This window comes from Psychrosphaera sp. F3M07 (assembly GCF_018860345.1).
GTDB classification, from domain to species: domain Bacteria; phylum Pseudomonadota; class Gammaproteobacteria; order Enterobacterales; family Alteromonadaceae; genus Psychrosphaera; species Psychrosphaera aquimarina.
Window position 1 is genome coordinate 227,879 of sequence record NZ_JAHKPJ010000004.1, and the last position, 45,116, is coordinate 272,994.

A 45,116-nucleotide genomic window follows, 5' to 3' on the forward strand; every position below is an offset into this window, starting at 1 on the left:
TAGGCCCTGCATTTCCTATTGCGGTGAAACTCAATTCATCTGATTTTCAAAAAGGTGGTTTTAGTCATGAAGATTCGGTGAAAGTAGCTCGTTGGTTACAAGAAGTAGGAATCGACCTACTTGAAGTGTCTGGTGGTACTTACGAAAAGACCAAGTTTTTAACCACGGAAGAAGAAGACGATGTCAGAGAATCAACCAAACACAGAGAAGCTTTTTTCTTAGAATATGCCGAAACAATGCGTGAAGCTGTAGGTGATTTACCATTAATGGTGACGGGTGGATTTAGAACATTAGAGGTAATGAACGAGGCACTTGAGCAGAATAAAACCGATATGATAGGTTTGGGACGTCCATTTTGTTTAGTGCCTGATTTCCCAAATAAACTATTAAATAATCAGACAAAATCACTACCAAAACCTGAATCTAAATTAGTATTAGGCAAAGGTAAACTTAGCGGAAATAGTTCTAATTCATTAATAAGAGCCATCAATACACAAGGTCAGGCTGGTTACTTCTATTATCAGATTTATCGCTTAGCTGCTGGCAAATTACCAAAAGATAACTTAGGAGTGTTTAGCTCTTTTTATAAACACTTATCTAGAGATTGGTATAAATCCATTGCCAGAAAACTGGCTTAACAGATCTGTTTTTCTATTAACGCCTCAAAATTGGGGCGTTTTGCGTATTGGGTTAACCCATACATAGCGTAAACAATAAAACATAAACCAAAGGTAATACAGAACAATACGCTGCCAGACCAAGCCGACAAAATGATCCCACCAATGTAAGGTGCAGATGCAAAACCAATAGAGTAAAAACTAGCAGCACCAAAATACACGCCTTTCATATGTTTTGGCGCAATTCTGTCGATTTGTATGTTCATGTTTGGAAACAAGATAGTTTCACCTACACTCATTACAAACGTGGCTATTATCCAACCGGCATAAAAATCAATGGGGTTTAAAGCAAAGCACAATTGAGATAACGCCAAGAAAAACATGCCTAAGTATATTCGCCTGATCAAACTGACATGGGCTAAAAATTTAATAGAAAAAAACTGTAAACAAATGATAGTGCACGCATTAGTAAAAATGAGAAAACTGACTAATTCTATGACGTTATTGGTCGATGATTGGGTTAAGTATTGCACTAAGGATGAATCTAAATGTGCGTATATAAACATTACTATCATGTTCGCAATCAACAAGAGCAAAAACACATGATCTTGTCGTAATATATGCAAAGTTTGTTTAAGGGTTACTTTAGTTAAATTTGTTGGCTGGCCGATAAATGTTGAATGCTTAAAGGTGTATTTGAGTACAAGTACTAACACCACGAAAGAAAATGCGGTTAACAAAAAAGTTTCTTGTTGCGCTGTTACACCAAACCATACTCCCATTAAAGGTCCGATGGCCGCGCCTACATTAATAGCGAAGTATCTTAGTTGGAATGCTAGTTCACGTAAGTCAGTATTGGGTAATGAGTCTGATATTAGAGCTTTTACCGGAGGTTCCCATATTTCCTTACTGATGGCGCACAACGCCATAAAGAATACATAGCTGATTATGTGGTTAGCGAAGGCTATGCCTACGAAGGCAAATATTGAAATTATGCCCGCTGCGAGAATAACATTTTTACGTCCATATCTGTCGGTTAGAGTCCCTGAGAAAAATCCGGTCACTACTGCTGATATAGCTGCAAGACTCATAAATAAGCCGATTTCCCATGGTGATAACTGAAACTTTTGAAACAGAATTATTGCCATAAATGGCCAAACCATAAAAAAAGTACCACGCGCAAAAAAGGCGCCGATAATTAATACCCAAACCACCACTGGAAATTGTTTGGCATTTGATATTTTCATGTTCAATCTCATACAGGCTAGAGTAATTACACTATCGTTTTTTTGCACAAATTACAGCCATTTATTGCACGATTTTTGTTATATGAAATAGCAAATGTTTCCTATTCGAAATGCGGGTTATTTCAACTGAAATTATTCATGGTGTTTTGATTAAATATGGGTAGAATTGCATCCCGATTTTTCTGGTAAATATTAAAAATAAATAAAGAGTGCAGAATGGTAACAGTAGGTATTGATTACGGAACATCTAACTCCGAAGTGGTTTTATTTGATGGTAAAGAACATCATTATATTGAGTTAGACAAAGACTCTAAAACCCCGTTTAAGATCCGTTCTTCGGTTTTTATTTATTATGAAGATGACTTACCTTTACCTCCAGTTGAAGTGATTGAAGATAAAGTTCAGTTTTTAAAAAGAGCGATTACTGCGCAGTTAGATAAAGCCAAAGATAAGTATGAAGAAGCTAAAACGCCAGTAGATCAACGTCGTTACTTAAAACAAATCGACACGTTAAGAGCTGAATTCCATAATACGCCAGCGTTACAGCGTAAAGCGATTAATCAATTACTAAAAAATCAGTCAGTGGACGACTTACCGCTGCATAAAATGGTTGAAACCGGTACTTTCTTATTTGGTGAAGCTGGCTTTAAGCAATACTTAAAAACACCTGAAAAAGGACGTTTAATATATTCACCAAAAAACTTCTTAGGTGCGAATTTATTATCAGGTCAAAAAGACGCTTTTGTTGGTTTGATCGCTAAACAATTGGCTTTCTTTAAAGAAGCCACAGAAGCCCAATTAGGGAAAGAAGTAAAAGGCGCTGTTATCGGCCGTCCAGTTAAATACCACGGCACGCGTGGCGAAGATGGTAACTCTCAAGCCATCACTATAATGAAAGAAGCGGCAAAATTAGCTGGTTTCGAAAAAATAGATTTTTTAGAAGAACCTATTGCTGCGGCATATCGAATTGAACAAAATCTAAATGAAGAAAAAGTAGCACTGGTTATCGACATCGGTGGTGGTACAACAGATGTATGTTGTATTCGTTTAGGAACACAAAAGCAACATGAGTACGACAGACAGCAAGATGTTCTGTCAGTGACGGGAACACGTCTTGGTGGTATGGAGTGTGACAAAAATCTAATCCTTAAATGCATTGCTCCTGCAATGGGATTAGGGACAGAAACCACAAATGGTATTCCTATCCCTCCGTTATATTACAACGACATGGTGGCGGTAGATGATATTCCACGTCTAAATAAGTTTTTTACTGACGAGACTGGCTTAGAGATAGCTCAAACGATATCGATTGCTAAAGAACCTAAAAAGTTGGAAAAATTATTAATCGTTCAAGAAGAGAAACAATCCGCTCGTTTGGTTAACTCTTCAAGAATGGCAAAAGAAATGTTGTCTGAGAAGAATCACATTGTTTTACCGTTAAAGTACATAGAGCCTGATTTTAATGTTGAGCTAACGGAAGATGATTTGAAACGTTCAATGATAGGTTGGATGTCACGTGTAAGAGCATTAGTGAACGAATGTTTAGCTAAGAGTAGTCAAAAACCTGATATCTTATTTTTAACCGGTGGCATGAGCTTGTCACCTGTGGTTCAAAAAGATATTAAAGCTATGTTGCCTGACATTCCAATTGTTACGGCTGATGCATTTAAGTCAATTTCTGAAGGTTTGAGTATTCAAGCCAATAAACTGTAATCTCCCCTTTCTACAACAGTTCTAGCCTAAAATAGGTTAGAACTGTATTTTACTCTCCTTATTCTACCGATATATTTAATCTCACGCGTCACGACACTTAATTATGATTAAGACCAAGCGTTATTGCAGTTTGAATAGCTATTTAGTCAACTGCCTTAGTGGTTAACCAATATCTTATAATTGGTTGACATTTGGTGGGTTAGTGATTAGTTTCTATATTAGCTTTAGAACAATCAAAGAAGCGCGGTTCTTTTTACTTCTGAAGTTTACCTTTTAATATTAGTTAATATAGTTCTGGAGAATAGAATGTCTATGAAGGGGAAAGTAGCAATTGTAGCTGGAGGTGGACGCGATATTGGTCGTGCTTGTGCAATTGCATTAGCAGAAAAAGGCGCAAACATCGTCCTTACTTATCACTCAAGTAAAGAAACCGCACTATCCGCAGTCACTGAAATTGAAGCCTTAGGGTGTAAAGCGGTGGCAGTACAAGCTGATTTAACAGTACAAACAGGTGTTGATGCCACGGTTAAAGCGGCTTTAGAAAGCTTTGGTTCAATTGATACTTTAGTGCATGTATCTGGTGGTTTATTAGACCGCGTTAAAATTGCAGACATGTCATTAGAGCATTGGACCAATGTGATGAATGTAAACATAACGTCATTATTTATGATGACAAATGCATGTATTCCACACATGAAAAATGGCAGTTCGATTGTCACATTTGCGTCTCAAGCTGGACGTGATGGTGGTGGCCCAGGGGCAGTAGCCTATGCAACATCAAAAGGTGCAGTGATGTCATTTACACGTGGTCTTGCAAAAGAACTAGGGGTCAATAACATACGAGTTAACAGTGTGTGCCCTGGCATGATCAGCACCGGCTTTCACGATACATTCACCAAAGATGATGTACGTAAAAATGTTGCAGGCGCTACGGCGCTCAAACGTGAAGGTACTTCACAAGAGGTGGCTAGTTTAGTTTCATTCTTAGCAAGTGATGAATCGTCTTATATGACGGGTAACTGTGTGGATATTAACGCAGGGTTATTATTCTCTTAAGAGACTCAATCAGCTATTTATAATGAGAGTGTTTGGACATAAAAAAAGAAACCGTACGGTTTCTTTTTTTTATGCTTTGAGCAATGTAGATTATTCGTAAAAATTGTTTAACTAACTAAATGACTTAACGAATATAAGTCTCTTGTTTCATTATTTTTTCTTTTTACTTCTTCTAATGCTCTTGCTTCAGTTGCATCAAATAATGCATTGATAAGGCGGTTAAAGTGTTCATGCATCGCTACTCTCGCAGCTTGGGCATCACCCGCTTTTAACGCATTATATATTTCTCTGTGTTCATCTTTACGTTTATTAACATTAGAGTTACACACCATTCTATAAGCTTCTTTGATATTTTCTTTACTTTCTCTTAAGTGCCAAAAGTTTTGTACTGAGAATAAAATGGCATTGTTGCGAGTCGCTTTAGAGATAATTGAATGAAATTCTTTATCCGCTTCCTCTGCATTAATACCTGACTCCATCTTCACTAGACTAATATGTAACTGCTCTAGTTCTTCTTTAGTTATGCTGCCAGCCGCAAGCGCAGCTGCTTCACCTTCAACAAGAGCGCGAGCTTGGGTTAATTCGAATGCTGAAACGAACAATTGGCTATTAGCTTCGTCAGGCTTTTCAATTACATAGACACCTGAGCTGGTTTTGACCTCAACTCGTTGGCGAACTTCTAATGCAATGATAGCTTCACGTATAGTAGGACGACTTACATCAAATTGCTCAGCTAACACACGCTCCGGCGGTAGACGACTACCAGGAGGATAATTTCCGGAATCTATAAGTAATTCGATTTTTTCTACGATATCCCAAAACAATCGGCGGTTTTGCATTATAGGTCTCTTTCTCTGAATACAGCAAAAGCTGGATTAAACAATTGATATTAGTTTAGATATTATATCCTTATATCAGGTTTTTATGAACAATCAAATTGGTTAATAAATAAGTTTTATATTGGTTTTATCTTTAGTTGAATATGGTTAACCGAAAGGGGAGCGATTTATCAATATTTGACTGGCTACTTTCGATGGAAGCTGTGTACTAAAACTCACTTTTATAGCTGTGTAGCTCACTAAACTTAACGTCGATTATTAGTCATTATGTAGTTGGTTATTAACCTGAATTGCTAAGGCGGTGACAACTAAAAGCCTGACTTAACACGATAATATGGTTTGTTATGTTTAATTACGTCACTGTTTGAACGTTACTTAATATTGCATCTTATAATATTAAAGAATTAATAATAAAATACGGTCCTGAACAAACAGGGTTACCTTAGCCTAAATACCACTCATATTCTTATTTGATCCACCTTTACTTAAGGAGGATTAAACCTATGCTTACAGCATAAATATTGTCGTTTATTCCTTGGACAACTCTCTTCTTTGTAACTATTTAGTTGTATTTACCCTTGTTACATTTAGCTGTTTTCATCTTTTACTAAAACGACATTATTGAATCACGTCTGACTTTCATCAATTTGCGCATAGGTTATAAGTAAATTTTTCTCAAAATAATTCAAAAAAAAGTTAAGCTGATCTAATCGCAAAAAAATAGAGCTAACGAATAAGGTTAGTTTCTAATTTGGCCCACAAGGTCATGACTTTACTTAGAAATATAAAATTCAATTGAGCAGCAGTTTATCGTGCCAGTGGGATTTTATATCTGAAATTTGAGGAGCAATTATGCCGACTTTAGCTTTCCCAAAAGAAACCTTAGTAGGTGAGAAGCGCAGCGCATTGTTACCAAGCAATGTCAAAGCTTACAAACTCCTAGGCGCATCAGTCATTATTGAAACTGGTCTAGGAAAAGGTATTCATATAACGGATGAAGAATACCAGCAGGCAGGAGCCGAAGTAATTAACAGCCGAGAAGCGTTATTAACACAAGCAGATGTGGTTTTATCAATTCATAAGTTACCAAAAGAGGAATTAAGTTTAATCGCCAACAAAGTGGTTATTAGCTTTTTAGATCCTTTTAACAATGCAGAATATGTAGAACAACTATGCCAACATAATGTCACTAGCTTTAGCATGGAAATGATCCCTCGTAGCACCCGTTGTCAAAAAATGGATGCGTTGAGTTCACAAGCCAGCTTAGCGGGTTATGTCATGGTCGTTAAAGGCATCGCAGAATTAAACTCTGTGTTACCTATGATGATGACCGCAGCGGGCACCATTAAACCGGCTAAAGTATTTGTTATCGGTGCGGGTGTTGCTGGTTTACAAGCTATTGCAACGGCAAAGCGATTAGGCGCAGCAGTAACCGCGTTTGATACTCGTTCTGTAGTTGCTGAGCAAGTTCAATCGTTAGGAGCTAAGTTTTTAGATATCGACTTAGGCGAAACCGGGCAAACTGCTCAAGGTTATGCCCAAGCATTAACGCCTGAACAAATGCAAATTCAGCAACAAGAACAAGCAAAATGTATTGCTGATTCAGACATAGTGATCACAACGGCTCAGTTGTTTGGTCGTAAACCTCCAGTGTTAATTAATAAAGAAACAGTGTCTTTAATGAAACCAGGTTCTGTCATTGTTGATATGGCGGCAGAAAATGGCGGTAATGTTGAAGGTTCAGTAGCTGGAGAAACGGTAGTTGTTAACGGTGTGACTTTGGTTGGAACCGGAAACTGGTCAAACGATGTAGCTAAAAATGCCACACAAATGTATGGCAATAATGTATTTAATTTAGTCAGTGAGTTTTGGCAAAAAAGCGAAGACGAACAAGACGCTAAATTTATCATCGATCTTGAAGATGACATTCAAGCCAATGCTGTTATCACTCACCAAGGTTTCATTTCAAATGACATGATCAAAAACCACTTACAGAAAGGACAAGCATAATGACCGCAATTTATCTGTTATTTATTTTAATGTTATCTATCTTTGTTGGTTTTGAATTAATCCGCAAAGTCCCCGCAACATTACATACGCCATTAATGTCAGGCGCTAATGCCATTTCTGGCATTACCGTTATTGGAGCTTTAGCATTGGCGGGTGGTGAATATGGACAATGGTCTACTTGGTTAGGTGCCATCGCCGTGTTTTTAGCAACGGTCAACGTAGTGGGAGGTTACTTAGTAACTGACCGTATGTTAGCCATGTTTAAGAAAAAGTAGGGAATAATAATGTTGGATTCATTTATCAATACCGCTTTATTAATAAACTTTGTTTATGTGATATCTGCTACTTTATTTATCTTTGGCCTAAAACTATTAAGTCACCCATCCACTGCAAGGAAAGGTAATTTTTTGTCGGCTTTAGCTATGTTAATCGCCGTCGTTATTACCTTGTTAGACAAACAAATCATTTCCTTTGAACTGATTTTAGCCTCTGTTATTGCGGGATCAGCCGTTGGCCTTTTTGCCGCTAAGAAAATAGAGATGACGTCTATGCCAGAACTTGTATCTTTATTTAATGGTATCGGTGGCTTGGCTAGCTTAGCCGTAGCGTGGGCGACAATATTAGGAGGGGGGAATTTATCGACCTTTGTATTGTTTGTTAGTTTCTTAGCATTATTAATCGGTGCGATTACTTTTTCAGGCAGTGTGATTGCTTGGGCTAAATTAAGTGAACGCATTGTGGGCCGCCCAATTGTATTTAAAGGACAAGTGTTTGCAAATGTACTTTTAATCATTGCGATTGGAGCCTCTGCCGCGCTGTTAATCATGCAACCTGAAGTGACCAACTGGCACTATTTGGTGATTGGTTTAGCACTGTTGATGGGGGTTATGTTTGTATTGCCAATTGGTGGTGCAGATATGCCGGTGGTTATTTCATTATTAAATAGTTACTCAGGCTTAGCTGCTTGTGCCGCAGGGTTTGCATTAGAAAATAACTTATTAATAGTTGCAGGCGCATTAGTTGGGGCCAGTGGCATTATCTTAACTAATATAATGTGTAAAGCCATGAATAGGTCATTAGTGAACGTCATAACATCTGGTTTTCAACCGGTTGTGACCTCTGACATGGTGATTGAAGGTGAAGTAAAACCTTTGTCAGCAGAAGATGCTTTTTATGTGTTAGAAGCGGCTCAGTCTGTGTTAGTTATTCCTGGTTATGGCATGGCAGTGGCACAAGCGCAACATGCAATGAAAGAGTTGCAAGGTTTGTTAGAAGATAACGGTGCTGAAGTGGCTTATGCTATTCATCCAGTTGCAGGACGCATGCCTGGACATATGAATGTGTTATTGGCAGAAGCGGATGTATCTTATGAGCAATTGTTTGAAATGGATGAGATAAACCCTCGTATTGAAGGTTTTGACGTGGCAATTGTTATTGGCGCAAACGATGTAGTTAATCCTGCTGCGCGTGAAATGAAAGGCAGTCCAATTTACGGCATGCCAGTTATTAATGCGGATCTTGCTAAGAATGTTTTTGTTCTTAAGCGAGGCATGGCATCTGGTTTTGCTGGTATCGATAATCCACTGTTCTTTAAACCCAATTGCCGTATGGTTTTTGGTGATGCAAAAGAAACGTTAAATAATATTATTCGTCAATTTGCAGACTAATTTTATTATTAATATAAAAGCGTTAAAGGCAGGTTAAACCTCCTTTAACGCTTTCTTTTATAAATGAAATATTCTAGTTAGAAACTCAAAATTGATTAAATATACTTAGCGGTAAGTTTAATGAGTTGCCAATGTAGATGAAGCTTTCATATGATTCAAACTTATAATTTTAATCAGCAATACCTTTAAACTAGCTGTTATTAAGCGGCATTTGGTTCTTCAATTTTATCGGCAGTCATAATTACAGAAGAATCTGTGCTACAAAATGTGTACGGATCTACCGAATTAAAAGCAACTCGTGTCGGCTTGTCAGGTGGCGCGTTATTTTTATCTGCGGTAAACTCAGTATTCCAAAATATTAACTTTTGCCCAACAGTGTTGTATCTCCATAAAATAAAAACGAGCATCTCTAATTAACCAATAAGAGTGAGCTTGCAGGTTGATGGGATTACTGTAATAAGTGGATTAAAAAAAATTGGCAGGCAAATACCGATGTTTGCCGTTATGCAATTAACTGAGGAAAGAATAAATGTCCAAACTTACTGATATGTTGAAACCTGGGGTGGTTTTAACAGATGATGTTCAACGTTTATATGATCATGCAAGAGCAAATCAATACGCGTTACCAGCGGTAAACGTGATAGGCACAAACTCCATTAATGCAACTTTGGAAGCGGCTGCTAAAGTAAAGTCGCCAGTGATCATTCAATTATCAAACGGCGGAGCATCATTCTTTGTAGGTAAAGGTGTGGCATTAGAAGGCCAAGACGCTGCAATCGCAGGGGCGGTAGCCGCAGCTAAATACGTTCATGCTGTTGCACATTTATATAATGTACCAGTTATTTTGCATACAGATCACGCAGCTAAAAAGCTCCTTCCATGGATAGATGGTCTTCTAGACGCAGGTGAGCAGCACTATGCCGAAACGGGTAAGCCATTATTTAGTTCTCATATGATTGATTTATCGGAAGAATCATTAGAAGAGAATATTCAAATTTGTGCTGAGTATCTTGCTCGCATGGATAAAATCGGTATGACCTTAGAAATAGAATTGGGTTGCACGGGGGGCGAAGAAGATGGGGTTGATAACTCACATATGGACAGTTCTGAACTATATACACAGCCAGAAGATGTTGCTTATGCCTATGAACAGCTTTCTAAAATAAGCGACAAATTCATTATAGCTGCTTCGTTTGGTAATGTTCATGGTGTATATAAACCAGGTAATGTTGTACTTACGCCTGAAATATTAAAGAACTCACAAGCGTATGTTTCTGAGAAGTTTAACTTACCGCATAACAGTTTGAATTTTGTATTTCATGGCGGATCAGGTTCTGAACCAGAAAAAATTGCCGAGTCATTAACTTACGGCGTGATTAAAATGAACATAGATACTGATACGCAATGGGCCAGTTGGCATGGTGTGTTGGAATATTACAACGATAAACAAGGTTATTTACAGGGGCAAATTGGTAACCCTGACGGTGACGATAAGCCAAATAAAAAATATTACGACCCTCGAGTTTGGTTACGTCATGCTGAAACATCAATGACAACTAGATTAGAGCAATGTTTTGACGAATTAAATTGTCTAAATAGATATAGCTAAGGGATTTTGAATGCAACGATTAGTACCAGTATTAAAAAAAGATAACGTCAGTTTAGAACTGATTATGTTGATCAGAACGATATTAGCGGCATCAAAAGAAATTGCATTTCGTGTAAGTCAGGGGGCTTTGGCTGGAGTATTAGGCTCAACCTTAGACGAAAATATTCAAGGTGAAGTGCAAAAGAAATTAGATGTGTTATCTAATCAGTTATTAAAAGACATGTTACTTGGCGATGATACTGTTCGTGCGATTGCTTCTGAAGAGGAAGACTTTGTCGTTGCAGGCCATAAAGGTGCGCCTTATATTGTTGCTTTTGACCCATTAGATGGTTCATCTAATGTTGATATTAACGGCCAAATAGGCACTATTTTTACTATTTATGCTGCCAGAGATGATGTTGCTGATGATAGTGAGTTGCAGTTTGCACAACCAGGTAAAGATCAGCTGTGTGCTGGTTATGTGCTTTATGGCGCGTCTACTTTATTAGTGATGACAACTGGTGGGCCTACACGTTGTTTCACGCTGGATTTAACTCATGGTGGTTACTTATTAACTGAAGACGAATTTACTATTCCTAATCAAACCAAAGAGTTCTCAGTTAATATCGCTAATTACCGCCATTGGTCTAAACCTACTCAAACGTATTTTGATGATGTGTTATATGCCTCTGAGAAGTATGCAGGTTCATCAATGCGTTGGAATGCCGCCATGGTTGGGGATATGCACCGTATTATTAGTCGAGGTGGCATATTCTTATACCCAGAAGATGGGCGTCCAGGTAATGAAAATGGAAAAATTCGTTTGTTATATGAAGCGAACCCATTAGCTATGTTGGCAGAAAATGCAGGTGGTAAAGCGACAGCGTCGGGTGAACGAATATTGGATATTCAACCAAGTTCTTTACATCAAAGAGTACCAGTAGCTTTAGGATCGGTTAACCAAGTCGATGAGTTTAATAAAGCAACCTTAAATTAAATCGGCTGCAATACTTTATCTGATAAAAAAACCTAGGCTTGCCTAGGTTTTTTATTGCCTAAAAATATTAAAGTTAAAAGTAAGATTGGTTACTGTCTTGTTTTTTAACGCTCACTTCACCTCATAATGCGCTTAAATCCGATTGAAATTTACGATTCGTTTATTCAATCGAGCATAACCTGACTCTTTTAACGTCAATTTCAGCTACATAATATGTATAGAGATCATCTTTATTGATTTTAGGTATTACAATTTGGTAAACAATTTGTGGTATTTTCACCTAATTAATTGTTGTTACTTATGTCACTAAAAAATAAGGTTATTTTTTAAAAAACCGATTTTTGTATAAAAAAAAAGTATAAGTTAAGTCGATTATTGTTTGAACTACATTGTAAGTTGTATTATAAATGGTCAACCAAATTTAATCGATAATACAAAAATAAAAGAAATTGGTTATATCTTTTGGTCTTATTTTGGTAAGGCCAACAGGTTGGGGTAATAACAATTAGCAACCTATGACTTTTGGAATTACTGAAAGTTGTGTGCTTAGATTAATAGAATAAATCAACAGGGGTTATACAACGTGAAACTAAATAAAATAATATCTGCACTTCGTATGCAGAATTCACTAAATCAAAAATTATATGCATCTTCTTTAGCTGCTATGTTATTAGCTTCACCTACTTATGCTGCTGAAGCAGATAAAAACGCTGCCGATAAAGATGTAGAAGTTATCGAAGTGAAAGGTATTCGAGGTTCATTAGCGAGTGCACTTAATGAAAAACGTGAATCTAATAACTTAATTGAAGTTATTGAATCTGAAGATATTGGTAAGTTACCGGATCAAAACCTTGCTGAAGTATTAGAAAACTTAACGGGTGTACAAATTACACGTACTGCAGGTGTTGGTACTGGAGTACAAATACGCGGTAGTAACTCAAATATCGTACAAATTAATGGTATGCAGACGGTTGGTACAGGCTCTGGCCGTACAGGTATGAAGTTTGAAGATTTATCTGCATCTATCATTGCTGGCGTAGAAGTTATCAAATCGCCTCAAGCTAAACACACTGAAGGTTCAGTTGGTGGTACCGTTAATCTTAAAACAATCCGCCCACTTGCTTTAGGTGAAACTCTAGCAACGATAAGAGTTCAAGGTGAAGATAGTAGTTTAACTGAAGACGGTGTTATGCCAAGACTTTCAGGTGCTTGGGGTGATAACTGGGAGACTAGTTCTGGTAGATTCGGTGTTGTTGCAAGTGGTAGTTACTCATTACAAGAAGCCACTTCATTTCGTCCACGTGTTGACCGTGATGCATTAGTGGAAAATAAAAATGCCAATGTTATTCGTTATAACAGCGATGGCGTGGCGTCTACAGAAGATCAAGCAACTAAACGTCCAGCAGCACAAGATTTTGATTATTTAGGCATTCAATTCTTAAATCAAGAGTTAGAAAACTTTGAATACGAGACTACTAACTTTGCAGGTACGCTAGAATTTGCTCCAAATGCAGACATGAAGTTTTTCATAGACACAGTATTAACGAAACAAGAAGTGCGTCAGGAAAGTACACGTGTTCAAATTTCAGGCGTATCCGACTTACTAAATACATCGGTACCAGATGAATTTGAAACTGTAGATTACGGTTCATTAGGGGGGCAAGATCTTGGTCAAATACAAGCGGCCGTTAAAGGCAGCTTAGGTATCAATGGTGAAGATCCTAACTTACGTTTTAACAGTGATAATGCGGCTCGTAAAACAGACACTACCTTGATCCGTCTTGGCGGTGAATGGCAAGTAACTAATGACTTGTTTGTTAGTGCTGAGTTCTCAAGTGCAACATCTAAAACTAAAACACCTAAATTAGACTCACAGTTGAACTTCATCAACCCTAACGCTAATACTCCGGTAACTAGCCTAGATGCTGACGGTAACTACACAAGTAGTTCAAAGAACGATAACGCCGTTCCTACTTTATATGACTTAACCGGTGGAGCATTAACTTTCGGTATCGACTTTGATTCTATGTATGCCCCAACTATTGCTGACCTTCAAAATGGTGATAACGTCGTGTTAGACCAAGTTGATTACAGCTTAGGTAATGTAGATAACTCTGATACTGCTTTCCGTGTTGATGCGAATTACTTCCTAGACTCAGTTATAACATCTGTTGATGTAGGTTTCCGTTATAACAAAGCTAGCCACGAATCAGTATCAACATCTGATCGTATTGGTGGCTTTAGTTCAATGAAAGATAGCCCAGGTGGTGATTTATTCTCCGAACTATTAGTTGCGGGTCCAAGTAACTTTGGTGATGCTGATGGTCGTGAATTAGCAATCCGTAATTTTGTAATCATCAATCCAGATTTGGCTTACAATAACCCACAAGCGGTTATTGATACGCTTCACGGTGCTATGGATGCACATAGAGCTGATATGGAAGCGTTAGGTATTAGCTTCGATAGCCCAGTTGACTACTTACAAACAGAACCTTCACAGTCTGATGCGTTTAAAGTTGAAGAAACAACTACAGCATTATATGCACAAGCTAATTTTGAATGGGAAATGATCCGTGGTAATGCTGGGGTTCGTTATATTACATCTGAAGTTACTTCAGAAGGTGCAACTGAGCTAAATGGCGAATTTACAACAGTTAAATACGAAGGTGACTATAATTACGTTCTACCTCGTGTAAATATTGTTGCTGATGTATTGGATGATGTTGTTGTTCGTTTCGGTTGGGGACAAGATATAAAACGCCCATCATTTAGTAACCTTAATACCAATGCAAAATTTAGCCCTACTGAGAATGCTTCGGTAACAATTGGTAACCCTGGATTAGAACCAGAAGAAGTAACGAGTTTAGACCTTTCTGCTGAATGGTACTTTGCTGAAGCTGCGGTAGTTAGCTTAGGTTACTTTAGTAAAGATATTACTAATTTACATGTTGCAGGTTTAAACAGCGCGGCTCAATTAGCTAATAATGGTCGTGAAACAGATCCAAACTGTCCTGGCGGTGGTGTATTTAACCCGATTGCAGAACCAAATATCTTCAATGCAGGTGGCAGTGTAGGTATGTGTGTTGATGCGGAAACGTCTGTGAATGATACTGCAACAATCACTCAATCAGGTTTTGAATTAGCATTCCAGTATGACCTATCAGCATTTGAAAGTGATTTAGGTTGGGCATCAGGTTTTGGTATTCAAGCTAACTACACAGTTCAAGATTATGAAGGTGGTTCAGTAGAGAATGAATCAGCTACCCGTGGTACTGATATCTTCAATGCTATCAATGGGATATATGACAGTGCTGAATTTGTTAAAGTGACTGCAGTTCAAGGGTTATTAGACTTCTCTGAAAATGCATATAACTTAACGGCTTACTATGACAAACATGGTTTCTCTGCTCGTTTACGTTACACATGGCGTGAAGCGTTCCGTACAGATGACACAGCAGCGGGTGCTTCTCGTAACTCTACATTAGGTTTCCCTGTTTATACTCATGACAGAGGTCAGTTAAATGCAAGTGTTAGCTATGACGTGAATGAAAAATTAAACTTAGGTATAGAAGCGATTAACTTAACTGAATCTGAGATTACACAATCTTGTGTTAGTGAAGGTGCGCAATTCTGTTTCCAAGGTTTAGCTGACCGTCGTATCACATTTGGTGCACGTTACAAATTCTAAACCAGCATAGAAAAAAGAGTTATCTAAACTCTTAACAACTAAAAATTTGAAAGCCTACTTATATTAAGTAGGCTTTTTTATTTGTTTAGCTTTAGCTGCCCCCTTGAATCTATATCTCATCGCACCTTTTAATAAGCATTTGCAATACTAATAAGCATTTACAATTTTAATGGCTTCCTGATTATCAATTGGCGTTTAGTCTATTAATTTTGGGAGTTGAACTCAGCGCAATAAAAATGGCAAGAATATGGGGTATTCTTTAACGAGTTAACACTATAGGGCTAATAATATGACTCCTTATTTAAGGATATTTAGCTCCTTAAATGGGGATATAAATAGTTCTGTCATTAATTTTGCGTTTTTAGCTTAGTTAACTATTTGATATTTATGAATATAATTGTCGGTATGTTTATTGAATAGTATGCCGTCTTGTTGTTTTAAACTTTAATACTTTTGGATTTAGATAAATGTTGTTTCAAAAAAAGTCGTATCTAAGTTTTATTTTACTCAGTGGGTTTATTGTTACTGGTTGTACAACCAATTCAGCGATTGAAACCCAACCCAATTCACTTCCGGCCCCAGAAAATTGGACTAAAGAAAATATATTAACTCAAAAGGTAAATTCCGAGGTTAATGCTCAGTGGTTAGATAAATTAATTACACCAACATTAAAACAAAATATAGAAATTGCATTACAGAATAACCGTGCATTGAAGCAGCAGAAGTTAGCTGTTGAAATAGCAGAGCAAAGCTTGTTGGTTAGTGGCGCAACTTTGTGGCCGTCACTTGATTTAAATCTGTCGGCATCTGAACGGGATTACGGAACCGCGGTATCAAGCAGTGAATTATCTCTTTCGTTGAAATATGAATTTGATCTGTGGGGCAAATTAAGCGCATCTGAGCGCCAAGCAAATTTAAATTATGCTGCTTTGTTAGCTAAGTATGAACAGCAAAAGCGAGCGTTAGTATCTGACGTTATCTTAAATTGGTATTTAGTGGTTGAGCAGAATCAACAGTTAACCCTGTCACAAGAAAGATTAAACAGCATTACTCAGAACTTAGCCATTATTGAGTCAGGTTATGACAGCGGTTTAAATACGTCATTAGATGTGTATTTATCACGTAACGAAGTAGCTAGTGAACGTTCAAATGTGGCAAGTCAAAAAACGGCATTACAAGCTGCTATCAGAAAGTTAGAGTTGTTATTAGGTCAATACCCTAAAGCAGCACTACAAACTAATGTGCAAGAAATTCCAGAGTTAACCAGTAATATTGCAGTAGGACTTCCTGCCGATACGGTAGCGAATAACCCCGAGTTGCAGTATATGTGGAACAGCTTATTAGCCAAAGACGCTGGATTAGCTTATGCCCATAAACAACGATTTCCAAGTTTTAGTTTAACGGCGAGTGCAGGTGGTTCAAGTGAAGAACTTGCTGACTTATTATCATCCGATCTTGGTTGGTCTTTAGTTGGTAATATTACTGCTCCAATATTTAATGCTGGCCGATTAGCGGCTAATGAAGAGAAAGCTAGATTAGAAACTAAACAATCTGAACAAGCGTATTTAGAAACACTATTTAATACATTTTCAAGTATAGAAAATGGATTGACTGAATCCTCTAATTTAAAACTGAGTTACGACGCCAATATTGATGCGTCGAACAATGCTCAATTAGCGCAAGATGTGTCGTTTGAACAATATTTAAAAGGTTTAGTTAGTTATACCACGGTATTAGATGCTCAAAATCGAGCCTTTAGTGCACAAAGTACAGTGATTAAACTTAAATATGAAATGCTTAATACCCGCTTACAATTATTCACTGCGCTTGGCGGTGATTTTAGTTCAATTTTATCTAAGGACGTGAAGTAATTATGTCTCTATCTATTGCAAAATTTAAAAAATACGCATTACCTGCTGCCATCTTAATTGGTGGAATTGTTATTTCTCAGTTGATTATATCTAATCCTCCACAAGCCAATCGTCAAAAAGCCTCTAAGGCGCCGCAAATGACGGTGGAAGTACAAACATTAACTCCACAATTATACCAAGTGAAGCTAAGCAGCTTTGGTACAATTAGACCTAGAACTGAAAGTGTATTAGTGGCGCAAGCATCTGGACAAATAAACTATATAAGTGACAGTTTTAGAGATGGTGGTTTTTTTGAACAAGGTGATGTTTTACTTAAGCTAGATGACAGGGATCATCAAGCCGACGTTAAAATCGCTCAAGCTAATTTATTAGATATAAAACAACAGTTAGCAGAAGAACAAGCTCGTGCCGATCAAGCATTAACCGATTGGAAACGTTTGGGTAAACAAGGACAGCCTAACGCTTTAGTATTAAGAGAGCCTCAACTTGCGGCGGCAAAAGCCAAATTACTCTCCGCACAAGCACAATTAGATAAAGCTAAATTAACGTTAGAGCGTACGACAATTGTAGCGCCATACGCAGGACGAATCTTGAATAAAAATGTCGACTTAGGCCAAGTTATTTCAATGAATAGTCAGTTAGCTAACATTTATGCGGTTGATTATGTAGAAGTAAGATTGCCATTAAAAAATCAAGATCTTGAATTAATTGATTTACCTGAAGAGTATCGGAACCAACAAGTTGATAGTGAATCCGCATTAGTTGTTTTTGAATCAGAGTTAAGTAGACAGCATAAGTGGCAAGGTAGTTTAGTAAGAACCGAAGGGGCTATCGATAGTGATTCTCAACAACTTTATGTGGTCGCACAAATTGAAGACCCTTATGCACTAACTAAAGCAAATGATTTTCCAATTAAAATTGGCCAATACGTGAGTGCTAAAGTGACAGGCAAACTATTATCTGACGTTTTAGTTATTCCAAACAAAGCTATTTACCAAGGTAGTTATGTTTATATCGTAGAAGAAGGGGTACTTAAACGTCGCGAAGTCACCTTGTTGTGGAAAAACGAAACGGACGCAATCATTAAGTCAGGTTTAAATGAAAATGAACAATTAGTCGTTACCTCTTTAGGTCAAGTAAGTTCAGGTACAAGAGTGTCAATTGCAGGGGCTGAAAGTAAGGGCGATAACACAAAGGAAAAAGCCAACTCAAAACCGAACAAAGCGCGTAGTTTGTCGGACTTACCAAAAGATAGACAAGAAAAGATCAAACAAATGGCCGAGAAAGAAGGGATTTCACCAGAAAAAATGTTTGAAAACATGCAAGCGAAACGTAAACAACGTACAGCTAATGGAGACTGATCATGATTGCTTGGTTTACTAAAAATCACGTAGCAGCAAACTTACTGCTCCTAACTATTTTAATGGCAGGGTTATTTTCTCTATCTAACCGAATTCCACTTGAGGTTTTTCCGTCGTTTGAATCTGATGTCGTATCCGTACAAGTGAGTTTACGCGGCGCGACACCTGAAGATGTTGAACAAGGTGTGGCCATTAGAGTGGAAGAAGCCGTACAAGACTTAGAAGGGATTGAGCGTATAACTAGTCGTTCTTCTGAAGGCAGTGCTTCAATTAGTATTGAGATTGACTCTGGTTACGAGCCAAGAGATATGTTGGCGGATATAAAAAGCCGTGTCGACGCTATTAATACGTTTCCAGCCGACGCAGAAAAACCGGTAGTGGGTTTAAATCAACGTAAAAGAGACGTGGTTACCGTAACGGTTGCTGGTGATTACAGCGAAGCCGAAATACGTGAATTTGCCGAACGTATTCGAGATGACATGTTACGAATACCAGGCCTTACTCAATTAGAGTTAGATGGTGTGCGTAATTATGAAATTGCGATTGAAGTGAATCAGGACAAATTACGCCAGTACGACTTAACATTAAGCCAAGTGTCTAAAGCAGTGGGTAGCAGTTCGTTAGATATTTCTGCAGGTAACTTACGTACTTTAGGTGGTGACATTTTATTACGTTCAAAAGGTCAGGCATACAATAAAGAGCAGTTTTCAAGTATTGTTGTTAAGAATAATCCAGACGGCAGTATCCTGCGTTTAGAAGATATTGCAGTGATCAATGACGGTTTTGAAGAATACCCAATTCGTACTCGCTTTAACGGTAAACAAGCTGCTTTTATTAAGGTGTATCGTATTGGTCAACAAAGTGCGATTGATGTTGCTGACAAAGTAAAACAATACATAATTGATCAACAAGGTAACCTTCCACAAGGTTACGAATTAAGTTACTGGGATGACGACTCACAAATTGTTAAAAATCGTTTAGCAACATTAACCTCAAGTGCATTACAAGGTGGTTTGTTAGTGCTGTTGTTATTAACGTTATTCTTACGTCCTGCCATCGCATTTTGGGTATTTATCGGTATTCCTATTTCCTTTATGGGGGCATTTATTGTTATGCCTTTTTTTGGTATTACTCTAAATGTAATGAGTTTATTTGGCTTTATATTAGTCCTAGGGATCGTGGTGGACGACGCCATTGTCACCGGGGAGAATGTCTATACCCATATGCGGCATAGTAAATCTAGTGAAGAAGCTGCAATCAAAGGTACTCAAGAAGTAGCTACCCCAGTTACGTTTGGTGTTTTAACAACCGTTGTTGCTTTTATGCCATTGGCATTTATTGAAGGTAATCGCGGTGCTTTGTTTGCACAATTACCTGTCGTTATTATTCCGGTGTTATTGTTTTCATTAATTGAATCTAAGTTTGTATTACCTGCTCATTTAAAATTTATTAAATATCGCGATGAATCTAAACTCACTGGATTTTCTAAATTCCAACAGAATTTTGCGAACGGGTTTGAGCGTTCAATTATTAAATACTACCAACCTATATTAAATAAAGCCTTACGGAATAAAGGAACGACTGTCGCTATGTTTGTCAGTGCGTTTGTTCTAGTAGTAAGTTTGATTATGTCTGGTTGGACTAAGTTTATCTTCTTCCCTCGTATTCCAAGTGAAACGGTCAGCATGAATTTATCTATGCCGACGGGTACGCCATTTGAAGTGACAGATAGGTTTATCAGAAAAATATCTGATTCGGCTTATGATCTTCAACAAAAGTATGTAGACGAAGATGGGCAATCAGTGATCTTAAATGTATTAGCTATCACTGGTGGTCGAGGTGGTACAACAAATCAAGGACGTGTGCGTTTTGAAATTATACCTCCAGAGAAACGTGAATCGACTATTACATCTCGTCAATTGTTAGCGGAGTGGCGAGGATTGATTGGAACGGTTCCAGGTGCAGAAACCTTAACCTTTAGGGCTGAAATTGGTCGTTCATCTGATCCGATAGACGTGCAATTATCAGCAACCTCTATCCAAGTTTTACAGGAAGTAGCTGAAAAAGTGAAAGCTAGATTAGCAACCTATCCAACGGTGTTTGAAATTGCCGATAGTATGTCTGATGGTAAACAAGAGTTACAAATAGAGCTCACCAAACAAGGAAAAGCACTAGGGTTGACCCGTAATGAAATATCACAACAAGTAAGAAGTGCATATTTTGGTTCGCAAGTGCAGCGCATACAGCGTGGACGTGATGATGTACGCGTGATGGTTAGGTTGCCTCTGGAAGAACGCAGAGCTATTTCAAACTTAGAACATATATTAATTAATTTACCAAGTGGTGGCGAAGTACCGCTATCTCATGTTGCCCAATTACTACCGGGACAAAGTCCGTCGACTATTAGTCGAATTGACCGATACCGAGTATTAAATGTTACGGCAGATGTTGATAAAACCAAAACTAATATGACAGTGTTAAATGCTGACTTAAAAGTGTTTTTAGATGACCTTGTGGCGAAATACCCGGGTGTCAGTTATGAGTTAGAAGGTGAAGCAAAAGAACAGAGAGAGTCTTTTGGCTCGTTAGCTTGGGGATTATTAATCGTTTTCTTTGCTATTTATTGTTTGTTAGCTATTCCGTTTAAGTCTTATTGGCAACCTGTTGCAGTAATGAGCGTGATCCCATTTGGTATCTTAGGCGCGGTTATTGGCCACTGGATTATGGGAATGGACTTAACCATCATGAGTTTATTGGGAATGTTAGCCTTAGTTGGTGTCGTCGTTAATGACTCATTGGTGCTGGTGGATTACGTTAATAAAAAACGTAATGAAGGTATGGCGTTATTAGATGCAGTTTCAACGGCCGGTGCAGCTCGTTTTAGGCCGGTATTATTAACCAGCTTAACTACCTTTATCGGTTTATTGCCTTTGTTGTTTGAACAGTCAACACAAGCTCAGTTCCTAATCCCAATGGGGGTATCTTTAGGTTTTGGTATTTTGTTTGCGACCTTTATTACATTAATACTGGTACCAGTGAACTATATGCTTTTGGATAAAGTAATTGCATATAAACCAACTACTTAAAGTTACGTTTATCATTGAAATAAAAAAGGTCACATTAAATATAATGTGACCTTTTTTTATCTAATGACCTAAACCTGTAATGTGTTATCCGTGTTGTTCTAGGTTATTTACCACACCTGACATTTCGACTAAATGTTTCCCAACAAGAAACTCGATGCTTTTTTTGACCCAAGGCGTTGAAACATTTTTACAACTCAATTTGATATTAAACCAAAGCATAACTAAAAATAGTAGGGCTGATGTGACTATATATATAGTGATTATGTTTTCACTTAGTTGGCTATAAAAGTCAAAACCAAACAACAGATCAAAACCTAAAAACACATACGCTAAATAAAATGGTGCTGACATTAGTACTAATTTAGTAAATTGCAGTTCGTGAGAAACAATAGTCAAAATCTGCGTTTGTAATTTTTTAATTGGAGCACTGTAGTCTAACTGAAAAATTAAGACGATTTGACCGATGCTACCAATCAGGCCAATAATCGCAAATATATTCAGAATCAAGGCTGAGATCGTTGGAGCCGTGAAGATCAAATTATGCTCTATGTTTGAGCCGATATAATACCATAATGACAATATAATGATTGTGAAAATAAGCGCTTCAAAAAGGCGAAAGGCAATTAACCGACGAAACTTGTTTTTATGTTGGCTTGTATCCACATCCGATAATTCTTGTTGGTTAATTTCAACAGATTCTTCAATCGCTCTGTCTTGTTGTTCCCACGTGTTTTTCAATTCATTAATATTCATGTTAAGACGCCTGTTGCATAAATTGTTGTTTTAAAGTTTCTTTAATACGACCGATTCGAGTTGCTACATTGGATTTACTGAGACCTAAACTGTCCGCTATATCGTTATGGCTTTGGTTTTCCAAATACAGCAACATGATTGCTCGGTTCAGTCTGTCCAATTGGTTAATGAAAAAATAAAGCTGCTTGATATCTTCATTTTTTGAATTATCGTCCTTCATATCGACAATGTTAAAAATACAATTTTCTTCCATGGATACATTGTCGTGATGTTTTTTATCTTTACGATAATATGAAATAGCGACATTCAACGCGACACGATACATCCAAGTGGAAAACTTATATTCTGCATCGTATTTATCAAATGACAGCCAAACTCTTGTAATTATCTCCTGTGCTAAATCTTGTTTATCTAGTTTGTGAGCACAATACGAATTCACTACTTTATACACTATGCCTTTGTGCTGATTTATCAGTTCAGAAAATTGACTTTTTTTCGATATATTCATTTACGTTATTACCCTGAAAATCCAATTTTTTAATGTGTCAAAGTTCATATATCCCTCATGTTTATCATTAATCTACTTAGTTATTCGCAGCGGGTTCAAAAAAATCACAAAAAATAATTATTTATTTTTGTTCAGTGTTTAATCTTAATTATTTAATTGCTCATTAATTGGTTTTTAAATGTGTGGTAATTAGGCAAGCATAGGCCTTTGCCGGATTTTAACTATCAAATTAGCGCCATTTTTCGTATAATGCAGGCCTTTCACTGAATACCAATTATACTGATTGGTTATCATCCACAGATCAGAGCATAAGTCTTTCATGAGAAAATTGTTAACGTCCCCTGTAAAAATGGCATTGTCAGATGCTGAAAACACTATTTATCAAAACATTTTGGAATATGCTACTGAACTTAGTTTAAACCTAATGGCCGTGAAGGTGACGAATCACCCAGATGACTTTTTAAATTGGAGTGCTGAGTTACTCAGGATCACTAATCAAGATTTAAATCAGGATTTGATGGACCCGCCACAGTTTGTACCATTGAAAAAAATGCAAGAGCTATTGGTTAAAGCCATTAGCCTTTCTCAATTTAAAATGACTAAAATTGCTCCTTGGGTCATCTTCTACGATTTTATAAATGCACAAGCGGTACCGCAAGCATTGGAAGAAAGATTAAGATTGTTAGATTACATTGATACATTACGTGCTACTCCTATCGCGCAAATGAGTGAGTTAGATCGTTTAGCATTTGTAGGTAAACACACAAATCAACATGACTTTAATATCTATGACTTCGATTGTGAATGGTTTGCTTCGACTAAAGCTGCCAAAGTATTCCACACGTTATTAGAAGCGCAACCTCAAGAATTTGATGCTGCTTTGGCACATATTCCATTAGAAGGTGAAGTGACTCATAAACAATATCAAGCCTTTGTTGATCATTATTCATCGTTATTTACAGCCTTTACTGAGAAAAAAGCAACGGGTGAAAAAGCACCTTTAGCTGCAGCCACTCGTTTATTAGCGATGCGTCGTCCTGATCAATTTGTTGCATTAACCAATGCGAAAATTGATGTGATCTGCCAAGGTCTATCTATTCCTAAGTTTAATAACTTTAGTTTTGACGGCTACTGGAATGAACTTGTAACGACGATGAGAACCTGTGCTTGGTGGCGTAAGATGCAACCTGAAGATGAAGCAGAGCAAAAAATATGGCGTAATCGCGCTATCCTTATGGATTTATTTTTGTTTGCTGAAGACGGTTTAGCTGAGCAATCTAATTATGTTCGTTTACGTGATAAGCCAATTTCAGCCACCAGAGCTAAATCTGGCACAACGACACGACGTACTAAAGAAACGGCAGAAATGATCGTTGATAAACGTTTAGCGTCAGACGATATGCCAGCTTATATGCAGAAGAAACGTAATGCGTTAGTAAGTGAAGTGAAGTTAGGTAAGAATATTGATCAAGTTATTTCGCTAATGCGTAAGATTTTTGGTTAATATTTAATACACAAAATTAAGGGCTGTTGTTACAGCCCTTTTTTGATCTTGGAAAGCGATTAAACCTGACCTTGTTATTTGAATGAATAATACAAAATACGTTTTACTACCGAACTATACTGCTTGAAAAAACTGCCAGTATTATAAGCAATGCCATGTTTATCTAATACAGCTTGTACTTTTGGCGCCACTTCTTGATAACGAGAAGAGGGCATGTCTGGAAATAAATGATGTTCTATCTGGCAACTCAAATGACCTGTTAGAATGTGAAACCAATTACTCCCCTTGATGTTAGATGAGCCTAAAACTTGTCGGTAATACCATTGACCTTGGCTTTCATTTTCGCAATCTTCTTGTTTGAACGTTTCGGTTTCTTCCGTGAAGTGTCCACAGAAAATAATCGTGGATGTCCATAAATTGCGAATTAAATTTGCCAATAAGTTACCGGTGAATACCCATAGGAATAATGGTCCAGCTAGTAGCGGGAATATCAGATAATCTTTAATTAACTGACGAGCACCTTTACTGAAAAACCGTTTTTTTAATGTAGAGTGTGACACAAGACCTTTGCGGTTTTCTTTTTTCTTCCCAATAAAAACACGTTCAGCGGCTAACTCGTGATACGACACCCCCCATTGAAATAACACGCTTAAGTTAATGTATGTAAAAAATTGCCATACATTTTTAAAGCGCCATTTAAAGTCATCACTCAAACGCAACAAACCATATCCAAAGTCTCTGTCTTTACCAATAATATTGGTATAAGTATGGTGCTCAAAATTATGAACTCGATGCCAACTCTGACCGTCACAGGCAATATCCCACTCGTATTGTTGAGAGTTTAATTGTTTGTCATTCATCCAATCATATTGACCGTGCATAACGTTGTGACCAATTTCCATATTGTCGAGGATTTTGGCTAACGCCAATAACAATACACCGGCAACCCATAACAGTGGTTGAATAAAGCCAAGCATAAGTAGTATACGTCCGCCCCATTCACACAGTCTTTGTTTACGAACAATGGAACGAATATGATCGGCATCCTGTTGGCCAACTTTGTTTAGCGTCTCCATTTTTATGGTATCTAAGTCATTGGCTAACGCATCAAAATTAATACGGTTCATAGATGTAACTCCAAATTACTAACAGGCTGGCTTATGCAAAGCTGAATTAATTGTTCTCCGTTGTCGGACAATTCACCGGTTTTTAAATTACGAACCACTCCCGAGGTTTTAATGCATTGGCACTGATGACAAATACCAATGCCACAACCACGCTTAACGGGAAGTTGTTTGGCTTCAAATTGAGGCAGTAGCACATCGTTAGCACTAACTTCATGTGCTTCGCCATTCAATACAGCATAAAAAAATGTGTCAGATTGAGAGTTGGCGTTTGATTGCGGTATAGATAATCCAAATTGTTCTTGGTAATAGCGCAAACCATTAGTATTAGAAAAGTCTTCTATCACTTTCATAAAGGGACTTGGGCCGCAACAGTAAATATCAGGCTTAGGCTCAAGCGTTATCTTGCTGGTGATATCGCTTTCTTGTTCACGGGTTAATAAGAAAAAAGAGAAATTGTTAAACTGCGCAGCGAGCTGATCCAGTTCATCTACACATTGGTGTTCTGATTTTTTTGCATAATATATTAAGGTAAATGTCTGATTAGATGAGGCTGTTAGATGCTCTGTAAGCATTGCTAATATAGGCGTAATACCTGAACCGCCAGCAATAAACATGACTGGGGTATCAAACTTGGCAGAGACATCTAAGCTGTTAAATACAAAATCACCACTAGGCGCTGAAATATTACACCAAACGCCTTGTTTTAACTGGCCATCTATCAAGCCAGTAAAACGCCCTTGTTCATTGGTTTTAATTAATAAACGTAGGGTTCCAAATTTTTCCAAATCTTGTGGACTGGATGCAACCGTAAACACTCTTGTTAATAATCGTCCATTGATTTCAACTGTCAAACTCACGTGTTGCCCTGCCACATGAACAGGCCAGTTATCAGTTGGCTTAATTAGCACGCTTAAGAAACGTCCAGTTAATGCCTTAACACTAACCACTTGAGCTCTAAATTGGCCTGCACGCCAAGCAGGTTTAAATACCTGCATAATTGGCTCAACATAACCTGCAAAGGTTTGATGGTGCAAAAACCACTTTGAGAACTGGTTTAAAGCCTGTGTCATCATCATTAAAAATATCTCTGTTTGTTATAAATACGGGTAACAATTTGAGCTTACAAGTGTACGCTCAGATTTTGAGCGCACAAGTGTACGCTGAAAGTTTTATATTTCAAGTGTTTTAAATGTTTTTGGTTTTAGGGGGGACGTTTTTTTGTTGAGTGTTATTACGATTAAATTATATTTAACTGAACTCTAAGGTTTCACCTGATGGAGTAAGTTATCTGTTCCCATCACATCTTAATTATTTTTATAGTACTAAAAATTAGGTTGTTAAATAAATCATTGAAAATTATATCTATGTGCTTTTTAATAGGAAGCAAGTAGTCGGGGTCAGGTTAAAGTCAGATAAATTTTTATTAAACTTTTCATGAAAAGATTATAAAATGAGCAGTTACTTAAACGAAAGGCTCGTTAATAAGCGTTATAGTTCAAGGAGAGTATTGACATGAAATTAACATCACAAGAAATAGTCACAATTAAATCTGCTATAAAGTCTCGAAATAAAGTTAAATATTTAAACTATTTTTTAATTTGGGCGCATTTTTTGGCCATACTCTCTTTATTTCTAGGGTTGATATCGACTAAAGAACTCACTGTTATAGCCTTTCTGGTAGTATTAATGATGATTATTACTCCGACATATTTAGGATCTCCTAAATATTCAACACTCTTAGATATATTAGAGAAACAAGTTCCTGAAGAACGTAGTTAAATTCCTGCTAAATAAAAATAATTACTCACTTACATTAGTTACTTTTAGTTGTAAACAACTCAACTAAAATACCAAACTAGATCAAACAGAATGAAGGCGTTAAATACCTAAGGGAAGTCTGAGCATTATATTAAAAAAAGCAGTATCAGTAGTATTAAAATGGACAGGCACTTTAAATTATTTGATGCTAAAAACAGTGCTTAAAAGGGTTCAACAAGCTCATATAAATAAGTTGTTAGACTTTAGGAAAACGGAATGAATATTTTTCAAGTTCTCAGCCAAGGAAAGTCAAGGCTTCATGAACCAAGTATGTCTGCAATGCTTGGCTATCTTTTGGATAGCAATAAAGATCATGGATTAGGAGACGCGTTTGTTAGAGAATTTCTAAAACTCTTAAATGAAGAACGTTTCAACGATATATTAAAAGATGAATTTATTGATGCTCAAGTGTCACTTGAAGAACCATATCAGTTGAATGGCAATAGGAAAGACATTGATATTCAATTGTTACTTCTGGATATTAAAAAGAATGAACAGCATAGGATTATTATTGAAAATAAAATAAAAGTTGGTGCAGCCAATCCCAAACAACTAAATGACTACTATTCAGCAGTACTGGCTGAAGAGCCCGAAATGAAGGGATTAACTTTTGTATTTCTAACTCCCAAAGTTGAAAATAGACAACTAGTGTCTGAGTTTTATAATTTATTGATAAAAAATGAATACCATTCAAAAGAATGGATTTATTGGAGTTCTGGAGACAGGTGTATTTCTAGCATTTTAAAAAGTATTTTATTAAAGGAAGGGTCGGGGGAAATTAACCCTATTAATGAATATATGCGTCATACGATTAAAGCTTTTATCCGCCATAATGCTATGACAACAGAGGCTAGTGCGAAGAAAACAATGAGGACTGGCGAGGATATTGGTGTAATTATCGAAGAGGTAATTATTACTACTCAAGATGGAATAAGTTATCGTGTAATTCGTCGTGATAGTACACAAATACAAGTATTTAACGAAGATACTGGTGACAAAGAAATAGCAAGACGAGTGCTATCGACTTTTATAGATGAGCAAAATATGCCAATTGATCATTCGAAATTGAATACAAGAAGTATTGGAAAGCAATTTTTTGAAATGCACGGACCCTGTAACTAAATCTGTATAACCAACTATTCGAATGACGAGGACTATGTCTAGTTCTGTTCACGGAATCGAAGATTCAACTTACGCCTTATCATCTAATCTTTAACAAGACTAAATGACCACCGCCTCATAGGCTTCAATAATATCACTCACATCTACTCGCCCACCTTGTTGAATTCGGCGGTAATGTTGTAGGGTTTTCGTTAAATATTGTTTAGCGATTTTTAACTCTTTCTCTGTGTATGTTTGCCAAAGTTCTTTGCCAGTTTTTGAAACTGCCTTCAGATCAATATTAGAATTAACGTCAGTTCTTTGCTTAGTACTGACTAACAACATTTCATAAAATCGATTGTTTTCTTCCACTAAAACTTCTTGTTGCAGCCTTAAATCCAAGTTAATTAATTGTTGGCGTAAAGTGTATTGATGGTGGACTGGGCATAACAGAAAGTCGATTTCTAACTGTGGATTTTGTTGGCAAGTTGAGGTGACAAAATCAGTCATTAAGTCTCCGCCTACGCCTGCAATTATCACTAAATGTCTGCCTATATAATCTTGTAACGGCAGGGCGTTTACGTCAATACAGTGGGTTTTCCATAAGCTTTCTTCTAACGAGTCATTGTTGGTTATTTGGTTTAATAGACTTTGCTCAGGATAAAATTGATTAAGTTTGTAATTTAAGCCGCTCATTAATTCAGGAACAATATCAACAAAATGGATAACGTTGGCCGCTTGGCGGGTTAATAATGATGAGCCCAAATACCCATGATCACAACAACAATCCCATATATGGTCATAGTTAGTAACAACTAACTCGTTTAGTTTTTGTAAACGCTTGCCTAGTTTTAACATGTTTTTAAATTCTAATTATTAGCCTGATTAATTGATCACTTTGACGGCAATCGCTCCATCGGCAACTTTGATGTTGAGCTTTTCATCTACTTTGACTTGAGCTTTATTTGTGATCACTTTGCCTGTTTCTGAGGTGGCAATGGCGTAACCTCGTTGCAGTGTTGCCAACGGGCTGACGATTTGTAGTTTTTCAATATTTTTAGCAAATCGCTGTTGTTGTTTAGAAAAGTGATTGTTAAAACTGGCCTGTAAATCATGGCTGAGTTGGCTGTGTTTATTTTTAGCTAACTGCAATTGATGTTTTGGCGTATTGGCTAATAACATTTCTTTTGCCACTACCGAGCGTTGTTGTTTATGTGCAACCGTTTGTTTGATTAAACCGTTAAGTCGTAAATTCAATTCATCCGTTTGTTGTTGAGCTAATCTAATCTTGTGACTTGGATGCAATAAACTCAGTGTTTTATTTAATTGAGCAAAGCTCGACTTTCTGTTTTTATGATTGTTGGCATAGGCCATTAACAAACGAGAATACAGCTGAGTAGTTTTATTTATTAACTCTGAATTATCCGTTGAAACTATTTCAGCCGCGGCTGATGGCGTAGGGGCTCTTAAATCAGCCACAAAATCTGAAATGGACACATCCACTTCATGGCCAACGGCACTAATGATAGGTAACGCTGAGTTATAAATAGTATGGGCCAAAGCTTCGTCGTTAAAACACCACATGTCTTCTAATGAACCACCGCCACGACCAACAATTAGAACATCGACTTCGTTTCGGTAGTTAGCGGTATTGATGGCCCATATTAAGTTTTGCGCTGCTTGTTCGCCTTGCACCATAGTTGGGTAAATAATGACTTCAGTTTGCGGTGAACGGCGTTTTAATACGGTTAATATATCGTGCACCGCAGCGCCGGTTGGCGATGTGACAATACCAACGCGTTTTGGCGCGACAGGAATAGGGCGTTTTACATCTTGGTCAAATAACCCCATTTGGCTCAGCTGTTGTTTAAGATGTTCAAATTGTTGCTTTAATAAACCTTCGCCGGCCGGTTCCATCACTTCAGCGATAAACTGAAAATCGCCTCTTGGTTCATATAAACTGACACGACCACGTACAAGCACTTGAGTGCCGTTTTCAACAACAGCTCTAACAGAGCGATTATTACCTTTAAACATGGCACTTTTTATTTGTGCACGGTTATCTTTTAACGAAAAATACCAATGACCACTTGAGGCTTTAACTAGGTTTGAAATTTCTCCTGAGATCCACACATTAACAAACTCACCTTCCAATAACATGCGGGCTTTTTGATTAAGTTCTGAGACTTGGTAGATATGTTGTTGCTGGGCATTATTGTGAGTTTGCACGTATTTCTAATTCACTTATAAGTCGAATAAATGGAGTCTAACAAGAGTGCAAATGAATGTCAGTTGTTGAAATATATTTCCTCATAAATAAGTAGTAACTATTACTTTTTAAAATAGTGCTTATTATTTTACTGATTTTTGCAAATCTTCATTTACCTAGCACAACTTTTAGACTAAAATGCCGCCGCAACGTAATCATCTCCTTCCATATATTAAGTTAAGGTAAAATTTCCATGTTGCGCATAGCTAAAGAAGCTCTAACATTTGATGATGTTCTACTAGTTCCAGGACATTCCTCGATACTTCCTCACGAAGCCAATTTAAAAACTCGTTTAACTCGTAACATCGAATTAAATATCCCTATGGTGTCATCTGCAATGGACACTGTAACTGAAAGCCGTTTAGCAATTGCCTTAGCGCAAGAAGGTGGACTAGGTTTTATTCATAAGAATATGTCTATTGAAGCACAAGCTAATGAAGTTCGCCGTGTAAAGAAATTTGAAGCCGGTGTGGTGTCTGACCCAGTTACCGTTTCTACCTCTATTACAGTTGGTGAAGTTATGGCAATGGCAGATGAACATGGATTTTCTGGTTTCCCAGTTGTAGACAAAGACAATAATCTTCAAGGTATTGTAACGGGTCGAGATTTACGTTTTGAAACTAATTTAAAAACCAACGTTACTACAATTATGACGCCTAAAGAACGTTTGATCACCGTCAAAGAAGGTGCCTCAAACGAAGTCGTATTTAAGTTAATGCATGACAATCGTATCGAAAAAATCTTAGTTGTTGACGATAACTTCAAGCTTACAGGTATGATCACAGTTAAAGACTTCCAAAAAGCAGACAGCAAGCCAAATGCATGTAAAGACTCATTAGGTCGTTTACGCGTAGGTGCAGCTGTAGGTGTAGGTCCAGGTACTGATGAGCGTATTGAAGCTTTAGTTAAAGCGGGTGTAGACGTTTTATTAATCGATACTTCTCACGGGCACTCACAAGGTGTTTTAGAACGTGTCGCTAAAACGAGAGCAACTTACCCAGACTTAGATATCGTAGGTGGTAATGTAGCAACAGCGGCCGGTGCAATCGCATTAGTAGAAGCTGGTGTTGACGCTGTTAAAGTAGGTATTGGCCCAGGTTCAATTTGTACAACACGTATCGTAACTGGTTGTGGTGTACCACAAATCACGGCTATCTCTGACGCAGTAGACGGTGTTGCAGGTAAAGATGTACCTGTTATCGCTGATGGTGGTATTCGTTTCTCTGGTGATATTTCTAAAGCATTAGTTGCCGGCGCAAGCTGTGTAATGGTTGGTTCAATGTTAGCCGGTACCGAAGAAGCACCAGGTGAAGTTGAGTTATACCAAGGCCGTTATTACAAATCGTACCGCGGCATGGGAAGTTTAGGTGCAATGAATCAATCACATGGTTCATCTGATCGTTATTTCCAAAAATCAGACAACAAAGAAAAATTAGTACCAGAAGGTATTGAAGGTCGTGTTGCATACAAAGGTCCAATCGAAAACATAATTCACCAACAACTAGGTGGCATTCGTTCAGCAATGGGCTTAACCGGTTGTGGTTCTATTCCAGAACTAAACACCAAACCTGAATTTGTACGCGTAACATCGGCAGGCATGGGCGAGTCTCATGTGCATGATGTGCAAATTACAAAGGAAGCGCCGAATTACCGTATGGGCTAGTTTATTTTTTGTTTTGTCTTCAGTTTAACTGATCTCGGCGTCAGCAATGCTCTTGAGCTACGAGACACGAGACACGAGTTTCGAGACGCGAGCTTATAGCTTATAGCTTACAGCTTAAGACATAAACATTATTCAACAAAGTCGGATTAGATGTCCGGCTTTTTCAATTACTTGGTTCAGGTTTCCTGACCACACAATTAAAAAGGCTAAAACATGTCAGTACAGCAAGACATTCACCAGCATAAGATTTTAATTTTAGATTTTGGTTCTCAATACACTCAACTTATAGCACGTCGTGTACGTGAAATTGGTGTTTATTGTGAATTATGGGCTTGGGATGTTACCGAAGAACAGATCAAAGGCTTTAATCCTAACGGGATTATTTTAGCCGGTGGACCTGAGTCGGTTACCGAACACAATTCACCTAGAGCTCCTGAATATGTATTTAATGCTGGCGTTCCAGTACTCGGTATTTGTTATGGCATGCAAACTATGTCACAACAGTTGGGTGGGTCAGTACAAACGTCCGATGAGCGTGAATTTGGTTACGCTCAAGTTGAAGTTATCTCTAACTCTGCGTTGCTAAAAAACATTGAAGACGCACTTTCAGCTGACGGTAATGCGTTATTAGATGTGTGGATGAGTCATGGTGATAAAGTCGATTCTATCCCAGCAGACTTCACTACCGTTGCAAAAACAGAATCTTGCCCTTATGCAATAATGGCCAATGAAGAGAAACAGTTTTACGGTGTGCAATTCCACCCAGAAGTAACACACACCAAACAAGGTTTACGTTTATTAGAAAACTTTGTGTGTGATATTTGTGCTTGTGAAAAGTTGTGGACTTCAGCTTCAATTATTGAAGACGCTATTGCTAAAATGAAAGATCAAGTTGGTGATGATGAAGTTGTACTTGGCCTTTCTGGTGGCGTTGATTCATCGGTTGTGGCTATGTTGTTGCACAGAGCTATTGGTAAAAAACTAACATGTGTGTTTGTTGATAATGGTTTACTTCGTTTAAACGAAGGCGAACAAGTGATGGAAATGTTTGGTGATCACTTTGGATTAAACATTATTCATGTGAAAGCTGAGGATAGATTCTTAGACCGTTTAGCATCTGAAAATGACCCAGAGAAAAAACGTAAGATCATTGGTAACGTATTTGTAGAAATATTTGATGAAGAAGCCAGTAAATTAACTAATGCTAAATGGTTAGCTCAGGGCACTATTTATCCTGACGTTATTGAGTCTGCTGCTTCCGCAACAGGTAAAGCACATGTGATTAAATCTCACCATAACGTTGGTGGTTTGCCAGAAGACATGGAACTTGGTTTAGTTGAGCCGCTACGTGAATTGTTTAAAGACGAAGTGCGTAAAATTGGTTTAGAACTTGGTTTACCTTACGACATGTTATACCGTCATCCTTTCCCTGGACCTGGTTTAGGTGTTCGAATCTTAGGTGAAGTGAAAAAAGAATACGCTGATTTATTGCGTCGTGCGGATCATATCTTCATTGAAGAACTTCATGCGGCTGATTTATATAATAAAGTAAGCCAAGCGTTTACTGTATTTTTACCTGTACGTTCTGTTGGTGTAATGGGCGACGGTCGTAAATACGACTGGGTTGTGAGTTTAAGAGCGGTAGAAACTATCGACTTTATGACAGCACATTGGGCGCATTTACCTTACGACTTCTTAGGTAAAGTCTCTAATCGTATCATCAATGAAATTGATGGTATTTCACGAGTCGTCTACGACATTAGTGGTAAGCCTCCAGCGACCATTGAATGGGAATAACTAGATGTAGTTAGTTGAAAACGGAGCTTTTATGCTCCGTTTTTTTATATTCTTTTTTCAGTATTAGGCATAAGGGAGAATTGTTGGATATTGGAATACAGAGTTAATTAACACCTAATATCAACTGATTGTTTAGTTGATCAATCTGAAAAGCAAAATGTTTTAAAAAATTCATACCAAGCAAACCATCCGCTTTATCTAGGTTCTCTAAATCCATTACGGCAAATTCAATCGATTTAACTTGATAGCCATTAATTTGAAATTGTTCAAATCGGTAGACTGGCGTGTTAACAATTCCTCCTGCTGTATTCATATCTATTTGTCGACTAAAGACAGGATTTAACCAACTAGGAAGGTTTTCAAAAGCATAGTTGGATAAAACTGACAGTGATGCGCCTGTATCTATCATCAATTGAATTTGGCTTTGTGAATCAAACTGACCGTTCACTATAAAATGCTCGCCATGTTTTGCTAGTGGAATGGCGGTTTCACCTAATAACAAAGATTGCACTTGTTGTAATAAGGCATCAACTTGGGCTGGTGATTCTTCAGATTCAGCAAGCTGTAACAATATTTCTTGTGCTGAGGATAATTGGTTTAGTTCTATTTTTGTTTTACTTAACAATAATAAATAGGGTGGGTAATCAGCCTCATCAAATAATACTTGTTCGAGAAAATGTAAGGTTTCTTTCCATAAACCTTGTTGGCTTAAGAGTGCATATTGTTTTTGTACCAGTAAATGGATCTGGTTTTCGCTGTGTTGTTCTATTTCTAGATCAAACGAATTATCTATAATGTCTTTATAGAGCTTAATTGCTTGTGGAAATTGAATAAGGTGCTCAAGCCGTTTGGCTTCCAACTGCATGACTCTAATATGATAGGCATTGTAATTAAAGAATGAAGAGGTAAAGGCGGCGACAGTATCATTATCATGACTATTTAGGCGGTTGTTTAGTTTAATTAACCAAGTGTTAAGTATGTTATCAGCTAACGTTTCATCTTGGTTAACAATGTCACTGTAGAGATCGATAGCTAAGTCATATTGCTGGTTATTGAAAAGGGCATGAACTTGTTCTGTAACGTTATTAACTTGTGGTTTAGTGCTTTGGACCGTCGTGTTAAATGGATTGTTGTTGGTTTTGTTTTCTACTTCCAACATTGGACTGTTCAACGCTAAATTGGCTTGCTGCTTTTGGATTGGAAGGGTTAAATAGAAATATAAGTTTAAGCTTAATGATAAAAATAATATCAGGATTAAAAGTCTTATTTTAATCTGCAATTTATTTCTCACTTTTAGCTAGTCTAAGTTGAATCTATCCTAGATGTATTTATGAATAGATTCAATTAGCTAGCTTAATTTAACAATCTTATAAAGAATTGATCTTGTCTTTTAAATCGTAGTTTTCAGTCGTCACTATTTTTTCTAATACAGCGGTACGTTCTTTTAGTGCTAACATTTCTTGTTTTAATTCTTTCAGTTCTTTTTGCAGATCATCGTTGTCGTCTGCATTTTGTCTTTTTAGTTTGGCATTAATGTTAAGTTCATAGGCTGAATATAAAAGTCCACCCACAATAGCTATGATGGCGATGGCTGCGGTTGTTCCTGTCATGACGATTCTCTACTTAATAATTGTTATTGTTTTAAAGCTTTTGCAAACCAGTGATTAACTGGCTTTATCTAGCGCATTAATTTCGTTTCTTAAAGAATACTTTTCGTCAGTCACAATTTTTTCTAATACTTCGATGCGTTGCTTTAACTCATTAATAACGGCTTGAGTTTGCTCATCAATTTTGCTGTTTTGTTTCTTTAACTGAAGTTTTACATATTGTTCCCAAGCGGCATATCCTATTCCACCTACGATAGCGACTAATGCGATGATAAATGCTGAAGTTGGCATGTTCATTTCCTTCTTATTTGTTTTATTCAATTATAGAGTGATTACGCTCTATTATTCATTTTTATAGTTGTCATATATAACAACATTTATACCATTTATTAACCTATTGAAATATAAGTAATTAAATTAATAAAGTGATAATTGTGTTGTGGTAATAACTGAATTTTAGTCTAATTAACCAAATTATATTTATTTAGCTATTTTATGACTGATGATCTTGAACATAACAATAAATGGATGTCACATGCACTTAAACTTGCAGAATTAGCAGAGCAGCAAGGAGAGATACCGGTAGGCGCCGTGTTGGTTAAAAATGATCAAATAATTGGAGAAGGGTGGAATCAGTCAATTACACTAAATGATCCTACTGCGCATGCTGAAGTTATGGCCATTAGAGATGCAGGTAACAAGGTAGATAATTATCGGTTAGTTGGATCAACTTTGTATGTCACTTTAGAGCCATGTCCAATGTGTGCAGGGGCTTTAGTACATAGTCGTATAGAAAAACTGGTGTTTGGCGCAAGTGATTTAAAAACCGGTGCAGCAGGAAGTGTCATGAATATAGTTTCTCATGCGCAATTAAATCATCAAGTTGAGGTTTATTCTGGGGTAATGCAGCATGAATGCAGCGCTCGTATTTCAGCTTTTTTTAAGAAACGCAGAGAACAGAAAAAAGCAGATAAATTAAAGAACGCAATACTAAAAGATTAGAGAGGCAGAGTTATTGGTAGTCAGTTGGTGTAATAGTCGAACCTTCCAAACGCATTGCAATTTGTTTCACTCTTCGTTGAACTAAACGACGAGTATTTCTTTTTTTCGATACACGACGACGAATGCCACTGGCCATTAATCCTACCTTTTTTAGCTTATTTACTTTTCTTCTTCTTAACATTTCTTATCCTTTACTGGCTCATAAGCCCGATATTCATATTGCTATATCGTTAATCGGGCTAATCTAGTCTATTTAAACTGAGGCTGCAATATGTGAGAGGTATTTGTTTTACATACCGTTATTGTGCAAGTTGTGGTTTGGCGTTTTGCTCAACATCATTTTTTCTGTTGGCAATAGACTCTTCTTCCGTCATTTTTTGATCTATCCAAACAAGCGTGTCGTAATAACGTCTAATGTTTGAAACATAATTAACAGCTTCGTCGCCACGAGCAAAGCCGTAACGAGTTTTTTTGTAATAACGTTTTTGGCGTAATAGTGGTAACTGATTTTTAACATCTACCCATTTGTCTGGATTTCCGCCAAGTTGTGAAGTCAGTCTACGTGCATCTTGCACATGACCCCAGCCAATATTATAAGCAGCGAGAGCAAACCAAGGTCGATCATGTTCTGAAATACGATCGGGTATCCTGTTTAATAACTTACGTAAATATACCGCACCGCCACGAATGTTTTCTTCTGCATCTAAGCGACTTTTAACACCAAATTGTTTCGCTGTTGGTTGTGTTAACATCATAATGCCACGAACACCCGTAGGGGATTTTGCTCTCGGATTCCAATGAGATTCTTGGTAACTTTGTGCTGCCAGTAAGCGCCAATCAATGTCACCAGCGTATTGAACAAACCAATCTTGGTATTTAGGTAACACATCGTCAACCGCACGCATAAATAACCGAGTATCCACATAATTGAATTTTTCAACATGGCCGAAATATCGGTCTTCTAACGCTAATAGTTCACCGGATTCGTTCATCTCGCCAAAAAAGTCGATTAACACAGCGTATAAAGAATCATCATGGTTATCGTTTAACAGCCAGCTTAAAGGCAACTTCTTTTGAATGGTAAAGGCAACACTAATGTCAGGGAAATAACGACGAACTACCGCTAAATTATGAGAGTCTGCAACGGTGTAATCTACTGTTCCATCCATTACCATCTCTAATATTTCATTAGGATCGGCATTTTCTGAAATGTTAATTTCCATGTCAGGGTAATCTTCTAACATGCTTAACAATTTTTCGTGGTGACTTGTTTTAGCCGCAACGGTTATCGGTGCGTCAATATTTTCCATTGAATTTGGACGTTGGCGACCTTGTTTATAAACCACTTTCTGAGAGATGTTTAAGTATGGAGGCGAGTACCGAAATTTTTGTGATCGGTTTTTTGTTGGCGCTAATCCACCTACTAATATATCAACAGTCCGATTTTCTAATTTAGGCAGTAATTCCGAAACATGGTAACTCGGTACAAATTCGATATCGACGTCCAAATAACGAGCAAAGTTTTGTACTAAATCATGCTCAAATCCAGCGGCGCCATCAATATCAACATAATAACTGGTTGGGTTAAATAATATCCCTACCTTTAAAACACCAGCTTGTTTGATTTGTTTTAGTTTTGAATCTTTATCTGCAGGCTGACATGCCATTAACACAAACAAAAGAGACACGACCCAAAGAAGGCGTGTTTTTGTTGATTTTAAGGTACAAGTTAGTGTACGGGTTACAGTGTGATTTCGTTTCATGGGCAGTTTATACCACAAACTCGATTTACCAGTCACTAAACATAATATGACAAAATTTTTAAATTCCATTATTTATCAGTCAATCCTTTGGTGTTAAAGCTTAGATTTGTTCGCTATAAAAAAATGGAAATAGCACGATAAATTATCTGTACTATTGACTTTAATTTAGCTGATTTTGTGCTAACAAAATATTTTTGTTTATTCGTTCTATTTATTACGCTCGTACTCTATATCTTGAGAGCGATTGTGTATATAATGCGCGCCTAATTTTTTTCCTTTCAAAACAATCAATGAATGGTGAATTGGCATATGTTAATCCTTCGTGGTGCCCCAGCTTTATCTGAATTTCGTGTTAAAAAACTTCTTGCTGCATTTTCGGCTATTGGCCTAAATGTAACAGACATTTATGCGGAATATTCCCACTTTGCTGACGTGTCAGCGGACCTATCAACAGACGAACTTGAAAAGCTTAATGCTTTATTAAAATACGGTCCGTCTATTGCGCAGCACAAACCTGAAGGTGAGTTGATCCTAGTGACACCACGTCCTGGTACTATTTCTCCGTGGTCAACAAAAGCAACTAACATTGCTAATAACTGTGGTTTAGAAAGTGTAAAACGCGTAGAACGCGGTATTGCGTATTATGTTGTTGCAGATGGTTTAACCGCTGAGCAAAAACAACAAGTAGCTGCAGAATTACATGACCGTATGACGGAAGTGGTATTCAACGAGTTACAACAAGCGTCACAGTTATTTATTGAAGAAGCGCCTAAACCGTTTGCTTCAGTTGATATTATCTCAGGTGGCCGTGAAGCATTATCAACTGCCAACATTGAAATGGGCTTAGCCCTAGCTGATGACGAAATTGATTACTTGGTTGAAAACTTCAACAAATTAGGCCGTAATCCAAACGACATTGAATTATATATGTTTGCACAAGCAAACTCAGAACATTGTCGTCATAAAATATTTAATGCAGATTGGACAATCGATGGCATAAAACAGCCAAAGTCTTTGTTCAAAATGATCAAAAACACATTTGAACACAATAGCGAATATGTAACCTCAGCGTATAAAGACAATGCAGCGGTTATGCATGGTTCTGAAGCTGGTCGTTTTTTTGCTAATCCAGAAACTAATGCTTATCAATATTATAACGAAAGCATTGATATCTTGATGAAAGTTGAAACACACAATCACCCAACGGCTATTTCTCCATTTCCTGGCGCCGCAACTGGTTCAGGTGGTGAAATTCGTGATGAGGGCGCAACAGGTCGTGGTTCTAAGCCTAAAGCCGGTTTAAGTGGTTATACAGTATCAAACTTACGTATCCCTACTTTTGAACAGCCTTGGGAAATCAACTACGGTAAACCTAGCCGCATCGTTAACGCATTAAACATTATGATGGAGGGCCCGTTAGGTGGAGCTGCATTTAATAATGAATTTGGTCGTCCAAACATCTTAGGTTATTTCCGTACTTACGAAGATAAAGTAAACAGTCACAATGGTGAAGAAGTACGTGGTTACCACAAGCCAATCATGCTTGCCGGTGGTCTTGGTAATATTCGTCGTGAACATACACAGAAAGGCATAATCCCTGTTGGCGCTAAATTAATTGCGTTGGGTGGACCTGCAATGAACATTGGTTTAGGTGGCGGTGCTGCTTCTTCAATGGCATCAGGTCAATCAAACGAAGATTTAGACTTTGCATCGGTTCAACGTGAGAATCCAGAGATGGAACGTCGTTGCCAAGAAGTTATCGATAAATGTTGGCAGTTAGGTGATGAAAATCCAATTGCCTTTATCCATGATGTTGGTGCAGGCGGTCTTTCAAACGCGTTCCCTGAATTAGTAAATGATGGCGAGCGAGGCGGTAAATTTGAGTTACGTAATGTACCAAATGATGAGCCGGGCATGTCGCCATTAGAAATTTGGTGTAACGAATCTCAAGAACGTTATGTTCTAGCTGTAGCGCCAGAGAACTTAGAATTATTTGAACAGTTATGTAAGCGTGAACGTGCTCAATATGCCGTTATCGGTGAAGCTACCGAAGAGCGTCACTTAACGGTAAGTGATGAGCACTTTGACAATAACCCAATTGATTTACCGTTAGATGTGTTATTAGGTAAAGCGCCTAAAATGCATCGTGACGTTACTTCTGCTCAAACAGCGGGGTCAGAATTTGATTTAACCAAGATTAAATTGGATGACGCAGCAGAACGTATTTTACGTTTACCGACAGTGGCAGAAAAAACCTTCTTAGTTACTATTGGTGACCGTACGGTAACAGGCATGGTTGCTCGTGATCAAATGGTTGGCCCTTGGCAGGTTCCGGTAGCGGACGTTGCAGTAACAACGGCAGCATTAGACACTTATCATGGTGAAGCAATGTCACTAGGTGAAAGAACACCTATTGCTTTATTAAACTACGGTGCATCTGCACGTATGGCGGTTGGTGAGTCCATCACTAACATCGCAGCCTCTGATATTGGTGAAATGAAGCGCATTAAAATGTCAGCCAACTGGATGGCCGCTGCTGGTCACCCAGGTGAAGATGCTGGTCTTTATGAAGCAGTTAAAGCCATAGGTGAAGAGTTGTGTCCAGCATTGGGATTAACTATTCCAGTTGGTAAAGACTCAATGTCGATGAAAACTCAGTGGCAAGATGAGTCTTCAAATGAAGATAAATCAGTAACGTCGCCACTTTCATTGGTAATTACTGCGTTTGCTCGTGTTGAAGATGTACGTAATACCGCAACGCCACAGCTTAGAACAGACAAAGGTGAGTCAGAACTTATCTTGCTTGATTTAGGTAATAAACAAAACCGTATGGGCGCGAGCTGTTTGGCTCAAGTTTATAATGAGTTAGGTACGTCAACTCCAGATGTTGATTCTCCTGCGATATTAAAAGGTTTCTTCGACAGTATTCAAACCTTAATCCGTGACGGTAAAGTGATGGCCTATCATGACCGTTCGGATGGTGGATTATTCTCTACCGTTACAGAAATGGCATTTGCTGGTAAAGCCGGGGTTAATGTTGACCTTAGTGATTTAGGTGATGATGTAACGGCTGCTTTGTTTAATGAAGAGTTAGGTGCGGTTATTCAGGTTAAGTCTTCTGACAAAGCTGCAGTGTTAGCCGTATTAGCTGAAAATGGTTTAGCTGACATGTCGCATGTGATTGGTTCTGTTAATAATGAAGATAAAGTTAGCTTTACTCATAACGGCAAAGTAGTACTTGAAAATACTCGTACTCATTACCGTACCGTTTGGGCAGAAACCACATTCAAAATGCAATCTATGCGTGATAACCCAGAGTGTGCACAACAAGAACATGATGCTAAATTTGATGTGAACGACAAAGGTCTAAACGTTGAACTTACTTATGACATCAATGAAGACGTAGCGGCTCCGTTTATCGCAAAATCGGCATCTACCGGTGTTAAACCTAGAGTTGCGATTTTACGTGAACAAGGAGTTAACTCTCACGTTGAAATGGCTGCTGCGTTTAACCGTGCAGGCTTTGAAGCAATAGATGTTCACATGAGTGATTTACAAGAAGCCCGTATGAATCTTGCTGACTTTACAGGCTTAGTTGCTTGTGGCGGTTTCTCTTACGGTGACGTATTAGGCGCTGGTGAAGGTTGGGCTAAGTCTATATTGTTTAACGAGATGTTAAGTGAACAGTTTAAAACCTTCTTCCACCGTGACAATACCTTTAGTTTAGGTGTATGTAATGGTTGTCAGATGATGTCTAACTTACGTTCATTAATTCCAGGTGCTGATCATTGGCCTCGTTTTGTTACTAACAAATCAGAACGTTTTGAAGCTCGTTTCAGCTTAGTGGAAATCCAAGAATCAGATTCTGTATTCTTTGCTGGTATGGCAGGCTCTCGTATGCCAATCGCAGTGTCTCACGGTGAAGGTCGTGCTGAGTTTGCTCAAGCATCGGCAGTAACTGCTGCACTTGAATCTGGAACTGTTGCAATGCGATATGTTGATAACAATGGTGAGTTCACAGAAACGTACCCAGCTAATCCAAATGGTTCACCAGAAGGGATTACATCGTTAACGACGACTGATGGTCGAGTTACTATTATGATGCCTCACCCTGAACGTGTATTCCGTACAGTGGCTAACTCTTGGCATCCTGATGAGTGGCAAGAAGACAGTCCTTGGATGCGTATGTTCCGCAACGCTCGTAAATGGGTTGGTTAATATAATCGCTTAAATAAAACCGCCGAAAGGCGGTTTTTTTGTTTCTACAAAAAAATTCTTCAAATTTATCTTTAACTTGCCCTTTATTTTATAGATATTAGACTCCATAACATGCTCTTATATAAACTAGTTTGGTTTCAATATCTTTAGTGCAAAGTAAATATACAGTGAATACTAAAGATGTAAGGAAAGGTTGCGCATTGACAACAATTAAGCAAAAACTTGAGCGATTAACTTCAGCTCAATTTACCAAAGCAATAACCAATATTAACCGTGGTATTGAAAGAGAAAGTTTACGAGTAAATACCGATGGTAAATTGTCTCAATTGGATCATCCAATTGCCTTGGGAGCAGCTCTTACGCATCCTTATGTTACAACTGATTACTCTGAATCTTTATTAGAATTAATTACGCCACCTTCAAATAATATCAATACGACTTATGCCCAGTTACAAGATGTGCATAAGTTTGTCGCCCAAAATATTGGTGATGAAGTGTTATGGCCTATGAGCATGCCTTGTTTTATCAATAATGAAGATGACATTAGAATTGCTCAGTTTGGTAGCTCTAATGTAGGTAAAATGAAATCAACTTATAGAACTGGTCTGAAAAACAGATATGGCTCTATGATGCAGGCAATTTCAGGTATCCATTACAACTTTTCGTTGCCAACTGAGTTTTGGCAATTATTTAAAGAGTTAAATGGATCAACAGAAGATACGCTTGAATATCAGTCTTCTCAATACATGCACATGGTACGTAATATCAAACGTTTTGTGTGGGTAGTTACTTACCTATATGGTGCGTCACCAGCGATGTGTAAATCCTTTTTAAAAGGACGAGAAACCGGTTTGGATTTTGATTCTTTTGGCAAAGGCTCTATATTTCTACCGAATGCTACGTCATTAAGAATGAGTGATCTAGGGTATACCAATAGTGCTCAATCTGAGTTGAATATTGAATATGGTTCGTTAACTCAATACATCGAAAAACTTAGAAAGGCGATCCATACAGAATCAGCAGAATACAAACAAATTGGTGTCAAAGTTGATGGTGAATATAAACAACTTAATCACAATATCTTACAGATAGAAAATGAGTTATATGCTCCAGTAAGACCAAAACAAGTGGCTAAGTCAGGTGAAAAACCAACAGACGCTTTGGCTAATCGTGGCATTATGTATGTTGAGTTAAGGGCGTTAGATGTAAATCCATTTACTCCTTATGGTATTACACTGGAGCAAATGCATGTTCTTGACGTCTTCTTGCTGTATTGTTTATTTAATTCTGAAACTGAATTAAATAATACGCAACAACAAGAAGCGGAAGAAAATCAGGATAAGATAGTTTTAGATGGTAGAAAACCAGACTTAACATTAGGACACAATGGTGTTGTTAAAAGTCGCACTGATTGGTTAGGTGAAATATTTGAAGACTTCGCTACGATAGCGACTTGGTTGGATAATCATTACGGTGAAACTCACTACTCAGATGCTATTAAAGCGACATTAGCTTCAGCAAACGATCCAACTAAAACGTTGTCTGGTAAATTATTAGCTGAACTACATTCAACTAATACAGATAACGGTGCATATGGGTTGAAGTTAGCTCAAGAATTTAAGAAAATTATTTTAAATAAAGAAACCAGCGAGTTTTCATCTGAGTTTTTACAACAAGAGTCAATTAAGTCATTACAAAAACAGTTAGAAGTTGAGCAAGCCGACCAAGTGGATTTTGATCAGTTTTTAACAGAATACTTTAAATATTAACCAATACTTAAATAAAGACTAAAACTCGTAAACAGGACATTCATTTGTTTGCGAGTATTCCCCCTCAATACTTAGTTTTAAATATACAGTTATATACCTACATTAAAACAGGCATACTCTCCTTGGCCATCGAGCATACCTACATTCTGTAGGCAAAAAAAAGCGAGCATATAAATGCTCGCGAATTAACAACAACAACTTTCCAGGGAATTAACAACTTTCACTTTGTTAGACAGGGTATTTACAAAAAGTTCATCCAAGTGTGAAATTAATTAAATTTATTTACTCACACAACAAATTGAATGGATTGGATATTCAGCTTTGTGACAACAAACTTAAAACTTAAAGTCTTTAGGCATACTCTCCTTGGCCGTCCATGGCCATCGAGCATACCTACATCCTGTAGGCAAAAAAAAGCGAGCATATAAATGCTCGCAATAAAACAACAACAATCTAAAGGGAATTAACAACTTTCAC

The 45,116-nt window shown here is 37.6% G+C and carries 34 protein-coding genes (1 of these 34 cut by a window edge); 20 read left to right on the forward strand and 14 right to left on the reverse strand.

What is annotated here, in order from left to right:
* On the forward strand, positions 1-638 hold the 3' portion of the coding sequence (locus tag KO505_RS02495) for an NADH:flavin oxidoreductase/NADH oxidase family protein (protein ID WP_216053859.1). 628 nt of this gene lie to the left of the window's left edge; the window shows 638 of its 1,266 coding nt (coding positions 629-1,266); its start codon lies beyond the left edge, outside the window; its stop codon occupies positions 636-638.
* Here KO505_RS02495 and KO505_RS02500 read toward each other — a convergent pair.
* Complete coding sequence (locus KO505_RS02500) at positions 635-1,864, reverse strand: MFS transporter (protein WP_216053860.1); 1,230 nt, start codon at positions 1,862-1,864, stop codon at positions 635-637. The genes KO505_RS02495 and KO505_RS02500 overlap by 4 nt on opposite strands.
* Positions 1,865-2,080: 216 nt before the next feature.
* Here KO505_RS02500 and KO505_RS02505 point away from each other — a divergent pair, with 216 nt between their 5' ends.
* Together KO505_RS02505 and KO505_RS02510 are read left to right on the forward strand one after the other, a co-directional pair.
* Positions 2,081-3,577: an Hsp70 family protein gene (locus KO505_RS02505; RefSeq protein ID WP_216053861.1), complete on the forward strand. Its 1,497-nt coding sequence runs from the start codon at positions 2,081-2,083 to the stop codon at positions 3,575-3,577.
* Between the two features lie 306 nt (positions 3,578-3,883).
* A complete protein-coding gene (locus KO505_RS02510; RefSeq protein WP_216053862.1) occupies positions 3,884-4,633 on the forward strand; it encodes an SDR family NAD(P)-dependent oxidoreductase in 750 nt (249 codons plus the stop codon).
* A 107-nt stretch (positions 4,634-4,740) separates the two neighbouring features.
* Here KO505_RS02510 and KO505_RS02515 read toward each other — a convergent pair whose 3' ends face one another.
* Complete coding sequence (locus tag KO505_RS02515) at positions 4,741-5,472, reverse strand: FadR/GntR family transcriptional regulator (protein ID WP_216053863.1); 732 nt, start codon at positions 5,470-5,472, stop codon at positions 4,741-4,743.
* An 852-nt stretch (positions 5,473-6,324) separates the two neighbouring features.
* On the opposite strand from KO505_RS02515, the gene KO505_RS02520 reads away from it, so the two are divergent.
* The 3 genes from KO505_RS02520 to KO505_RS02530 are packed head-to-tail and all read left to right on the forward strand — an operon-like array spanning position 6,325 to position 9,149.
* Positions 6,325-7,482: an NAD(P) transhydrogenase subunit alpha gene (locus KO505_RS02520; protein WP_216053864.1), complete on the forward strand. Its 1,158-nt coding sequence runs from the start codon at positions 6,325-6,327 to the stop codon at positions 7,480-7,482.
* The gene (locus KO505_RS02525) at positions 7,482-7,757 is read left to right on the forward strand and encodes an NAD(P) transhydrogenase subunit alpha (protein WP_216053865.1); all 276 of its coding nucleotides are present in this window, start codon (positions 7,482-7,484) and stop codon (positions 7,755-7,757) included. Before KO505_RS02520 ends, KO505_RS02525 begins: the two co-directional genes overlap by 1 nt.
* 9 nt (positions 7,758-7,766) lie before the next feature.
* Entirely contained in the window at positions 7,767-9,149 is a 1,383-nt protein-coding gene (locus tag KO505_RS02530) for an NAD(P)(+) transhydrogenase (Re/Si-specific) subunit beta (RefSeq protein WP_216053866.1), read from the forward strand.
* Positions 9,150-9,349: 200 nt separating this feature from the next.
* Here the strand turns inward: KO505_RS02530 and KO505_RS02535 are convergent, their stop codons facing one another.
* Positions 9,350-9,556, reverse strand: coding sequence for a hypothetical protein (locus tag KO505_RS02535; RefSeq protein ID WP_216053867.1), 207 nt, complete (start codon positions 9,554-9,556; stop codon positions 9,350-9,352).
* A 122-nt stretch (positions 9,557-9,678) separates the two neighbouring features.
* Here KO505_RS02535 and fbaA point away from each other — a divergent pair, with 122 nt between their 5' ends.
* The 6 genes from fbaA (at position 9,679) to KO505_RS02565 (ending at position 21,740) form a co-directional block, all read left to right on the forward strand.
* Positions 9,679-10,758 (forward strand): class II fructose-bisphosphate aldolase, encoded by a 1,080-nt coding sequence (gene fbaA / locus KO505_RS02540; protein ID WP_216053868.1) that lies wholly within the window; start codon positions 9,679-9,681, stop codon positions 10,756-10,758.
* 10 nt (positions 10,759-10,768) lie between these two features.
* Positions 10,769-11,734 carry a class 1 fructose-bisphosphatase gene (locus KO505_RS02545; protein ID WP_216053869.1) on the forward strand — a complete coding sequence of 322 codons (966 nt, stop codon included), beginning with the start codon at positions 10,769-10,771 and terminating at the stop codon, positions 11,732-11,734.
* A 616-nt stretch (positions 11,735-12,350) separates the two neighbouring features.
* The gene (locus KO505_RS02550) at positions 12,351-15,422 is read left to right on the forward strand and encodes a TonB-dependent receptor (protein ID WP_216053899.1); all 3,072 of its coding nucleotides are present in this window, start codon (positions 12,351-12,353) and stop codon (positions 15,420-15,422) included.
* A gap of 467 nt (positions 15,423-15,889) precedes the next feature.
* Positions 15,890-17,293: a TolC family protein gene (locus KO505_RS02555; RefSeq protein WP_216053870.1), complete on the forward strand. Its 1,404-nt coding sequence runs from the start codon at positions 15,890-15,892 to the stop codon at positions 17,291-17,293.
* A 2-nt stretch (positions 17,294-17,295) separates the two neighbouring features.
* Complete coding sequence (locus tag KO505_RS02560) at positions 17,296-18,654, forward strand: efflux RND transporter periplasmic adaptor subunit (protein ID WP_216053871.1); 1,359 nt, start codon at positions 17,296-17,298, stop codon at positions 18,652-18,654.
* Positions 18,655-18,656: 2 nt separating this feature from the next.
* The gene (locus tag KO505_RS02565) at positions 18,657-21,740 is read left to right on the forward strand and encodes an efflux RND transporter permease subunit (RefSeq protein WP_216053872.1); all 3,084 of its coding nucleotides are present in this window, start codon (positions 18,657-18,659) and stop codon (positions 21,738-21,740) included.
* Positions 21,741-21,824: 84 nt separating this feature from the next.
* On the opposite strand, the gene KO505_RS02570 is transcribed toward KO505_RS02565, so the two are convergent.
* Together KO505_RS02570 and KO505_RS02575 are read right to left on the reverse strand one after the other, a co-directional pair.
* A complete protein-coding gene (locus KO505_RS02570) occupies positions 21,825-22,493 on the reverse strand; it encodes a hypothetical protein (RefSeq protein ID WP_216053873.1) in 669 nt (222 codons plus the stop codon).
* A 1-nt stretch (position 22,494) separates the two neighbouring features.
* Positions 22,495-23,001, reverse strand: coding sequence for a sigma-70 family RNA polymerase sigma factor (locus tag KO505_RS02575; RefSeq protein WP_216053874.1), 507 nt, complete (start codon positions 22,999-23,001; stop codon positions 22,495-22,497).
* Between the two features lie 319 nt (positions 23,002-23,320).
* Between KO505_RS02575 and KO505_RS02580 the strand changes: the two genes are divergently transcribed.
* The gene (locus KO505_RS02580) at positions 23,321-24,505 is read left to right on the forward strand and encodes a hypothetical protein (protein ID WP_216053875.1); all 1,185 of its coding nucleotides are present in this window, start codon (positions 23,321-23,323) and stop codon (positions 24,503-24,505) included.
* A gap of 74 nt (positions 24,506-24,579) precedes the next feature.
* On the opposite strand, the gene KO505_RS02585 is transcribed toward KO505_RS02580, so the two are convergent.
* Together KO505_RS02585 and KO505_RS02590 are read right to left on the reverse strand one after the other, a co-directional pair.
* Entirely contained in the window at positions 24,580-25,632 is a 1,053-nt protein-coding gene (locus KO505_RS02585) for an acyl-CoA desaturase (RefSeq protein ID WP_216053876.1), read from the reverse strand.
* On the reverse strand, positions 25,629-26,705 hold the full coding sequence (locus KO505_RS02590; RefSeq protein ID WP_216053900.1) for a flavin reductase family protein: 1,077 nt from the start codon (positions 26,703-26,705) through the stop codon (positions 25,629-25,631). Before KO505_RS02590 ends, KO505_RS02585 begins: the two co-directional genes overlap by 4 nt.
* A gap of 439 nt (positions 26,706-27,144) precedes the next feature.
* Here KO505_RS02590 and KO505_RS02595 point away from each other — a divergent pair, with 439 nt between their 5' ends.
* Positions 27,145-27,411: a hypothetical protein gene (locus tag KO505_RS02595; RefSeq protein WP_216053877.1), complete on the forward strand. Its 267-nt coding sequence runs from the start codon at positions 27,145-27,147 to the stop codon at positions 27,409-27,411.
* Positions 27,412-27,666: 255 nt separating this feature from the next.
* On the forward strand, positions 27,667-28,572 hold the full coding sequence (locus KO505_RS02600; protein WP_216053878.1) for a PD-(D/E)XK nuclease family protein: 906 nt from the start codon (positions 27,667-27,669) through the stop codon (positions 28,570-28,572).
* A gap of 99 nt (positions 28,573-28,671) precedes the next feature.
* Here KO505_RS02600 and KO505_RS02605 read toward each other — a convergent pair whose 3' ends face one another.
* Both KO505_RS02605 and xseA read right to left on the reverse strand, forming a co-directional pair.
* Positions 28,672-29,409: a tRNA (adenine(22)-N(1))-methyltransferase TrmK gene (locus tag KO505_RS02605; RefSeq protein WP_216053879.1), complete on the reverse strand. Its 738-nt coding sequence runs from the start codon at positions 29,407-29,409 to the stop codon at positions 28,672-28,674.
* Between the two features lie 27 nt (positions 29,410-29,436).
* Positions 29,437-30,780, reverse strand: a complete 1,344-nt coding sequence (gene xseA / locus KO505_RS02610) for an exodeoxyribonuclease VII large subunit (protein ID WP_371819938.1) — start codon at positions 30,778-30,780, stop codon at positions 29,437-29,439.
* A 233-nt stretch (positions 30,781-31,013) separates the two neighbouring features.
* Here xseA and guaB point away from each other — a divergent pair, with 233 nt between their 5' ends.
* Both guaB and guaA read left to right on the forward strand, forming a co-directional pair.
* Positions 31,014-32,483, forward strand: a complete 1,470-nt coding sequence (guaB, locus tag KO505_RS02615) for an IMP dehydrogenase (protein WP_216053880.1) — start codon at positions 31,014-31,016, stop codon at positions 32,481-32,483.
* A 213-nt stretch (positions 32,484-32,696) separates the two neighbouring features.
* Positions 32,697-34,280, forward strand: a complete 1,584-nt coding sequence (gene guaA, locus KO505_RS02620; RefSeq protein WP_216053881.1) for a glutamine-hydrolyzing GMP synthase — start codon at positions 32,697-32,699, stop codon at positions 34,278-34,280.
* A gap of 103 nt (positions 34,281-34,383) precedes the next feature.
* Here the strand turns inward: guaA and KO505_RS02625 are convergent, their stop codons facing one another.
* The 3 genes from KO505_RS02625 to KO505_RS02635 form a co-directional block, all read right to left on the reverse strand.
* Entirely contained in the window at positions 34,384-35,559 is a 1,176-nt protein-coding gene (locus KO505_RS02625; protein WP_216053882.1) for a retropepsin-like aspartic protease, read from the reverse strand.
* An 88-nt stretch (positions 35,560-35,647) separates the two neighbouring features.
* Complete coding sequence (locus tag KO505_RS02630) at positions 35,648-35,890, reverse strand: hypothetical protein (RefSeq protein ID WP_216053883.1); 243 nt, start codon at positions 35,888-35,890, stop codon at positions 35,648-35,650.
* 54 nt (positions 35,891-35,944) lie between these two features.
* A complete protein-coding gene (locus KO505_RS02635) occupies positions 35,945-36,178 on the reverse strand; it encodes a hypothetical protein (protein ID WP_216053884.1) in 234 nt (77 codons plus the stop codon).
* 204 nt (positions 36,179-36,382) lie between these two features.
* On the opposite strand from KO505_RS02635, the gene tadA reads away from it, so the two are divergent.
* Positions 36,383-36,889, forward strand: a complete 507-nt coding sequence (tadA, locus tag KO505_RS02640; protein WP_216053885.1) for a tRNA adenosine(34) deaminase TadA — start codon at positions 36,383-36,385, stop codon at positions 36,887-36,889.
* A gap of 10 nt (positions 36,890-36,899) precedes the next feature.
* Here tadA and KO505_RS02645 read toward each other — a convergent pair whose 3' ends face one another.
* Together KO505_RS02645 and mltF are read right to left on the reverse strand one after the other, a co-directional pair.
* Complete coding sequence (locus KO505_RS02645) at positions 36,900-37,070, reverse strand: hypothetical protein (RefSeq protein ID WP_216053886.1); 171 nt, start codon at positions 37,068-37,070, stop codon at positions 36,900-36,902.
* Positions 37,071-37,188: 118 nt separating this feature from the next.
* Positions 37,189-38,721 (reverse strand): membrane-bound lytic murein transglycosylase MltF, encoded by a 1,533-nt coding sequence (mltF, locus tag KO505_RS02650; protein WP_252731598.1) that lies wholly within the window; start codon positions 38,719-38,721, stop codon positions 37,189-37,191.
* Positions 38,722-38,961: 240 nt separating this feature from the next.
* Between mltF and purL the strand changes: the two genes are divergently transcribed.
* Complete coding sequence (purL, locus tag KO505_RS02655; protein WP_216053887.1) at positions 38,962-42,870, forward strand: phosphoribosylformylglycinamidine synthase; 3,909 nt, start codon at positions 38,962-38,964, stop codon at positions 42,868-42,870.
* Between the two features lie 200 nt (positions 42,871-43,070).
* Positions 43,071-44,639 carry a glutamate--cysteine ligase gene (gshA, locus tag KO505_RS02660; RefSeq protein WP_216053888.1) on the forward strand — a complete coding sequence of 523 codons (1,569 nt, stop codon included), beginning with the start codon at positions 43,071-43,073 and terminating at the stop codon, positions 44,637-44,639.
* Positions 44,640-45,116: the final 477 nt, after the last annotated feature.

Excerpts from the sequence above, each read along its gene's own strand:
- KO505_RS02510 (WP_216053862.1), top strand. The coding sequence starts at position 3,884 with ATGTCTATGAAGGGGAAAGTAGCAATTGTAGCTGGAGGTGGACGCGAT.
- KO505_RS02600 (WP_216053878.1), top strand. The coding sequence starts at position 27,667 with ATGAATATTTTTCAAGTTCTCAGCCAAGGAAAGTCAAGGCTTCATGAA.
- KO505_RS02595 (WP_216053877.1), top strand. The coding sequence starts at position 27,145 with ATGAAATTAACATCACAAGAAATAGTCACAATTAAATCTGCTATAAAG.
- KO505_RS02565 (WP_216053872.1), top strand. The coding sequence starts at position 18,657 with ATGATTGCTTGGTTTACTAAAAATCACGTAGCAGCAAACTTACTGCTC.
- KO505_RS02535 (WP_216053867.1), bottom strand. The coding sequence starts at position 9,556 with ATGCTCGTTTTTATTTTATGGAGATACAACACTGTTGGGCAAAAGTTA.
- KO505_RS02645 (WP_216053886.1), bottom strand. The coding sequence starts at position 37,070 with ATGTTAAGAAGAAGAAAAGTAAATAAGCTAAAAAAGGTAGGATTAATG.
- KO505_RS02630 (WP_216053883.1), bottom strand. The coding sequence starts at position 35,890 with ATGACAGGAACAACCGCAGCCATCGCCATCATAGCTATTGTGGGTGGA.
- KO505_RS02500 (WP_216053860.1), bottom strand. The coding sequence starts at position 1,864 with ATGAAAATATCAAATGCCAAACAATTTCCAGTGGTGGTTTGGGTATTA.
- KO505_RS02580 (WP_216053875.1), top strand. The coding sequence starts at position 23,321 with ATGAGAAAATTGTTAACGTCCCCTGTAAAAATGGCATTGTCAGATGCT.
- KO505_RS02555 (WP_216053870.1), top strand. The coding sequence starts at position 15,890 with ATGTTGTTTCAAAAAAAGTCGTATCTAAGTTTTATTTTACTCAGTGGG.
- KO505_RS02505 (WP_216053861.1), top strand. The coding sequence starts at position 2,081 with ATGGTAACAGTAGGTATTGATTACGGAACATCTAACTCCGAAGTGGTT.
- KO505_RS02515 (WP_216053863.1), bottom strand. The coding sequence starts at position 5,472 with ATGCAAAACCGCCGATTGTTTTGGGATATCGTAGAAAAAATCGAATTA.
- KO505_RS02635 (WP_216053884.1), bottom strand. The coding sequence starts at position 36,178 with ATGCCAACTTCAGCATTTATCATCGCATTAGTCGCTATCGTAGGTGGA.
- KO505_RS02590 (WP_216053900.1), bottom strand. The coding sequence starts at position 26,705 with ATGATGACACAGGCTTTAAACCAGTTCTCAAAGTGGTTTTTGCACCAT.
- KO505_RS02585 (WP_216053876.1), bottom strand. The coding sequence starts at position 25,632 with ATGAACCGTATTAATTTTGATGCGTTAGCCAATGACTTAGATACCATA.
- KO505_RS02560 (WP_216053871.1), top strand. The coding sequence starts at position 17,296 with ATGTCTCTATCTATTGCAAAATTTAAAAAATACGCATTACCTGCTGCC.
- purL (WP_216053887.1), top strand. The coding sequence starts at position 38,962 with ATGTTAATCCTTCGTGGTGCCCCAGCTTTATCTGAATTTCGTGTTAAA.
- KO505_RS02570 (WP_216053873.1), bottom strand. The coding sequence starts at position 22,493 with ATGAATATTAATGAATTGAAAAACACGTGGGAACAACAAGACAGAGCG.
- KO505_RS02525 (WP_216053865.1), top strand. The coding sequence starts at position 7,482 with ATGACCGCAATTTATCTGTTATTTATTTTAATGTTATCTATCTTTGTT.
- KO505_RS02575 (WP_216053874.1), bottom strand. The coding sequence starts at position 23,001 with ATGAATATATCGAAAAAAAGTCAATTTTCTGAACTGATAAATCAGCAC.
- fbaA (WP_216053868.1), top strand. The coding sequence starts at position 9,679 with ATGTCCAAACTTACTGATATGTTGAAACCTGGGGTGGTTTTAACAGAT.
- tadA (WP_216053885.1), top strand. The coding sequence starts at position 36,383 with ATGACTGATGATCTTGAACATAACAATAAATGGATGTCACATGCACTT.
- KO505_RS02545 (WP_216053869.1), top strand. The coding sequence starts at position 10,769 with ATGCAACGATTAGTACCAGTATTAAAAAAAGATAACGTCAGTTTAGAA.
- KO505_RS02605 (WP_216053879.1), bottom strand. The coding sequence starts at position 29,409 with ATGTTAAAACTAGGCAAGCGTTTACAAAAACTAAACGAGTTAGTTGTT.
- guaB (WP_216053880.1), top strand. The coding sequence starts at position 31,014 with ATGTTGCGCATAGCTAAAGAAGCTCTAACATTTGATGATGTTCTACTA.
- KO505_RS02520 (WP_216053864.1), top strand. The coding sequence starts at position 6,325 with ATGCCGACTTTAGCTTTCCCAAAAGAAACCTTAGTAGGTGAGAAGCGC.
- guaA (WP_216053881.1), top strand. The coding sequence starts at position 32,697 with ATGTCAGTACAGCAAGACATTCACCAGCATAAGATTTTAATTTTAGAT.
- KO505_RS02550 (WP_216053899.1), top strand. The coding sequence starts at position 12,351 with ATGCAGAATTCACTAAATCAAAAATTATATGCATCTTCTTTAGCTGCT.
- mltF (WP_252731598.1), bottom strand. The coding sequence starts at position 38,721 with ATGGAATTTAAAAATTTTGTCATATTATGTTTAGTGACTGGTAAATCG.
- KO505_RS02530 (WP_216053866.1), top strand. The coding sequence starts at position 7,767 with ATGTTGGATTCATTTATCAATACCGCTTTATTAATAAACTTTGTTTAT.